The sequence below is a fragment of the Streptomyces sp. Inha503 genome (assembly GCF_047215865.1).
In the GTDB taxonomy this organism is placed as follows: domain Bacteria; phylum Actinomycetota; class Actinomycetes; order Streptomycetales; family Streptomycetaceae; genus Streptomyces; species Streptomyces lycopersici.
Map to the genome: position 1 here is coordinate 3,434,344 of NZ_CP178360.1, position 55,905 is coordinate 3,490,248.

The following is a 55,905-nucleotide window of genomic DNA, read 5'->3' on the forward strand; positions in this document are numbered from 1 at the left end:
CGGGGCGGGCCCCGGCGGGCTGCTGCTCTCCCATCTGCTCCAGCTCTCCGGGGTGGACTCGATCGTGCTGGAGCGGCGGAGCCGAGCTTATGTGGAGAAGCGGGTACGGGCCGGGCTGCTGGAGGGCGGCACCGTGGACTTCCTGCGCGAGGCCGGTCTGGCGGACCGGCTGGACCGCGAGGGGCTGGTCCACGAGGGCTTCGTCTTCCGGTTCGGCTCGCGCGCCCACCGGATGCCCTTCACCGAGCTGACCGGCCGGACCGTCCATATGTACGGCCAGCAGGAGCTGGTGAAGGACCTGATCCGGGCCCGGACCGAGGCCGGGGCCCGGCTGTGGTTCGACGTCCCCGACGTCGAGCTGCGGGGCCTGGAGACGGACACACCGGCCGTGCGCTGCACGGTGGCGGGCGAACCGGTGGAGATCGCCTGTGACTTCGTCGCGGGCTGCGACGGATTCCACGGGGTCTCCCGCCGCTCCGTGCCGCCCGGCGCGCTGACGACCTACGAGCGCACCTATCCGTACGCCTGGCTCGGGGTACTGGCCCAGGCGCCGCCCGCCGCCGAGGAGCTGATCTACGCGGTGCACGGCCGCGGCTTCGCGCTGCACAGCATGCGCTCCCCCGCGGTGAGCCGGCTCTATCTCCAGGTGGAGGCCGGTGAGTCGGTGGAGAACTGGCCCGATGAGCGGATCTGGAAGGAGCTGCACACCCGGCTGGACATCGACGGCGCGCCGGAGCTGGCCGAGGGGCCGGTCCTGGAGAAGAGCTGTGTGGCGCTGCGCGGCTTCGTCACCGAGCCGATGAGCTACGGGCGGCTGTTCCTGGCCGGGGACGCCGCGCATATCGTGCCGCCGACCGCGGCCAAGGGGCTCAACCTCGCCGTGGCGGACGTCAAGGCGCTCGCCGCGGCCTTCCGGGAGTTCTACGAAACCGGCGACCGCGACCCGCTGGACGGCTATTCGGCCGCCTGTCTGCCCGGGGTCTGGCAGGCGCAGGAGTTCTCCGACTGGATGTCGCGGCTGCTGCACCGGCCCACGGAGGGCCGGGTGTTCGACGAACGGCTCCAGCGCGCCCGGCTCGAGGCCGTGGTGCGCTCCCCCGCCGCCGCGCGGGACTTCGCCGAGAACTATGTGGGCCTGGCGCGGGAGCGGACCCCGGCCCGGGGAGGACGGCCGTGACCTCACTGACGAGCGAGAGCCGGACGACGACGGCGCGCACCCGCCGCGGCGGGGACGTGGCGCGCGGTCTGTTCCGGCTGTCGAAGATCTTCGTGTACCAGAACTACTTCGGCTGGGGCATGGCGTGGCTCGCCCTGAGCCCTCAGGCGCGCGACCGCCCGGGGACCACCGCCGCGATGCTGCTGTTCCTGCTCGGCTCCATGGGCATCGTCACCTGCACCTGCGCCACCGACGACCTGGTGGGCTTCCGCAACGGCAGCGACGCCCGCAACTACAAGGCCGGCGACACCAAGCGCGACATCCGCGGCAAGCCGCTGCTCAGCGGGGCGGTCACCGAGCGCGAGGCGGTGCGGTTCATCGCCTGCGCGGCCTCGGTCGCGGTGCTCGCGGGGACCGGCGCGTTCTGGGCGCTGGACTGGCGGGCTCCGGCCGTGGCGTACCTCCTCTACGGGGTCGGGTTCTTCTTCAGCGTGCAGTACTCGGCCGGGCTGCGGCTGAGCTACCACCGGGGCGGTGCGGAGACGCTGCTGTGCCTGGCCACCACGGCCGGGCTGCTGGCCCCGTATCTGGCGGTGGAGCGGCACTGGTCGTCCCCGGCGGTGCTGGTGGGTCTGTTGCTGGGGCTCTGGCTGGTCATGGTGAGCAGCTACTCCAACGTCAACGACGCCGCCGGGGACCGTTCGGTGGGCCGCCGCACGCTGGCCGCGTCGACCGGGCCGCGGGTCTACAAGACCGCCATGGCCGTCTTCTTCCTGGCCTCGGCCACGCTGATCTGCGTCCTGGGCCTGACCACCCGGTGGCCGTGGTGGACCCTGCTGACCCTGCTGCCCGCCACCGCCCTCCACGCGGCCCAGCTGCGCGAGGGCCCGCTGCGGGGGCGCTGGCTGAGCGCCCGCAAGCTCGGGCTCTACGCCTACGACCTGGGCTTCCTGGGTCTGCTGGCGCCCGCGCTGTACGTCCTGTCCTAAGGGGTGTCCGACGGTACGCGTACGCCTGCGGCGTGAAAATCAGCCCCTCCGGCGATTGAGGAGCGGGGTCTGGGGCGGAGCCCCAGCCACGCGGCGGAGCCGCATATCGATGCTGTGGAAGGGGCGGGGAGGGGAACAGCCCGCCGCAGGCGCCACGACCCGCCGGACACCACCTGGCCGTACCCCCGTCCCAGCCCTACGCACCCCTATCCAAGGAGATGAGCATGACGGCGCGTTCCCAACGGCCCGTCAACGTAGGCTGGTTGTTCCACTGGGCCGCCGAACGGGGCAGGCCGACGGTCATGCACCTGGACCGGCCCTTCGACATCGCCCCGGACTCCGGCACCCGCTTCGACGTGCCCGCCCTGGCGGCGACGGTGGAGGACGCCGCGGGCTGGCTGCACGGGGCGGGGCTGCGCCACGGCGACCGGCTCGCCATCGTCAAGGAGAACCACTACGACTTCATCCTGCTCGCCGCGGCCGCCGCCCGGCTCGGGGCGCTGCCGGTGATGATCGCGCCCATCCGGTCGGAGTCACATATCCGCACCCTGCTCACCAGGATCTCCCCGAAGGTGCTGGTGATGGGCACCACCGTGCTGGCGCGGATGACCGCCGCCGGGATCCCGCTCGACGACCCGGGGATGACGCTCGTGGCCGTCGGCGAGGACCGCCCGGGGCTGCCCGGGGGGACGCTGCGCATCGACGATGTGCGCGGCGGCGCCCGGCCGCCGGTGCGGTTCCGCGGCCGCCATGAGCCCATGCTGGTCACCCACACCTCGGGCACCACGGGCGTGCCGAAGCTGGTGGTGCACTCGTCCGCCACCACGCTCGCGGCCGTGCCGTTCCGCATCGAGTCCTACCGGCTGCCGCTGATGACCTCCCGGCCGGAGGACGTGGTGGCCAGCGGGATCTCCTTCGCCCACAACCGCAATCTGTCCTGGACCAACGGGACGCTGTTCCGCGGGCCGCGGAAGATGGTGATCCTCTCAGAGCCGGGCCTGGAGAACGTGGCGCGCATGCTGGCCGCGCACCCGCCCACCTCGCTGGAGGCCTGTCCGAACGTCTTCCAGTACTGGGAGGAGCTGGCCGACACCCGGCCCGAACTCTTCGCGGGCGTACGTCGGTTCATCAGCACCTTCGACGCGGTGCACCCCAGGACGGTCCGCAAGTTCCTCGGCGCCTCCCGGGTCCGGCTGCCGCTGTGGGCCTGGGGCGTGGGGCAGTCGGAGATCGCGGGCATCGCCGCCGGGGTGGCCACCCGCTCCATGGTCCGCCCGGACAAGACCCGGGCGCACGACGCCACCAACGTCGGGTTCCCGCCGCTGGTCCGGGTCAAGGTCGTGGACCCGGAGACCGGCCGCAAACGGCCCCGGGGGAAGCCGGGGCTGCTGATGGTGCGGACCAAGTCGCGCTGTCTGACCTATCTGGGCGAGGACGACCGGCACCGCGCCAAGGACCGGGGCCGCTGGTGGAACACCGGCGACCTGGGCGAGTACGCGGGCTACGGCCGCATCCGGCTGATCGACCGCGAGGTCGACATGATCCCTGGGATGAGCGGTATCGAGCTGGAGTCCACCCTGCTCGACCGGCTGGACCGGGCCTCCGAGGTGATCGTGCTCGGGGTCCCCGGACAGCTGCCGATCCCGGTGCTGTGCATGCGCGACGACGCCCTGGACCCCCAGGAGTGGGACCGCGCCTGCCGTGGCCTGCCCGAGATGGACAAGCCCCGGCTCGTGCCCTGGGACGAGTTGCCGCGCACCGCCACCTGGAAGGTGCGCCGGGGGGAGCTGCGCGAACAGCTGCTGGGCAACAGCGACACCTACGGCACCGGCCAGTGGACCTGACCACCTGACCGGCGCCACGCACCACGCACCACGACGCAACGCACCACGACGCAACGCATCGAGATGACCGCATCCACCATGAACGAGGGGTAATTAGCCGTGTGGTTCCCGCCCGCTCTCATCGACCTCCCGAACGTCGCCCCGGTGACGCTCCCGGAGGCGGACCGGCCGAGTTGGCTGTTCTGGATCCTGATGGGCCCGTGCGCATCGGGCTGGCTGGTGGCGTACGGACTCGCCATCTACCGCGCCAAACTGGACAAACGGGTGGGGATTCCCGTCTTCGTGGTCGAGGTCAACCTCGCCTGGGAGTTCACCCTCTCCCTCATCCTGGACCAGGCCGATGTGCAACGCCCGATCAACCTCAGCTGGTTCCTGGTCGACTGCTTCATCCTCCGGCAGACGCTGGCCTACGGATGGAAGGACTATCCCGGTATGAGCCGGCGGGCCTTCCGGTGGATGGTCTTCGGCGTCATCGCCTGGTCCGCGGTCTTCCACATCATGACGACCTATGAGCTCAAGGACGCCACCGGCATCTACACCGGCACCGGGCTGAACGTGTTCCTGAGCCTGTCCTTCATCTTCATGCTGAACCGCCGCGGCTCCTCTCTCGGGCAGTCGATGTACGTGGCGCTCGCCAAGGGCATCGGATCGTTCTTCGCGGGCTGGACGGTGCTGGTGATGTACCCGGGCCACCACCTCTTCATCTTCCTCTTCCTGACCGTCTGGACCATCGACGCGACCTACTGCGTGCTGCTGTACCGCAAGGTCCGCGAGGAGGGCCGCTCGCCGTGGGCCTGGAACCGGGGCCCGGCCGAGGTGCCCGACGACCCCGGCGTTCTGACGGCCGTCCGGTGAGCGACGCGGCCCGGGGATGTCACATCCGGGAGGGGCTCGGCGTCTGGGATGCCGGTACGGGATTCCAGACCCGGTGCGCTTGAGGAAGGAAGAGGGAATGCTGGACAGACTGGCCGGTTTCGTCGTGCGGAAGCGCCTGGCGGTGTTGGTGGTCGGCCTGCTGCTCGCCGTGGTCGGCGGGGTGGCGAGTACGACGTTGTTCGACAAGCTGACGGCGGGCGGTTTCGACGATCCGAAATCGGAGTCATCGCGGGCGATCACCGCGCTGGACAAGAGGTTCGGGCAGGGGCTGCCCAATCTCACGCTGCTGGTGACGTCCAAGGGGCGGGTGGACGACCCGTCCGTGACGGCGGCGGGCACCGAGCTCACCCGGAAGCTGAGCAAGGAACCCGGAGTGGCGAACGTCAGCTCCTACTGGACCACCGGGAAGGCCCCGCAGCTGCGCGGCAAGAGCGGCCACAAGGCCCTGATCATGGGCACGGTCACCGGGGACGACACCACCTCGCAGAAGCGCGTCGCCGAGCTGGCGGACCGTTACGAGGGCTCGCGGGGCGGTCTTGAGGTGAAGTTCGGCGGCTATACGAAGTTCCAGCGGGAGCTGCTGGAGCAGGGCCAGAAGGACGCCACCACCGGTGAGACGGTCGCCATCCCGATCACCCTGGTCGCGCTGGTGTTCATCTTCGGCAGCGCGGTGGCCGCGGCGCTGCCGCTGGCCGTCGCCCTGGTGGCGATGATGCTGACGATGGGGCTGACGTGGATCCTGGCGAGCGTCACGACGGTCGGCTCGCTCGCGGCGAGCGTGGTGACCCTGCTTGGTCTGGGCCTGGCCATCGACTACAGCCTGCTGATGGTCAGCCGCTACCGGGAGGAGCTGCGGTCGGGGCTCGCCCCGCCGGACGCCATCCGGGCGACGCTGACCTCCGCCGGGCGCACCGTGACCTTCTCGGCGCTGACCGTGGCCGTATCGTCCCTGGCCATGGCCTGGTTCCCGCTCCAGGCGGTGCGGTCCATGGGCTATGCGGGGGCGCTCACGGCGCTGCTGTCCGGCGCGTCCTCGCTCATCGTGCTGCCGGCGCTGCTCGCGCTGCTCGGTGACCGGATCGAGAAGGGCCGGGTGTTCCGCAGGCGGCGTGGAGTGAGCCAGACGGCCGCCCGGAGCGTGGAGAACGGCTTCTGGCACCGGCTGGCCACCACCGTGATGCGGCGCCCGGTGCCGATCGTGACCATCGTGACCGGGTTCCTGCTGCTGCTCGGCGCGCCGTTCCTCGGCATCAACCTCGGCATGCCGGACGAGCGGGTGATGCCCGCGTCCTCGTCGGCACGTCAGGTGGCCGACACCGTACGCGCCGAGTTCGACAGCAGTGAGCAGAACGCGCTCCAGGTCGTGGCGCCCGAGGGCGGCTCCGACCGGGCGGCCGTCGGCGCGTACGCGAAGCGGCTGTCGCGGCTGCCGCACGTGGCCGCGGTGCGCACCGCCACCGGCGCCTACGCGGAGGGCCGCCAGGCCGCCCCGCCCGACCAGCGCTACGCGCGCTTCGCCTCGGGCGACGCCGTCTACTTCTCCGTGGTGCCGGAGACGGCCAGTGCGGACGACGCGGACCGGCTGGTCGGCGAGATCCGCTCGCAGAAGGCGCCGTTCGAGGCGCTGGTGGGCGGGGCCGCGGCCACCAACCACGACGCCGCGGCGGCGCTGGAGAAGTGGCTTCCGTACGCCCTGGGCACGGTGCTGCTGACCATGCTGGTGCTGCTGTTCCTGGTGACCGGCAGTGTCATGCTGCCGTTCCTCGCGCTGGTGCTCAGCGCGCTGAGCCTGACGGCCACCTTCGGCGCGCTGGTGTGGGTCTTCCAGGACGGCCATCTCGCGGGGCTGTTCGGCGACTTCACCCCGACCGGCAACATCGCCGCCACCATCCCGGTGATGCTCTTCGGCCTCGCCTTCGGGCTCGCGATGGACTACCAGGTCTTCCTGCTGTCCCGGATGCGCGAGGAGTACGAGCTGACCGGCTCGCCGACGGCCGCCGTCGCCCAGGGTCTGGAACGCACCGGCCGCATCGTGACCGCGGCGGCGGTGGCGATCTCGGTGGTCTTCCTGGCCTTCACGGTCTCCGGCATCTCGCTGGTGAAGGCGTACGGGGTCGGGCTGCCGCTGGCCGTGCTGATGGACGCGACGCTCATCCGGGGAGCGGTGCTGCCCGCCGCGATGCGGTTGGGCGGGCGCGCCACGTGGTGGGCCCCGGCGCCGCTGCGGCGGCTGCACAGCCGGTACGGCCTGCGCGAGGAGCCCTCGGCCCCGGCCCCTCGCCACGACGGCGACCGGGCGCTGACCGGCTGATCGGCGCGGCCCGGGTTCGCGGCCCGCCCAGACGCGGCTCACGGGTCCGCCGCGCACCACACAGACGGCTCACGGGTCCGCCGCGCACTACCCCGGGCGGCGGACCCGCCGTACGCGGGCGGCCTCCTGACCCGCACCGTTTCACGCCGCCGCCCCCAGGGGCCATCTCACGCAGGCCGCCTCCGGGATGCCCGGCGACTCTGTCCCCTCCCCGCCCCTTCCCGATACCGGGAGCTCCGCCCCCGGCCCCCCCTGCCACGCGGCGAAGCCGCATCGATGCTTTCCCCTCCCCGCCCCTTCCCGTAACCAGGGGCTCCGCCCCTGGACCCCGAATCCGGGCGAAGCCCTGCCACGCGGCGAAGCCACATATCGATGCCGCGGGAAGGGGCGAAGCCCCGGGATCGGGGGCTGGCGCGGAACCCCAGGGTTCGAGGTCTGGCACGGCGCCCCCGGGATCGAGGGCTGGGGCGAAGCCCCACTCCGGAGTCTGGGACGGAACCCCCACCCGAAGCCTGGCACAGCACCCCGGCCTGGGGGCTGGGGCAGAGCCCCGGCCCGGGGGCTGCGGCGAAGCCCCGGGATCGGGGGCTGGCGCGGAACCCCAGGGTTCGAGGTCTGGCACGGCGCCCCCGGGATCGAGGGCTGGGGCGAAGCCCCACTCCGGAGTCTGGGACGGAACCCCCACCCGAAGCCTGGCACAGCGCCCCGGCCCGGGGGCTGGCACGGCACCCCGGCCCGGAGGCTGGGGCGAAGCCCGGGATCGAGGGCTGGCACGGCGCCCCGAGACGGGGCGCTGGGGCGAAGCCCCGCTCCAGAGTCTGGGGCGGAACCCCCACCCGAAGGCTGGCACAGCGCCCCGGCCCGGGGGCTGGGGCGGAGGCCCGGGAGCGGGGGCTGGGGCGGAGGCCCGGGAGCGGGGGCTGGGGCGGGGCCCCAGTTTTGGGAAGGGGCGGGGAGGGGAACAGCCCGCCGCAGGCGTCACGGTCCCCGTCCTGCCTACAGCGGTTCCGCTTCCGTCGCCGCGTACTCCTTGCGGAGGGTTTCCAGGACGGGATGCTCCGGGGCGAATTCCACCCCGTCGATCGACCGGATCGGCCGTACGCCCACCCCCGCGTTGAGGGCGAAGGCCACGCGCAGTTCGCCGAGCCGCTCGCGGTCGATCCGCTCGGTGTGCTGCGGGCCGCCGTGGCCACGGCGAATGAGCTGTTGCGTGACGCCGGGCAGGCACACGGCGTCCGGCCAGAGCAGGCGATCGCCGTCGAAGAACCCCACGTTCCAGGTCGCGCCCTCGGACACCGCGCCCCGCTCGTCCGTCAGCAGCACATCGTCGTAGCCGTCAAGCTGGGCCAGGCGGCGCAGCCGCAACAGCCCGAAGAGCCCGACGTGTTTGACCTCCGGCAGGTCACGGTGGTGCGCCGCGGTGCGCACGCTCAGCGGTGGCAGCGCGGGCGCGGCGGCGGGCCGGGTGGTGACCAGGATCCGCGGCGCCGCCTCGGCCCCGGGCCGCTCCAGCCCGAGGTCGGGGTCGTACACGGTCACCCGGACCGTGAGCGGCCCCTCGGTGTCCGCGACCGCGCGCCGGGCCAGTTCGCGGACGCGGTCCCGGTCCGGGTCGGTGCCGAACAGCACACCGCAGTCCCGGACCAGCCGGTCCAGATGGAGGGACAGCCCGCGAACCCGCCCGTCCTCCACCCGCATGGTGGTGAAGTGGCCGTAGTTGGTCATGGCCAGCGCCGTCAGCTCGCGGACGCCCGCCGGTTCCCCGTTCAGCTCTGTCATGGGGCCAGTCTTCCAGCCGGGGGGTGGACGGACTCGGCGAGTCGGCCGAGCTTGTCGGGGTTGATCAAACCGTAGATGCCGCGCACCCGCTCGCCGTCGGGAGCGGGGTCGAACACCGCGGCCGCGTACAGCGTCCCGCCCATGAACAGGACCACCCCCGGGCCACCATTGATCTGTACCGGACGCGTGTGGAAGGTGGGCAACCGCGCGCTGACGGCGGCCACCAGGCGGGCCACCTTCTCCCGGCCCTCGATCACCCGGAGCGCGGCGCGGCGCTTGCCCCCGCCGTCGCTCCACATGACCACCTCCGGGGCCAGGACGTCCATCAGGGCGTCGAGGTCACCGCCGATGGCCGCGTCGAGGAACCGCTCGGTGACGATGCGCTGGGTGGAGCGGTCGAGGTCGTAGCGCGGCCGCCGGGCCTCGACCCGCTCCTTGGCGCGGTGGGCGAGCTGGCGGACGGCGGCCGGGCTGCGGCCCAGGATCGCGGCGATCTCCGCGTGGTCGTAGGCGAACGCCTCGCGCAGCACGAACACCGCGCGCTGCAAGGGGGTCAGCGTCTCCAGGACCACCAGCATCGCCAGGGACACCGATTCGGTGCGGATCGCGGCGTCGGGGGTGTCCGGTTCGGTCAGCACGGGCTCGGGCAGCCAGGGGCCGATATAGCTCTCCCGGCTGCGGCGGGCGCGGCGCATCTGGCTGAGCGCGTGGTTGACGGCGATCCGCACCAGATAGGCCCGGGGGTTGGCGATCTCCTTGCCCTGGACCGACGCCCAGGACAGCCAGGTCTCCTGCACCACGTCCTCGGTGTCGGCGACCGTGCCGAGCATGTTGTAGACGATGGAGAAGAGCAGTTCACGGTGGTGGAGGAAGTCCTCGCTCCCCGCGTCCGGCACCGGCCCGGCCTGCGGTCCCGCGCGGTCCTTCCACGGCGATACGGGGGTGTTCATTGCACCGATGGTAGGCGGCACCCCGCTCCGGCCACCGCATAGGATCGGCTCATGCCAGATCTCGTATCCGTCAACTACCGCAAGTACGACGGCTCCCTGCACTGGAATCTGCGGATGCGCAGGCTGGGCGAGGACGAACACGGCGTCTGGCTGGGGCTGCCCGGCGGCGGCGTCATGCGCAAGGGGTACGGCCCGATGGTGCCGATCGCCTGCGCGCATGTGGTCCTGCTCCCGCGCGACGCGTGGTGGACCGCGGCGTTCAACGCCCCGCCCCGGGAGACCGAGATCTACTGCGACATCGCCACGCCTGCCGAGTGGCTCTCCTCCCACGAGGTGTCGATGGTGGACCTGGACCTGGATGTGATCCGCAAGCGGAACGGCCCGACCCTGCTGGACGACGAGGACGAGTTCGCCGAGCACCAGGTGCGGTACGGCTATCCGGCGGATGTCATAGCGGAGGCCGAGGCGGCGGGGCGGTGGCTGATGGACGCGGTGGACGGGCGCACCGAGCCGTTCGGGGACGCCTCCGGGGCGTGGCTGGCCATGGTCGACGGCGAGCGGCCCTGAGACCATCTCGGACCATCTCGCCGTCGGCTCACCGGGGCGGCCGCCCCGTGCCCCGTGAGGCCGAGGGCTTTTCCGTACGCCGCTCCTCCGGCACCGGCCGGTCCCCGGCGGGGTCCGCGGCGGGGCCCGCGGCCGGGCGACCCCGCAGCGGCCGGACGGCTATCACCGCCGATATCAGCAGCAGTCCGCCCAGCATGACGAAGGGCGCGGCGGTGCCCGCGAGCCCCGCGAGCACACCGGCGGAGGCGGGCGCGGCCACCTGGCCGAGCCGGTTGCCGGTGAGCCGCAGCGCGAGGGCCGTGCTGCGCGCCCCCTCGGGGGCCGCCTGGACGACGGTCGTCATCGACAGCGGCTGGCCGACGCCGAGGCAGAAGCCGAGCCCGGCCAGCAGCACCCCGAGCGCCCAGGCGGGCACCGGCAGGGCGATGCCCGCGCACAGCAGCGCGGCGCCCAGACAGCTGACCGCCATCAGCACGGTGCGGCCCATCAGCCGGATCATCGGGGTCATGGCGAGCCGGCAGGCCACGGTGGCGGCGGCGCGCAGGCTGAGCAGCACACCGACGACGGCGGGCGAGATGCCGCGCTGTTCGCCGACGACCGGCAGATAGGCGGTGAGGATGTCGGTGGCGGAGAGCACGGCGAGGCTGATGAACATGCCGGAGGCGACCCCGCGGGTGGTCAGGATGGACCGTACGGAGACCTTGCGGGCCGTGGCCTCCTTGGCGGGCCCGGCCGCCGTGCCGTCCGGGCGGCGCTCGATGCGCCACAGCGAGGTGACGGAGAAGGCCGCGAGGGCGGCGGCGACGAACAGCGCGGCGGCGCTGGTGCGGCCCATCGCCCCGTCGTGTTCGGAGACCACCAGACCGGCCGCGATGGGCCCGATGAGCTGGCCGAGCGAGGCGCCGATGGTGAAGTGGCCGAAGTTGCGGTCCTGGTCCTCGGGCGCGCTCTGGCGGGCCACGATGGACTGGGCACCGATGACGAACGACAGATGGCCGAGGCCCATCACCCCGCTCCACGCGGCCATGGCGGGCAGCGATCCGGCCGTCGCGCTGAACGCGCAGCCGGTGGCGATGAGGGCGACCCCGATGGGCAGCAGCGGGGCGCACCGCCCGTGGTCGGTGCGCCGCCCGAGGGGTACGGCGGCGAACAGCGGCAGCAGGGCGTAGATTCCGGCGATCACACCGATGGCACGGGCGTCGGCGCCGAGCGCCAGCGCCCGGTAGGAGACGGCCGGCCGCGCCATGCTCACCGCCCCCTGGGTGAACGAGAAGGCGATGACCAGGCGCAGCAGCCAGCCCCTACCGGGCTTCGAGATCTTCACGGGTCAGATGATGCCGAAGGCGAGTCCGGCGGCGAGCACCACCAGGGAGGTGAGCGCGGCCCATTTCACGGTGAACCGGGTGTGGTCGCCGAATTCGACCTTCGCCATGCCGACGAGCACGTAGACGGCGGGGACCAGCGGGCTCGACATGTGCAGGGCCTGTCCGACGAGCGAGGCGCGGGCGATCTCCAGCGCGGAGACCCCGTGGGCGGCCCCGGCCTCGGCGAGGATCGGCACGATGCCGAAGTAGAAGCCGTCGTTGGACATGAAGTAGGTGAGCGGGAGGGACAGCACACCGGTGACGATGGCCATGTGCGGGCCCATGCCCTCGGGGACGCCGTCGACCAGCCAGCGGGCCATGCTTTCGACCATGCCGGTGCCGGTGAGGACGCCGGTGAAGACGGCAGCGGCGAAGACCATGCCGGAGACGTTGACGACGTTCTCGGCGTGCGCGGCCACCCGCGCCTTCTGGTCGTTCATGTTCGGGAAGTTGACGGTGAGCGCGACGGCGGCGGCGAGCAGGAAGAGGACCGGGATCGGCAGGGTCTCCCGCACCATCAGGGCGAGGAGGGCGACGGTCAGGGCCGCGTTGAACCAGTAGAGCTTGGGGCGCAGGGTGGCGCGGTGGGGGTCGAGCCCCTTGAACTCGTCGTCGTCCTCGCCCTCGTGGGAGGAGGAATCCGAAGAGCCGGAGCCCTTCGGGGACCGGGCCTCCGCGTCGGTGCCGGAGCCCGCGCCGCCGCCGGTCAGCGCGGCCTTGACGCCCTTACGGCCCTTGGCCCCCTTGCCGCCGGAGCCCGCGCCGACCAGCACCTGCTCCGGGTCGGCCGCGGTGACCTCGTCCACCGTCAGCACGCCGAGCCGCTTGCGCTCGCGCAGGCCCAGGCCGTAGGCGAGGGCGATGACGAAGAGCAGACCGACCGCGAGGGCCGGGATCATCGGCACGAAGATGTCGCTGGCGTCGACCTTGAGCGCGGCGGCGGCGCGGGCGGTCGGGCCGCCCCAGGGCAGCGTGTTCATCACGCCGTTGGCCATGGCCGCGACACCGGTCATCACCACCAGGCTCATCTTCAGCCGCCGGTAGAGCGGCACCATGGCCGACACGGTGATCATGAAGGTGGTGGAGCCGTCGCCGTCGAGCGAGACGATCGCCGCGAGGATCGCGGTGCCGACCACCACCCGCATCGGGTCCGCCTTGCAGAACCGCAGGATGAGCCGGACGATCGGGTCGAAGAGGCCGACGTCGATCATCACCCCGAAGTAGATGATCGCGAACATCAGCATGGCTGCCGTGGGTGCCAGATCGCCGACGCCCTTGATGACGTAGTCCCCTAGGTGCGCCCCCTTCCCGACAAGCACACAGAACAGCGCGGGGATGAGCACCAGGGCGCCCATCGGGGACATCTTCTTCATCATGATCAGGACAAGGAATGTCGCGATCATGACGAAGCCGAGGATGGTCAGCATAGTTGGCTACCTCACGTTCGCCTTTGAACTCCCCCAGATTTGGCGGTCGAGGCGACGTTAGGTGCGGCAACTTTCCGTTAACAAGGTCTTGACGCGTGAGCAATAAGCGCAAAACCCCAGGTCAGTGCCGTAGCGAGGGTGATACGCGCACCGGGTGGCCATTGAGCACCGCCGTCCCCGAGAGCGGATCCAGCCGTGAGCCGTCGAAGAGCTGGTTGACATTGACCCCGGGGCGGGCCCCGGCCACGGACAGCCGGACGCCGGGGCGGGCATGGCCCCAGCCGTGCGGCAGGCTCACCACTCCGGCCCGTACCGCGTCCGTCACCTCGACCGGCACCTCCAGCTCCCCGCCCTCGCCCTTGACCCGGGCCAGACCACCGTCGGCCAGGCCGAGCCGGGTGGCGTCCTCGGGGTGCACCTGGAGGGTGCAGCGGTTGCTGCCGCCCATCAGGGCCGGGACGTTGTGCATCCAGCTGTTGTTGGAGCGCAGATGGCGGCGGCCGACCAGCAGCAGCCCCGAGGGCCGGTCGGCCAGCGACCGGCGCAGCCGCGCCACATCGGCGGCCAGCGGCTCCGGGCACAGCTCCACCGTGCCGCTGCGGGTCTTCAGCAGCCCCGGAAGGCGCGGCCGCAGCGGGCCCAGGTCGATGCCGTGCGGATGGGCGAGCAGCTTCTCCAGGCTCAGCCCGTCCGGGTCGGCGCCGAAGCCGTCGCCGTACGGGCCCAGCCGCAGCATCATGTCCAGCCGGCGCTCGGGGCCGTCCACCCCGGTCAGCAGCGCGGCCAGTTCGCCGGGCTCGCGTCCGTGCACCGGCGAGGACGGGTCGGCGACCTCCTTGCCGAGGGTCCCCTGGATCGCCATGGCGTCCACCGTCTCCGGGTCGGCGCCGCCGTTCCCCCTCACGCACAGCACCAGCCGCGCCAAGATGGCGCTCTCGCTCAGCCGGTCCGCCTCCAGCGGGATCGCCGGGCGGGTGTAGCGGACCTGGTTGCGCACGGCCAGGCTGTTGAAGGCGTAGTCGAAGTGGGGGCTGCGGCTGGGCGGCGGCGGGGGCAGCACCACATGGGCATGGCGCGAGGTCTCGTTGAGGTACGGATCGACGCTGACCATGAAGTCGAGCCCGGCCAGCGCCCGGTCCAGGCGGTCGCCGTCCGGCGCGGAGAGCACGGGGTTGGCCGCGAGCGCCAGCACCGCCCGTATCCGCCCCTCGCCCGGGGTCTCGATCTCCTCGGCGAGCGCGACGGTGGGCAGTTCGCCCTTGGCCTCGGGATATCCGCTGACCCTGCTGTGCCAGCGGCCGAGCGCGAACCCCTTCCCGGGCCGCGCCGGGCGCTCCCGGCGGCCGGTGGCGGCGAGCGGGAACATCATGCCGCCGGGCCGGTCCAGCTGCCCGATGAGCACGTTGACCACATCGACCAGCCAGCTGGTGAGGGTGCCGAACTCGACGGTGGTGGAGCCCACTCGCCCGTACACCACGCCCTGGGACGCGGCGGCCAGCTCACGGGCGAGGGCGCGGATCTCCTCGGCGGGCACATCGCACGCCTCGGCCACCGCCTCCGGCGGGAAGTCCTCGGCCAGCGACCGCACCTCGGCCACCCCGCTGACGTGCTCGGCGAGCGGGCCCGGGGCGACCAGATCCTCGGCGAACAGCACCTGCACCATGGCGAAGAGCAGCAGGGCGTCGGTGCCGGGCCGGATCGCCACATGGCGGTCGGCCAGCGCGGCCGTACGGGTGCGCCGGGGGTCGACCACCACCAGCCGGCCGCCGCGCCGCCGCAGCGCCCGCAGCCGCCCGGGGAAGTCGGGGGCGGTGCACAGACTGCCGTTGGAGTCCAGCGGGTTGGCGCCGAGCATCAGCAGATGGTCCGTACGGTCCAGGTCGGGCACCGGAAGCGCGTTGGCGTCGCCGTACAGCAGCCCGCTGGAGACGTGCTTGGGCATCTGGTCGAGGGTGCTGGCGCTGAAGACGTTACGGGTGCGCAGCGCGCCCAGCAGCAGCGGCGGATAGAGCCCTCCGGCCACGGTGTGCACATTGGGGTTGCCGAGCACGACCCCCACGGACCGCGGGCCGTGCTCGCGCAGCAGCGGGCCCAGCCCCTCGGCCACGGCCGCGAACGCCTCGTCCCAGCCGGTCTCCACCAGGCGCCCGGCACGGCGGACGAGGGGGCGCCGCAGCCGGTCGGGGTCGGCGTCGAGCTGCCCGAACGCGGCGCCCTTGGGGCAGATGAAGCCGCGGCTGAAGACGTCCTCGCGATCGCCGCGCGCCCCGGTCACCCTCCCCTCGTCGATGGTGAGGGTCAGCCCGCAGGTGGCCTCGCAGAGCGGGCAGATACGCGGGGCAGTGCTCATCGGTCTCTCCCAGGGACGGCGGCGAGGCCGCGATGACGCGCCGGACCCGCCCACCATACCGACTGGTAGGCATGCCGGGGAGGGATCGACGGGAACTACCGACCGACTTCTCAGCGGACCCCGGATCAGTCCAGGACCCGGGCCAGATAGGCGCGCAGCAGCTCCTTCGTCTCCGCCACGATCGCCGGATCGCCCTCCGGGTCCACCCGGAACGCCAGCCGCAGCAGCGCGTCCGCCGCCTCGACCGCGAGCAGGAAGGCCACCCGCAGCCGCTCCTCGGCCGCCTCGTCCCCGCCCGTACGGAGCCGGTCGGCGAGCAGCGTCCGCAGCCGGTCGGCGACCAGGTGGTTGGGCTGCTCCGGGGGCGCGGTGGCCGGGACCGGATGGCCGAACTCGACGAGCGCGAAGCCCGGCGCCCCGCGCTTCATCGCCAGATACTCGTCCACGACGACGTCCATCGCCTCCCGCCAGCCGCCGCCCCCGTCCGACCCGGAGGCGGAGGCGGAGGCCGCGTCCGAGGCGGCCAGCCGCCGGGTGATCCGCTCGGCGTACTCGTCCAGATTGCGGTGGGCCAGGGCCTCGGCCATGGCCCGCTTGTTGGAGAAGAAGCGGTAGACGGAGCCGATGGGCACGTTGGCGCGCTCGGCGACGGCCCGGGTGCTCAGCTCTTCGTAGCTGATCTCGTCGAGGAGTTCGGCACACGCGTCGAGGATCCGGCCGAGGCGCTCGGCGCTGCGGCGCTGGACCGGATGGCGGCGGAGGGGCGGTATGGGCACGCCACCATCCTGCCCGATCATTGACGGGCCCGGGTTTCGATTCCTATCGTCTGACATAGGAATCAAAGGGAAACCAGTGGTGTGCGGCGGAGCGGTGGGAGCGCGCGATGGGCGACGGCACGGGGATCCAGCACGGGGATCGGCAAGGACACGGGCGGGGGATCGAGCAGGCGCGTAAGACGGCCGAAGGGCTGGTTTACGCCTCCGGTTTCGGCAATGAGCACAGTAGCGAGGCCGTGCCCGGCGCACTGCCCATCGGCCGCAACTCCCCCCAGCGCGCCCCCCTCGGGCTCTACGCGGAGCAGCTGAGCGGCAGCGCCTTCACCGAGCCGCGCGCCACCAACCGGCGCTCCTGGCTGTACCGCATCCGGCCCTCCGCCGCGCATCCGCCGTTCACTCGCATCGCGGGCGGCGCGCTGCGCGGAGCGCCCTTCACCGAGGCCGCGCCCGACCCCAACCGGCTGCGCTGGGACCCGCTGCCGGAGCCGCCGGAGGGCACCGACTTCCTGGCCGGGCTGTGGACACTGGGTGGCAACGGCGACGCCACCCAGCGCGCCGGGATGGCCATCCACCTCTACGCTGCCAACGCGCCCATGGCCGACCGGGTGTTCAGCGACGCGGACGGCGAGCTGCTGATCGTCCCCGAGCGGGGCGGGCTGCTGCTGCACACCGAGTTCGGTCTGCTGCGCGCCGAGCCGGGGCATGTGGCGCTGATCCCGCGCGGGGTGCGGTTCCGGGTGGAGCCGCTGGAGCCGTCGGTGCGCGGCTATGTGTGCGAGAACTACGGCCGCCCGTTCACCCTCCCCGACCTCGGCCCGATCGGTGCCAACGGGCTGGCGAACCCCCGGGACTTCCTCGCCCCGGTCGCGGCGTACGAGGACGTGGAGCGCCCGGTGCAGGTGGTCAACAAGTTCTGCGGCAATCTGTGGGCCGCCACCTACGACCACTCACCGCTGGACGTGGTCGCCTGGCACGGCACCCATGTGCCGTACGTGTACGACCTGCGCCGCTTCAATGTGCTCGGCACCATCAGCTACGACCACCCGGACCCGTCCATCTTCACGGTGCTCACCTCGCCCTCCGACACCCCCGGGCTCGCGGGCGTGGACTTCGTGGTCTTCGCCCCGCGCTGGCTGGTCGGGGAGGACACCTTCCGGCCGCCGTACTTCCACCGCAATGTGATGAGCGAGTACATGGGGCTGATCGAGGGCGCGTACGACGCGAAGACCGGCGGCGCGGGGGGCTTCGTACCGGGCGGTGGCTCGCTGCACAACATGATGTCCGCGCACGGCCCGGACCATGAGACCTTCGAGCGGGCGAGCGCGGCCGAGCTGGCGCCGCACAGGCTGGACGACGGGCTGGCCTTCATGTTCGAGACGCGCTGGCCGGTCACGGCCACCCGGCAGGCGCTGGAGGCGGACCACCTCCAGGGGCGCTATGACGACGTATGGCAGGGTCTGGAACGCCATTTCCGCCCCTGAACGCCGCCGTTGCCGCCGTTGCGCCCGTTGCCGCCGTCGACCGGAGACCGTGTGACCACCTTCGCCCCCGACTCCCTCGCCCTCAACCGCAAGTTGCCGCTGTGGTACCAGGTCTCCCAGTCGCTGCGGGCCTCGATACTCGGGCGGGCCCCGCACGATCCGCTGCGGCTGCCGACCGAGGACCGGCTGGCCGAGCACTACGGGGTCAGCGTGCTCACCATGCGGCAGGCGCTGAAGGAGCTGGAGACCGAGGGGCTCATCAGCCGCCACCGGCGCCGTGGCACGTTCATCGAGCCGAACGCCCGGCGGGCCGCGCCGGTGCGGCTGCTGGGGTCGGTGGACGCGATCGTGGCACAGCAGTCGGGCGAGCGGACGACGGTGCTGGAGCACGGCCCGGCACCGGTGCCTGCGGCGCTCGCGGAGTACTTCCCCGGCCTGGACGAGGCGACCGCCTACCGCCGGCTGCGCCGGGACGGCCACAGCGGCGAGCCCACCAACTGGGCGGAGAACCTGGTCCGCCCCGAGCTCGCCGACCGCATCGACCTCGCGGACCTCGCCCGCTGGCCGATGACGAAGGTGCTGCGGGACGCGGTGGGGGTGCGGATCAGCCGGATCACGGACACGGTGGAGGCCCGCCTCGCCGACCCCGAGACCTCCCGGCTGCTCCAGGTCCCGCTACTCAGCCCGATCCTGCACTACACGGGGGTGACCTACGACGAGAGCGGCCGCGTGGTGGATGTGGCCCGCATCCACTACCGGGGGGACCGGTTCTCGTTCTCGGTGACGGTCGAGGCCGACTAGAGGGCGTCCGACGGCACGCATACGCCTGCGGCGGGCCGTCCCCCTCCCCGCCCCTTCCCGAAACTGGAGCTCCGCCCCAGCCCCCGCTCCTCAATCGCCGGAGGGGCTGGAAGGTGCGGCTCCGCCCCAGATCCCGCTCCTCAGACCCCGGAAGGGCTAGAACGTGGGACTCCCCCGCAAACCCCGCCCCTCAGACCCCGGAAGAGCTGAAACGTGGGGCGGGGCCCCTGCCATGTGGTGGAGTCGCATATCGGGGTGCCGGTAAGAACGCTGTCACCAGCCGCAAACGGTGGTGATCTTGCGTGGGTGTCACCCGTGTGGGTGAGTCCGGGGCCGTGCAGCTGCGCGGGGTGAGGCCCCGAGAGGACGATCGACGACCGTGGCCCGTACTCCTTTGGACCTGGACGACCTGGTCGAGCACTGGACCCTGTTGAAGGACGAGCAGGGGCTCGTGTCCGGCAAGCGCGATGCGACGCGGCTGGGCTTCGCCGTGTTGCTGAAGTTCTATACGCAGTACGGCCGGTTTCCCCGGGGCCGGTTCGAGGTGAACACCCTGATGCTCCAGGACATCCTCGGCGAACCGGAGTGGGCGGACCTCCTCACGCCCGCCGACCGGCGCGGCCTGACCCCGCTTTTCTGGTCCCACGTCCGGCCCTACGGTGACGTGAACCTCGACATGGACACCCGCCTCAACCTCACCGCGGCGACCTTTCCGCGGCCCCGCGCCGCGGACAGCGAGCCCGCCCGATCCGCCGTGGAGAACGTATGAACCTGCTCCGCTACAGGCCCGGGCTCAGCCAGGGCCTGCGCCCGCTGCGCGACCCGAACGTGCCTGAGGACGGCGACGAGGGTGGTGAGTGAGCCGCCCCGGCTTATCGCCAGGCCTGGGTCGGTGGCGCGCTCATTGCTGCCGTCAGGAACGTGATCGCCCAGCGCCGGGCCTCCTCGCCCGCCGTCACCGTGGAGCAGGCGGGGGAGGGCCGGTGGTAGACCTCGACGCGGTCCACGGCTGTCACGGCGAAGATCCCCCGCATCCGGAACAACAACTCCTGTGGGGCAAGGCCGGGCAGTGCGCGCGCGAAAGTCGCCAGGTAGCGCTCGCGGACCGTGTCCTCGTCCGGGCCGGTCCAGCTGCGCGCCTCCTCGGCCGGGTCGGTGAGGATCGTCACGATCAGCCGGGACGTCCGGGCTCCGCTCTCATTGCCAGCGGGCATCTCGTCGAAGAACGGCCCTGCGAATGCTTCCACCAGTTCGGCGACCGACGGGTCCGGAGTCCGGGCGAGCAGTTCGTCGAGCCCGGCGCTCTGGGCGGCAGTGATGGGCTCGGTCACGCGACGGGCGACCGCGGCCAAAAGTTCCGCCTTCGAGCCGAAGTGATAGCTGACGGCGGCCAGACTCACTCCGGCGAGGTCGGTGATCGCGCGGACCGAGGTGCCGCTGTAGCCGTGCTCGGCGAAGAGGCGTTCGGCCGCGTCGAGGATCTTGGTCCGGGTATCGGGTAGCGCCATGTGCCGTACTATACAGACGTTCGATTGAAACGAACGTCTGACCCATGTGTGGGAGAGGTTGTCATGAAACTGCTCGTGTACGGCGCCGGGGTCTGCGGCAGCCTGTTCTCCGCCCACTTGCATGAGGCCGGGCTCGACGTCTCGCTCCTCGCCCGGGGCGAGCGTCTGGCCTCCCTGCGCCGGTACGGCGTGCAGCTCGCCGAGGAAGACGGCCATACCGTCAGGCGTGTACCAGTACCGGTGGTCGAGCACCCGACCGGCGGGTACGACCTGACCGCCGTCCTCGTCCGCACCCATCAAGTTGACCCGGTGCTGGAGTCACTCGCCGGCCTCGCCGGCGACGTGCTGTTCCTGCACAACTGGGCGGCTGGCGCGGAGCCGCTGGGCGAGGCGATCGGCCACGAGCGAGTATTGCTCGGCTTCCCCCCGGCACTGGCCGGCGGCACGATGGACGGGGACGTGGTCCGCTACCGCGCGACCACCTTCATGACCAGTCGGGTCCCGATGCCGATCGGCGAACCCGACGGCCGAACCACCCCGCGACTGGAACGGATCGTCCGGGGGTTCCGCACCGCCGGGATGAACGCCAAGGCCGAGCCGCGGATGGATGCCTGGCTCAAGACACACGCCGCGTTCGAGGTGCCGCTCGGACAAGCGGTGCACGCGGCGGGCGGCCCGGCAGCGCTGGCCGACGATCCCGACGCGGTCCGCGGCATGCTCCACCTCATGCGGCAGAACCTGGCCGCCATGCCGGCGCCGCCGGTCCCCCGCGCGTTCGCTGCACTACAGACCCTGCCGGAAGGGTTGCTCGTGGCCCTGCTGCGGCGCTTCCTGCGCAGCCCGACGGCCGTATACAGCGGGCTCAGCGACGCCTCCCCTGCGACGGCGGCCGAACTCGGGCGGCTGGCCCAGCAGATGCGTGCCCATGCGAAGGTCCGGTAGGCCATCGGAGGCAGTGGTTCCTCGGCCGCATTGCAGCTGAGTGCGCAGCCGGGATCTCCCGCCGGACCTTCCGCACCCTCCGCCTCGATCGACGACTGGCGAAACGACACCTCGAACACCCCGCACGCATAGCCCTTCGAGCGCAACTGCCGCACTCCGTTGCTGTCGGTAAACGATCGTTTGCCGACAGGTATCACGGGTGAAGGTGTCGCGGTCTTTGGCATTGCGCGTCAGTGTGGAAATTCCGGCTTCGGGTCAGGCCGGCGGGTCGGGGGTGTATCTGGCGAGCATGGTCTGGACGGCCTCTTCGACGGCGTTGTGGATGTCGGAGGCTGCGGGGTTCCAGCCGGTCAGCAGCATGCGGGGCCACAGGACGTAATTAGCGATCATGCCGAGGAACTGGTTCGCGGCGCTCTCAGCGTCGGGCACATCAGCGTTGCCCGCCTCGTGCTCGGATTCCAAGTAGTGCTGGACGGAGGCGAAGTAGGGCAGTTTGCCGAGCTGGAACTGCATCCGTCCCAGCTCGGGGAAACGAGGCAGTTCGGCGATGACGATCCGGAACAGACCCGCCATGCGGGGCTGGCCGATCAGGTCGGCGTAGCGGTGGCCGATGGCTGTCAGCCCGGAGCGCAGATCTCCCGCCTGCGGCCGCGCGGCGGTATCGCCGGCGTCGCGCTGCCAGGACTCGGTGACGATGGCCTCGAAGAGGGCCGCCTTGGTGGGGAACTGCTTGAACAGGGTGGACTTCGAGACCCCGGCCGCTTCGGCGATCCGTGCGAGGGAAGTGCCGTCGTAGCCGCGGTCCAGGAACAGTTCTGTGGCCGCGGAGGTGATCGCCTCGCGCTTCTGCTGGGCGAGCCTGCGGTGATGCGCGGTGAGTTCTGCTGCCATGCGGAGAGTATGCCGCAGCCCCGAGGCGAGTCACTTGACTCGCCTCGGGGGGCCGCTTACGGTGCACCAGCAAGGCGAGTCGAGTGACTCGCATCTGATCTGTGGCACCTGGGCGCATCCTGGTTGCCGCACGGTGGAGGAAGTTCATGACAGTCGACAAGATCGCTTTGGTGACCGGTGCGAATCGCGGCCTCGGGCGCAGCGCGGCCATCGCCCTGGCCACACGCGGGGTGCGGGTCGTGGTCACCCACCGCGGTGATGCGGCCGGGGCTGAGAAGACGGTGGAACAGGTGCAGGCCGTGGGTGGGACTGCCGCTGTTCTCCAGCTCGACATCAGCGACGTCTCCTCCTTCGCGTCCTTCACCTCCGAACTGGGCGCGCAGCTGGAGCGCTGGGGTACTTCGCGGCTCGACATCCTGGTCAACAACGCGGGAGTGGGAGTCTTCGGTCCGCTGGAGACTGTCACGATCGACGACTTCGACACGGTGATGGGCACCAACGTCCGGGGCACGTTCTTCCTCATCCAGTCGCTCGTGCCGCTGCTGGCCCAGGGCGGCCAGGTCATCAACGTCTCGACGTCACTGACCCGCCACACCAGCCCCGCCACCTCGGTCTACTCCGCATCGAAGGCCGCCGTCGAAGCTCTGAGCCGCACCCTCGCCGCAGAACTCGGACCTCGCGGCATCCGGGTCAACTCCATCGCCCCGGGGCCGACCGCCACCGACTTCAACGGCGGAGCGATGCGGGACGACGCCGGAATGCGCCAGGTCCTGGCCGGACAGACCGCGCTCGGCCGCGTCGGCGAACCTGAGGAGATCGGCGACGCCATCGCCACGCTGGCCTCCGAGGGACTGCGCTGGGTCACCGCCCAGCGCATCGAGGTCTCCGGCGGCGCCCTCCTGTGACGCCGGGCGACCGCCGGTAGGGAAGCAGGCAGTGACGGCCCCAACTCACTCCGAGCCGACCGACTCGTCCTCATCCTCGTCCTCGGCCGCTACAGCTTCACCGCCAGCGTTCCGGCCGCCGGCGCCCTGCGCCCGCTTCGGGACCCTGATGCGCCAGAGACGGCAGCGTCGATGTAGCGGGTGGTCCAGAGCACGATGACGTTGAGGACCAGGCCGAGCGCGCCGAGCTGGTCCTCCATCCCGTCGCGGTAGGCCTGGTGGATGGTGCCGCGCTTGCCGTGGCACACGTCCCGCGCGAGTTTGTGGCGGGATTCCTGCACGGTGAGCTGGCGGTTCATCTGGCGGCGGTAGGTGTCGTCCACCGGGTCGACCACGCGTAGCAGGTGCTCGGTCTTGGCGATCCGCCCGTACCCGGCGAACGCCGACCCGAGCGGGGTCGAGCGCCCCTCGCGTCCGAACATGCGCAGCAGGTCGTAGGCGCGGACTTGGTTGGTGACCAGGGAACCGGCGACCTTCAGCATGTCCGGCCAGTGCATGATCACCTTGTTCAGGTTGACCCGGTTGCGGGCCAGGTCCTCCACCGCGCCCCGTCGTCCTGCACCTCGATGGAGACCTTCGCTGCCGGCCCCGCCTCTTCCTGGCGTTCGGCGAGCTGCTTCCACCCGGCGTCCAGGCCCCGCACCAGCTCCGCCAGGTGCCCCTCGACGGGCATGTCCAGGCTCAGCCCGGCCAGCACGTCCTCCTCGACCGCATCCCAGTCGGGCCCGTCCAGCAGCCGGGCGCGCGGGTTGGACCAGCGGTGCGAGGGCGAGGCGAACACGTCGCGGTTGTCCAGGGCCCGGTGCAGCTGCTCCAGCACACACACCACGTACGCGTCCCGGTCCACCGCGCCCGCCGCGCCAGCGCCGGAAGACCGCGAACCCCGGCCAGGACCCGCTTCCCGGCGCTCGCCGCGTCCAGCGCCTTCGACTCGCCCAGCAACGACAGGAACCGGGCGCACCGTGGCGTACCGGGTCGCCAGCGCGGCCCGCATGGCGACGTCGGCCGTGTTCTCGTCCTCGGGCACCAGGGTCACCACGGTGGCCGCCGCGCTCATCACGGCGGCGCGCGGGGCGACCTCCTCCACCGCCGCCCACAGCGCGGCCACGTCCAGGTCCGCGCCGATCGCCTTCGCCTCCAGGTGCCGCATCACCGCGGTCAGCATCGCCGTGCGCTTCGGTTCAGCCGCCCGCTCCAGCAGCGGCGCCTTCGACCCCAGCGCGTACCGTGCCAGCGCGGCCATCCGGTTCGGCGGGATCTGCGACAGCCTCAGCCGCCCCAGCCGGTAGGCGCCGATCTCGTACCCGCTCCAGCGCACGGGCGAACGCCGTCCCCGTCGTCCGCGTCGGCGGCCGGCGAAGCCGCTCCAGCTCCGAGAACCGCGAACCCTCCGGCGTCTTCAACGTCGCCACCAGCTCACCGGGCAGCGCCGGGTCGGCGCGACGGGCGGCACCTGCGACCGTGGCGTGCAGCCGCTTCTCCGCGACCGCGCGGGCCTCCGACACCTGCCGGGCCAGCACGCTCACCCCCGGCAGCAGCACCCGGTGACGGCGCAGCCAGCCCACCGCCTGGTTGAACAGCGCCACCAGCCCCTCGGCATGCGTCCACGCCCGCCCGTGCAAGAAGGTACGGAACCGGCGCGACCACTCCGCGTCCTCGTACTCGCGGTACTCGTAGGCGTCCCGGATCTCCCACGCGTGCTCGTACGCCGTCGGCTTGCGCTCGGTGTACCGCTTCACGCACGAGACGTCCTCGATGCCGAGCTGCGCGGCCAGGTGCTCGACCACGACCCACGGCACGTCCAGCGGGTCGTCCGGGAGGAACCGGCCGATGTAGCGCACGGTGCACATCTGGAGGGCGAACCCGAGCCGACCATGGTCCCCGCGCCGCTTCGCGATCAGCTTGCGGTCCTCGTCGTCCAGGAAGAAGAACCGCTCCAGCTCCGGCCGGGTCGGCTCCTCGTTGAACTTGCCGTACGACGCCGCCTGCTCGTCGGTCAGGAACTCCACTGGCATGAGCGCGAAGCTATCGGCGCCCGCAGCCGCTCAGGGATCTTCCGTCGAACTTCGCCGCCGGGCCTGCCGCCTGTGCCAGACGCCATGATCACCGGCTTAGCGTTAACCGCTGTACCGATGTTCCCCGAGGCCGGTCCCCCCGGCCCGGGAGCTGCCGGTCACCCTGGACATGCCGGGGAAGGTCGCCGACTTCCTCCGTGCCGCCGGCCTGGACGACGTCGAGCGGGCCGCGCTCGACCAGGGCCAGGCCGTACGACGCGGCCAGGGCTACACGCTGCGCGTCAGTGCCGCGCCCGCAGTCCACCGCCAGCTCCTCGACCACTGTCAGCCCCTCGACGGCACCCAAGGCGTCCCGGTCGTCCCGGCTCAGCGCAAGGCCCGCCGCGAGTACGAGAACCGCGTCAGCGCCCTCATCGAGTGATCACCGCCGTTTGCGGCTGGTGACAGCGTTCTTACCAGCACCCCATATCGGTACCGCAGGAAGGGGCGGGAAGGGGAAAGACCCCCGGACGGCCCTGGGCTCGGGGGCTGGGGCGGAGCCCCGGTTTCGGGAAGGGGCGGGGAGGGGAAAGACCAGCCGGGCCGCACAGTCCCAGATGCCGTGGCCGCGCGCGGCCGGAGCCACCGGAGCCGCGGCGGCGGACGACGACGACATCGGGCAGCCCCTGGAAGGACAGGGCGGCATCGATACCATGCCGGGCGTGGGAGAACGTGAGGCGCCGCCGCTGGGGGACCTGATGCCGTGGGCCGTGGGCCCACTGCGGCTCGGGCGGGCCTGGGCCATGGGACCGGACGCGGCCTCGCTCAGGGCGCGCTGGGACCGGCTGACCCAGGCCGAGGACGAGGCCGCGCGGACCGCGCTGTTCCGGCCGACCCGCGCCCGTACGCCGCACAGCTCCGTACCGCAGCTACCCGGCCAGCCCACCTCCACGGCCCGGCTGGCGCGCGAGGACGGGCCGTGCCCCGAGCCGGTGCGGATCGCGCACGGGCCCTTCGACCAGCAGTGGCTGATACCGGATCACCGGCTGATCGACGCCGCCCGCCCCGAGCTGTGGCGGGTGGCGGACGACCGGCAGATCCACGTCGTCGAGGCCGCCGGACCGGATCCGGACCCGGTGCTCACCTTCTCCGCGCTGCTGCCGGACGGCCACTCCCCCGCGGGCCGCCCCGGCCGGATCCGTCCGCTCTACCGCCGCCCCGGCGGGCAGGAGCCCAATCTCGCGCCCGGGCTGCTGGACCACCTCACCACCCGGCTCGGCCGCCCGGTGACCGCCGAGGACTTCCTGGCCTGGGCCGCCGCCACGGCGCGCGGCGCGCCATGCGCCGTACCCCTGACCGCCGACCCGGAGCTGTGGGGAACGGGCGTGGAGCTGGGCCACCGTGCGCTGTGGCTGCATACGCGCGGGGCGCACAGTGGTGAACGCCCGCGCATGCCGGGTGGCCGGCGCCCCTATGTCCGCGCCGCGCTTCCGTCGAGCGGACTGCCGGGCTCCCTGGACTACGACCCGGACGAGGAGGCCCTGCTGCTGGGCGAGGGCCGTATCTCCCCCGTCCCGCAGGCCGCATGGGACTTCCAGGCGGGCGGGGTACGGGTGCTGGAGACCTGGTTCGAGCAGCGCACGGCCCCGCGCGAGCCGGGCACGCTGGAGGCGATCGGCCCGGCGGGCTGGCCGTCCGCGTGGACCTCGGAGCTGCTGGAGCTGATCACCGTGCTGGCGCTCCTCGCCGAGCTGCGACCGGAGCTGCGGGCGCTCGCCGACCGGGTGGCGGCCGGCGCGCTCATCGACGTGGCGGAGCTGCGGGGGGCGGGGGTGCTGCCGGTGCCCGGTGCGGCCCGGCGCCCGGCGTCCGTACTGGATCACCACGAGGAGGGCCCGGAGGGACAGTTCGCCCTGCTCTGAGCCCCTCGGAGCTCTGAGCCCGAACCCTCGGAACTCCGAGCCCGAACCCTCGGAACGCCGGCCACACGGCCGGTCGTGGCCTCTCATCGGCATCCCACGGCAACAGCGGCGTGGGGTGGATCACAGCACGGAACTCACCGGCTGGAGCGAACCGGTTGACCCCGTGCCTGCCCGGGATGACGACGAAGACGCCTACCGGCCGGCCGGGTCAGCCGCGGTTGCCGAACAGTGAACGGCGCAACCGGCGCAGCGGCGCGAACAGCGACACCCGCGCACCCCGGCTGTTCTTCGCGCGCGCGTGGTCGCGCGCGGTCAGCTCCTGCATCAGCACCGCCGCGCTCTCCGCCTCCCGCTGCGAGACGGCAGGGCCGCCCATCACCGCGAGATGGCGCTCGAGGCGCGCACTGGACGCACCGCTTCCGCAGTTGATCGCAGGCACTCGTGGCCTGCTCCGTACCGTTATCTGCTCCATGACACTCCCCACCCGTACGAGGGCACCCGCCCCGGGCAGAGTAACCCTACCTCCCCGAGCCGTCACCCACGCATCCCAGGTTCCGGATTCACCACCGCGTCAAGGGTGTTGACGATACCTATCACGCGCAAACAAATTCCCGGGCCGACCAATCCGTTCGTTCACCGGGTCCGAATAGCCGCATGAAGGACTGCTCCAACAAGCGTGCGAAGGACCTACAGGATGACCGCATTCACCAAGAGCTTGGCCACGCTGGTCAGCTGCGCACTGGCCGCCGGCGGGCTCACGGCCGCCGGAGTGGCCGTGCTCCAGCCCGGGACGGCGCAGGCTTCGAGCCACCGCGAGGCGCCGCTGATCTCCGGTCAGCCGCAGTACGACGCCACGGACGTCTACGCGTTCGTCAGCCCGGACAAGCCGGACACGACCACCATGGTCGTCAATGTGCTGCCGTTCCAGGACCCCGCGGGCGGCCCCAACTTCTACAAGTTCGCCCATGACGCCCGCTACGACCTGCACGTCGACAACGACGGCGACGGCCAGGGCGATCTGCTCTTCCGGTGGACCTTCAAGGACCACCTCAAGAACGGCGACACGTTCCTCTACAACACCGGGCCGGTGAACTCGATCGAGGACGCCACCCTCAACTTCACCCAGACATACGACCTCGAAGTCATCAAGCTGAAGCATCAGAAGGCCGTCGCCCGCGCCAAGCTGGGCAGCGATCTGCCGGTCGCGCCGTCGAACGTCGGCAAGGCGTCCATGCCGAACTACCAGAAGCTCCGCGACCAGTCGGTGCAGAAGATCGGCTACAGCGGGGGCTCGACCGCCTTCGCCGGTCAGGCCGACGACCCGTTCTTCCTCGATCTGCGCGTCTTCGACCTGCTGTACGGCGGCGACATGTCCGAGGTCGGCAATGACACCCTCAAGGGCTACAACGTCCAGTCGATGGCCCTCCAGGTGCCGACGTCGGCGCTGACCGAGTCCAAGGACCAGCCGGTGATCGGCGTCTGGGCCACCACCCACCGCCAGACCGCCGACGGCGACTGGACCCAGGTCTCCCGGCTCGGCAGCCCGCTGGTCAACGAGGTGGTCATCCCGCGCAAGGACAAGGACAAGTTCAACGCCTCCTCGCCGTGGGACGACGGGCAGTTCCTGAAGTTCGTCCAGGACCCCGAACTCCCCAAGCTGGTCGAGCAGATCTACAAGATCAAGGCGCCGGACACCCCGCGCGACGACCTGGTGCAGGCGTTCCTCACCGGTGTGCCCAAGCTCAACCAGCCACCGAACGTCCGCCCCGCCGAGGAGCTACGGCTCAACACCTCCATAGAACCCAACGGCAGCCCCAAGCGGCTGGGCGTCCTGGACGGTGACAACGCGGGGTTCCCCAACGGCCGCAGGCTCTCCGACGACGTCCTGGACATCGCGCTCCAGGCCATGGAGGGCGAGCTGCTCGGCAAGAAGAACGACCTGGGCGACGCGGTGGACGAGAACGACCAGAAGTTCGGCGGCTCGTTCCCGTATCTGGCGCTGCCCAGCTCCGGCTCGGACGCCAAGGCCGTCTCGAAGAGCGCCGGACAGTCACTGCTGAACGGAGGCTCGGGCGTCGGCTCCTCCTCCGACGACAACATGCTGCTGGCCGGGTCCGCGGCGGCCGGTGGCGGGGCCGTGTTGCTGCTGGGCCTCGGATTCCTCTGGATGCGGTCGCGCCGGCGGGCTCCGCGCGTGCGCCGGCACTGAACCACGGGTGCCACCGGGCCCGTACCACCGGGCGCGGCCCCGCCGAAACCCGCGCGGCGGCCGCGCCCAGGCTCCTCCTCACCCGTCCGACCCTTCCGTTCCGCTGGGTTCGTGCTCATCCCGAAAGGCAGCTGTCACCATGGCTCTACGGCCATCCCTCACCCCCACGGCCCGGACCGCGGCCGTGGTGTTCGCGCTCGCGGCCGGGCTGACCGCCGCCTCGATCGTGATCGACGCCTCGGACGGGCCTGGCGGGTCCGGCGGCGGCCAGGACACCACCCGCGCGCTGCACCCGGCCGCCGCGCGGTACGAGCAGCTCAGCGGCGACGGCCTCGCCCGGCAGATCGACGCGATGCAGACCCATCTGCGCGCTGAGCCGAAGGACGCGGAGAGCTGGGCCGGTCTCGGCTCGGCCTATGTCGAACAGGCCAGGACCAGCGGCGACCCCACCCGCTATCCGCAGGCGGACAAGGCGTTCGCCCGGTCCCTGTCCCTCGAGCCGCACGACAACGACGTGGCGCTCGCCGGGCGCGCCTCGCTCGCCGCCGCCCGCCATGACTTCCGGGGCGCGCTGCGCGACGCCGACAAGGCCCTGAAGGTGAACTCCTACAGCCAGGGGGCGCTGGCCGTCCGGGTGGACGCCCTCGTCGAACTGGGCCGCTACGAGGACGCGTACACGGCCGCCAAGAAGGCCGACTCCCTGCGCCCCGGCATCCCCGTCTTCACCCGCCTCGCCTACGTCCACGAACTGCGCGGCGACCCGGCCGGGGCGCGCCGGGTGCTGCTGCGCGCCCAGGACTCCGCCACCTCGCCCAGCGATATCGCCTATGTGTCGACGGCGCTCGGCCAACTGGCCTGGAACCAGGGCGAGTACGACACGGCGCGGCGCGCGTACGGCACCGCGCTGCGCGCCGTTCCCGGCTATCTCCCGGCGCTGGAGGGCCAGGGCCGCACATCGCTCGCGGACGGCCGCCAGAAGGCGGGGATCCGCGATCTGGAGGCGGTCGTACGGCGCTATCCGCTGCCCGCCGAGCTCGCGGCGCTGGGCGAGGCGTACGAGGCGCGGGGCGACCGCTCCAAGGCGCGCGCGCAGTACTCGGTGGTCGACACCTGGATCGCGCTAGCGCGGGCCAACGGAGTGGCGACCGACCTGGACAGCGCGCTGGTCGCGGCCGACCACGGCGATGTGAAGGAGGCGCTGAAGGCGGCCCGCGCCGAGTGGGACCGACGGCGGACCGTACACACCGCCGACGCGCTGGCCTGGGCGCTGCACCGCAACGGCAAGGACGAGGAGGCCCTGAAGTATGCCGAGGACGCCGCAGAACCGGGCTACCGCAACGCGGCGTTCCTCTACCACCAGGGCGCCATCGAGAAGTCCCTGGGCGAGGACGGATCGGCGCGCCGCCACCTGAAGGCCGCGCTCGACCTCAACCCGGGCTTCTCCCCCACGGGCGCGAGGGCGGCGAAGGCGGCCCTGAAGGAGCTGGGAGCCAGCCGATGACACTCCCCCACCCCACCCCTCCCCGAACCGGGGACGAGAAGCCCCCGGCGCTCCGCACCCGACACCCCGCCAACGAAACCGGAAGCCCGGGGCAGCGCGGCCGATGGCGGCTGGCGGCCATTGGGGTGCTGTTGGGGGCCGTCGCCATGGTGGTGTTGCCCGCGGGGAGCGCCGAGGCGCATCCGCTCGGGAACTTCACCGTCAACCGTTACGACGGGCTCGTGGTCACCCCCGGGACGCTGCGGGTCGACCACGTCGAGGACCTCGCCGAGATCCCCGCCGCCCAGGCGAAGCCGGAGATCGACCGCGACGGCGACGACGCGCTGTCCGGGCGGGAGTTGGGCGCGTGGGCGGCGCGGCGTTGCGCGGGCGCGGCGGAGGGGGCGCGGCTGACGGTCGACGGGCGCGAGGTGCCCGTGCGCGCCGGGCGCGCGCAGGCCCGTCAGCGCCCCGGACAGGCCGGGTTGCCGACACTGCGGGTGGAGTGCCGTCTCACGGCCGCGCTGGGCGACGGCGAACGGGCGACGGTCGCCTACCGCCCGCGCGACATCGGTACGGGCCCCGGCTGGCGGGAGGTGACGGCACAGGGCGACCGTATGACGCTCACCGATGCCAACGTCCCCAAGACCTCCACCTCCCACCGGCTGGTCCGCTATCCGGCGGGACAGCTCTCCTCGCCGCCCGACCAGCGGTCGGCCGCGCTCAAGGTCGAGGCGGGCGGCCCCGCGCTGGCGAGCGCGGCGGAGTCCGACCGGGACGAGGCGGTGGGCTCGTCGGTGCTGCCGCGCGGGGTGGACCGGTGGACGCAGGCGCTCACCTCGATGGTGGCGCGCCATGACATCACCTTCGGCTTCGCCCTTACGGCCTTCGCCACGGCCGTCCTGCTGGGCGCTATGCACGCCCTGGCCCCCGGCCACGGCAAGACGATGATGGCGGCGGCCGCCGCGGCGGGCGGGCGCAGCGCGCTGCGCGACGTACTGGCGCTGGGGGCGTCGGTGACGGTCACCCACACCTTGGGGGTGTTCGCGCTGGGGCTGCTGGTCACGGCGGGCTCGGCGGCCGCCCCCTCGGTGATCTCGTGGCTGGGCATCGCGAGCGGTGTGCTGGTGGCGGTGGCCGGGGCGGGACTGCTCCGCAAGGCGCTGCGCCGCCGTCGGCAATTGCACGCCAACAGCCATCACCACGGCCACGGCCACACGCATACCCACGACCACGGCCATGCGGATACCCACGGCCACGACCACGACCACGACCACGGGCACGGGCACGGGCACGACCACGGGCATACGCACACCCATGACCACGGCGACGGTCACGCCCACGCCCACGAGGTGCGCCCCACCCTGCGCGGCACGCTGCTGCTCGGGTTCGCCGGGGGCATGGTGCCCAGCCCCTCCGCCGTCATCGTGCTCGTCGGCGCGGCCGCGCTGGGCCAGGCGTGGTTCGGCTTCGTCCTGGTGGTGGCGTACGGGATCGGGCTGGCGCTGACACTCACGCTGGCCGGGTTCACCGCGGTGCGCCTGGGTGCGCGGGCCACGGAGCGGCTGGCGGCGCGCAAGGGGTCCGGGGGCCGGATCGACCGGCTGCTGGGGGCGGTGCGCCGCGCCTCGCCCGTCGGAACCGCCGCCGTCGTCCTCGCGTTGGGGTGCGGATTGGTGCTGAGGGGGGCGGCAACCACGCTCGGTTGAGGTACATTCAGCCCGAATTGCTCGGTTGAGGGGGAGGGGCTCGGCCATGAGCGAAGAGGGTTTCGGGCGGGGGCGGGGAGAGCGGGTGGGCGGCGGCCGTTACCGTCTGCTGGGCGAGTTGGGCCGGGGCGGCATGGGCGTGGTGTGGCGCGCGTACGACGAGGCGCTGGGCCGCGAGGTCGCCATCAAGGAGGTGCGCGCCCCTGCCGGTTTCGGGGACCGCGACATCGACCGGCTGTACGCGCGGATGGAGCGCGAGGGCCGGGCGGCGGCACGGATCTCGCACCGCAATGTGGTCACCGTCCACGACGTGGCCATGGAGGGCCGCCCGTGGATCGTGATGGAGCTGGTGCGCGGGCTGTCGCTGGCCGATGTGCTCGACGCCGAGGGTCCGCTGCCGCCCGCGCGGGCCGCGCGCGTCGGCGCGGAGGTGCTGGGCGCGCTGCGTGCCGCGCATGCGGTGGGCGTGCTGCACCGGGACGTGAAGCCGGGCAATGTGCTGATGGCCAACGACGGCCGGGTGGTGCTCACCGACTTCGGGATCGCGGTGGTGGAGGGCGATGCGGCGCTGACGCTGACCGGGGAGCTGGTGGGCTCCCCGGAGTTCCTCGCCCCGGAGCGCGCCCTGGGGCGGTCGCCGGGCCCGGAGGCGGATCTGTGGTCGCTGGGTGTGCTGCTGTACACGGCGGTGGAGGGCTTCTCGCCGTTCCGCCAGGACACCCCGCTGAGCACGCTGCGCGCCGTGGTGGACGAGTCGCTGCCCGAGCCGCGCCGGGCCGGACCGCTCACCTCCGTACTGGTGGGGCTGCTGGACAAGGATCCGCGGCGGCGGCTTCCGGCTGCGGAGGCGGAGCGGCTGCTGCGGCTGGTGGCCGCGGGAGGCACACCAGGGGGCGGCTCGGTGTCGTCCCCGAACGCCTTCGGGCCCGCCGCCACGGCGGAGACGGAGCCGCTGGGCCGGTTATCGGAGCCCGCCACGACGCCCGTTTGTCCCCCGGCCCCGGACGGCCCGGCGGGGCCCGCCGATGAGCCACCGCCGCCACCGCCGCCACGGCGTCAGCGAGCCGCGGTGGCGGCCTTGGTGGCCGGGGCGCTGCTGGCCGGGCTGTCGCTGGCCGGGTTGGCCTGGGCGCTGCTGAACAACGGCGGATAGGAACGCCCGCCGGACCGTGACGGTGGAGGTACCGCGAGGAGGCCCCGGCGGCCGGAGCCTCCTCCCCCGTGAGTGGTGGCGGGCGCGAATCAGGCGGCCGAGCTGAAGACCGGCAGGTAGCCACCGGACTGACCGGCGGCGGTCGGGTGGTAGGACTCGTCGATGGGGATCGTGACGCTGTTCAGCCAGGCGCTGCCGGAGCAGATCTCATGCCCGGTGAAGGTCGCGGTGACGTCACCGAAGCTGAAGCCGTGGTCGGCGGCGCGTTTGGCGGTGACGGAGTTGAGAACATCGGCGCCGCCGTTGATCGCGGCACGCTCGGCCTCGGTGAGGCCCACCGCGCAGGAGCCGCTGAGCTTGTAGAACCGCGGGTAGCCGAGGACGACGACATGCGCGGAGGGGGCCTTGGCGCTGATCGCGTCGTAGACCTGGTCCAGCTTGCCGGGCAGGGTGTTCTGGACGAAGTTCTTGGCGCTGTTGACCGCGTTGATGCACGCGGACTCGGACTGGAGCACGCAGGTCATCATGATGTCGGCGAAGCCCGCGTCATTGCCGCCGATGGAGATGGAGACGAGGCCGGTACCGGAGTTCAGCGGGCCGAGCTGGTTGTTCAGCACATCGCCGGTCTTGGCGCCGGAGCAGGCGGTGAAGTTGAAGCTCGAGGGGGCGTGCGAGGCGGCCCAGAGCGCGGGGTACGCCTTGGTGCTGCGCTTGCAGCTGCCGCTGGCGCCGTCGTAGCTGCCCGCGCCGACGCCGGATGAGTAGGAGTCGCCCAGCGCCACATAGGCGGGGCCCGCGCTGTTCTCGGTGGCCTGGGCCGAGCCGGCCCCGGTGAGGGCGAGGACGGCACCGACGACGAACGCACCCATCGTCGCCGTGAGTCTGGACAGTTTCATTCGATCTCCCTAGCAGGATCACTGCTGTGCCGATGTGAGGCGCGATAGCCCGAAAAATGAGCAATCGCGTTCGAAACCGTCAGTCACACCGCGGGGATCGATTGCGGCGGTGTGACATGGATATGTCATCCCGCTAAACCGGCCAATCTATGCGGGTAGTTGGCAAAAATCTTTCGATGCCGATCCTGGCGCCACGCCGCTCACCCGGCTCGCCCGGCGGCGACGCATGACACGAAGTCAGGACTGGGACAAGGGCGCGCCGGAGCTGGTGAACCGCTACGCCACAACGGGTAAGACTGTCCGTAAACGCCCCCATTCCGGTGGGCTTCCGTGGAACAGCTCGGTAAACGGCCACAAACCTTGGTGCGCCCTCGCTCCCCGTCCTGGATCATGGGGCGGGTGCGCTGACCGACGCACCAGGCCCCCCGTTCTCAGGAGGCAGACCCTGCCTACGACACCCGCCGAAAAGTCCCTCCCCATCCGGCTGAACGTCGATGACAGCGATTCGCCGTCAGATGTCGTCGACGCGCTCTTCTTGGGACGCTTCGCGACCGGCGAGCAGCCGTACGCCCGCAGTCACTCCGTCGACCGGGTGAGGTCGGGCGCCACGCTGCTGCCGCCGTCCGCGACCGTGCTGCGCGCGGCCCGTGACGACGACCGCAGCGCGACGCTCGCCGAGGGCGACGGCTGGACCCTGCTGATCTCCCGGTGGAACCGGGGGGCGGACGTGACCGTGACCGCCGTGGACGACGACCTGGCCGAGAAGGTGCTGCACCAGGCCGTGGACGGGGCGGAGGACGAGCCGGAACCGCAGCCGGAGAACGTGGCGATGGGATTCTGGTACGTCTCGCCGCGGCGCGGCCCGCACCGCACCACGCGGCAGATCTCGGCCGGGACCTGGGAGGAGATCCGCGGCAACTACACGGCGCCGGTGGCCGAGGCCATGGACGGGCTGATGAAGGTCACCCCGGACGACATCGCCGGCCGCCTCCTGCTGCTGCACGGCCCGCCCGGCACCGGCAAGACCTCGGCGCTGCGCACCCTGGCCCGCTCCTGGCGGGACTGGTGCCAGGTGGACTGCGTCCTGGACCCGGAGCGGCTCTTCACCGACGTGGGCTATCTGATGGACATCGCGATCGGCGAGGACGACGGCACGGCCAAGGGACGCTGGCGGCTGCTGCTCCTGGAGGACTGCGACGAGCTGATCCGCGGCGAGGCCAAGCACACCGCGGGGCAGGCGCTGTCCCGGCTGCTGAACCTGACGGACGGTCTGCTCGGGCAGGGGCGCAATGTGCTGGTCGGGGTGACCACCAACGAGGATCTGGAGCGGCTGCACCCGGCGGTGGTCCGGCCCGGCCGGTGTCTGGCCCGGATCGAGGTCGGCAAGCTGACGCGGCCGGAGGCGGTCACCTGGCTCGGCGGGGAGATCGACGACCGGGAAGGGGTCATCGGGCGGGACGGGGCGACGCTCGCGGAGCTGTACGCGCTGCGGCGCGGCACCCGGCCGCCCGCCGTGCCGTCGCAGTCGGCGGAGTCCAACGCGGGGCTGTATCTCTGAGCGGCCCCCGGTGGGCGTCCGTGACACGCCCACCGGGGGCGTCGGTGAGACGCCCACCGGGGGCCGACTCAGCCGTACAGCTCCCGGAGCCGTAGTCAGCCGCGCAGCTCCCGCGACCGCAGTCAGCCGTACAGCTCCCGCAGCCGTACGGACAGGCAGGTCACACAGCCCTCCATCTTCTCGAACTCGCTGATGTCCACCGGCACCGGCTCATAGCCGAGGTCGGCGAACAGCTCGGCGCTGCGCGGCGCGCTCGCCGCCATCAGCAGCTTGCCGCCGCCGAGCAGCACCACATGGGCGCCGGACTCCTCGGGGACGGGGAGGAAGCGGGGGAACGCGGCCGGGTCGTCGACGAGGGGCGGGTAGCCGATGACGGTGCCGTCCGGCAGCGCGGTGACCGCCGACTTCAGGTGGAGCACCTTGCTGACCGGTACGGCCACCACCCGCGCGCCCAGCGGCTCCAGCGCGGCGCGCAGCTGGCGGATGCCGTCGCCGTTGGTGCGTCCGCCGCGGCCCACGTAGAGGGTGTCGCCGATCTTCAGGACGTCCCCGCCGTCCAGCGTCCCCGGCTCGCGGATCCGGTTCAGCGAGCAGCCGAGGGCGGTCACGGCCTCCTCGGCGGTCACGGTCTCGGGCCTGCGGGACTCGGCTCCGGGGCGGCCGATCACCGCGACGTTCCGGTGGACGACCATGGTGTCCTCCACGAACACCCCGTCCGGGCAGTCGTCCAGCGCGGGCAGCTCGACCGTCTCCCAGCCGTGCGCGCGCAGCGCCACGACGTAGACCTCCCACTGCCGCAGGGCCAGCGCGGGGTCGACCGGGGTGCGGTCGATATGGGTGACCAGCCCGTCGGCGAGGCGGGGGCTGGGGCGCCGGACGAGGGCTTTACGGCTGGTCGTACGGCCGGTCATGGGGTTGGGCAGCGCGCTGGTCATGGGGGACAGCATGCCAGGCGGGGGCACGGCCCGAGCCACCCCGCCGGGGTCACTCGGAGTCGCCGTAGACCGCGCGCAGGGCGTCCTCGACGGTGGCGAGGGCGGCCGCGCGGTCCAGGCCCAGTCGGCGCGCCCGCTGGGCGTAGGTCTGGGCGGCCTCGGCGGCCCGGCGCAGGGTCGCGTCGCCCGCCGCCGCGATGAAGGTGCCGTGGCGGCCGCGGGTCTCGATCACACCGTCCGACTCCAGGGCCCGGTACGCCTTGGCGACGGTGTTCGCGGCCAGCCCCAGCTCCTCGGCGAACCCGCGTACGGTGGGCAGCTTGTAGCCCACGGGAAGCGCGCCGGAGCGGGCCAGCTCGGCGATCCGCGCGCGGATCTGCTCGAACGGGGCGGTCGCCGCGTCCTGGTCGACGGTGATCTGCAAGGCCACGTTGGGGCTCCTGGGGCGTGGGGGCGGGACGGTGTTTGTGGCACCCATTGTGTGCCAAGCCGAGGGGAACCGTGCGCCAGCTCGAGGGGAACCGCACGGCCCCGGTGATCTAGCCCACGAGCTGGGGAAATTGGGGGGCGGGCCGGGCTGACAGGCCGTAATCTGCGCAACCATGACCATGACTGTGCGCGATTTCCGGGCCACCGACGCGGAGGCCGTGGTGGCGGCGCGCCGCGCCGCCTTCCCCTATCTGGTGACCACGCCCCGGACGGTGGCCTGGGAGTCGGAGAGCGCGCCCGTCGAACAGCACTACCGGCTGCTGGTCGCCGAGGCGGACGGGCGGGTGGTGGGTTCGAGCGAGATGGGCGTCTTCCACGACAGCGACGAGCCGGGGCTGGCCTTCGCCAATACGACGGTGATCGCGGGGGCGCGCGGGCGGGGCGCGGGGTCGGCGCTGGTGACCGCGGCGGAGGAGTATCTGTCCGGGCTGGGCACGGCGAAGATCTTCGCCTGGACGCTGGACGAGTCGCGGTCGGTGACCTTCGCCGAGCGGCGCGGCTACCGTCGTAGCCGCTGCTCCCGTGTCCAGCGGCTGGACCTGACGGCGGCGGCGCTGCCGCCGCTGAACCCGGGCGGCCTCCCGGACGGGGTGGAGCTGCGCACGGCCGCGGACTTCGCGGACGATCCGCGTCCGCTGTACGAGGCGGATGTGGAGTGCTCGGTGGACGAGCCGGGCGACGTGGACACGGCCGCGCCGCCGTACGCCGAGTGGCTGGCCCTGACCTGGGAACATCCCGCGCTGGACCGCGAGCTGACGTCGGTGGCGGTGGTGGACGGCGCGGTGGCCGCCTACAGCGTGGCCCATACGGACGGCCGGGGCCGCTACTGGTCCGGTATGACCGGCACCCGCCGCGCCTTCCGCGGCCGCGGGCTGGCCAAGCTGACCAAGAACGACTCGCTCCACCGCGCCCGCTCGGCGGGCTGCCGGGAGGCGTTCACCGGCAACGACGGCGACAACGGTCCGATGCTGGCGGTCAACAAGTGGTTCGGCTACGAACCGGCGGCCACGGAGTGGCGCTACGTACGGGAGCTCTCGGCGTAACGGAGTGGTCAGCGCGATTGGCGCAACCCCGAGATGAGCAGCCCGACGAGGTGGCGTGCGTCATAGCGGGGGTTGTTGCCGGCGCCCGCGCAGAGGCTGCCGACGCCGCGCATCAGCTCGTAGGCGTCCTGGCCGGAGCGGATCTCACCGGAGGCGACCGCGGCGTCGAGCAGCTGGGTGCAGACGGGCATGAGCCGGTCGATGAAGTAGGAGTGCAGGGGGTCGAAGCAGGGGTCGTCGGACTGGAACACGGCGGCGAGGCCGTGCTTGGTGACCAGGAAGTCGACAAAGAGGTCGATCCACCGGCCCAGTGCGGTGTGCGGGGTCTCGCCGCTCGCCAGCAGCGCGGGAGCGGCCTCCGCGAGGGCCTCCACCTGGTGCCGGTAGACGGCGACGATGAGGTCGGCCCGGGTCGGGAAGTGGCGGTAGATCGTGGCCGTCCCGACACCGGCCTTGGCCGCGATATCGCGTATCGGCGCTTCCACGCCCGAGCTGACGAACACCGCGGCGGCGGCCTCGAGCAGCGCCTTCTCATTGCGCCGCGCGTCCGCCCGCTTGGGCCGCGCCGCGCGCTCCGCGTCTTGATCGTCGTCGTTCACCGCACGCTCCCTTCGCACTTGAGTCTAGCCAACCGGGACAACGTCCCAGAACCTCCGACCATCAGAGCGGGGTCAGCCGATCGGGCCCCCCGGGGACGTACGCGATGGGGTCGTCCGGCTCATGCCAGTGGAGGGCGAAGCGGTGCCCCGCGCGATACGCCTCGAGGCCCGCGCGGCAGTACGCCACCATGTCGTCCGGCAACGCGTCCAGCGGGAACCAGCCCAGCTCGGAACACTTCCCGGGCTCCCGATTGACGGGCTCGCGCCCACCTTCCCCCAGCTCCGCCTCGAAGAACCACCCCGTACGGGCGTCCCCGGTCGGCGCCTTGTGCTGCAACACGAGAACGGCCCGCACCTCGTCCGGGCCGAGGCCGATCCCGATCTCCTCGACCGCCTCCCGGAGCATCGCGGCCCGCACGTCCTCACCGTCCTCGACATGCCCGGACGGGGCATGCAGCAGCCCATCCGCATAGCCCGTGTTCGCCCGCCGCGCGAGCAGCACCTCGCCGCCCCGGCGCAGAATCAGATGCACATCGACGATCTCCCGATGCCGCCGAACCGGCGCGAGATCCGCCACCAGGGCATACCGCTCGTCGCGGACGGCCCGCCCCCACAGCGCCGCGTCCGGCGCGAGCTCCTCGATCGACAGCCGCTCCGTCAACGGCCCGACCATCGCCGACAGCTCGGCGGCGGTCAGCCCGACGGGCTCGGCCTCGCCCCACCGCCCCTCGATCAGCACCAGCCGCCCACCCGGCCGCAGCAGCCGCACCCAACGCCGCAGCACCGCCCGCTGATCCGGCAGCATCCACAGCAGATGCCGCACCAGCACGACATCGAACCGCCCCTCCCCCACGGGCGGCTCCGCCGCGTCCCCGACGATCACCCTGGCCCCCGTACCGGCCAGCTTCGCCCGCGCCAGCTCGACCATGCGCGGCGACCGGTCGACCCCCGTCACCCGATGCCCCCACTCGGCCGCGAGCAACGCGAGGCTCCCCGTACCACACCCGAGGTCAAGCACATCCGCGCCCCGCTGGGGCAACCACCCCCGAAGCCGCCCGGCCCACGCCTCCCGCACGGCCGGGTCCCGCAGCCCGTGATCCGGCTCATCGTCGAAGCCCGCGGCGGCGGCGTCCCAGTAGGCGCTGGTCGAGGTCTCTGCACTCATGCCGCGATGGTCGCATCGACCACTGACAACGCCCGCTCAGGGACTCCGCCGCAGCACGAGCGTGACGAAGCCCAGCGTGCCGCGGTAGCCGGACAGCCACTGGGAGCGGTGTTCGGCGGCGGCCTTGTACGCGTCCAGGGCGTCGGGTTCCTCGCGGTGGTCCAGGGCCCAGCGGGAGAGGGAGCCGGTCCAGGACCACTCGTAGTCGTCCCACTCCCCGGCCGTGCTGACATGGCCGTAGACCGGCGTCCAGCCGTCCGCGACGACTCGGTCCACCGTCGTCGCGAGGTCCGCGTAGTCGTCCCAGGTGGCACCCAGCGCGGAGAGGGCGGCGGCGTCGGGTTCGCGCTCCCAGAAGCCGTCGCCCACGAGGACATGGCCGTCCGGGGCGAGGAGTTCGCGCGCCGCCGCGAGAGTGGGCAGCAGACCGCCGAAGGCGTGCGCGGCGCCGACGCTCAGGACCACGTCGAAGCGGTGCGCCGAGGCGAAGACCGCGGCTTCCATCTCATGGAGGACCAGCCGGTCCGCGACCTCGGATTCCTCCGCGCCCTCGCGCGCCTGCTCCAGGGCCGCGGTGTGGATGTCCACCCCCTCGGCGCGCATCCACGGATAGCGGACCAGCAGCCGCCGCAGCCATTCGCCGCCTCCGCAGCCGAGGTCGAGGGCGCGGTCGGCCTCGTCCGCCACCGCCCGGTCGAGCAGCCGGGCGACCGACTCGTCGGCGATCGGGGCGGCGATCGGATGGTCGGCGTGCGCGAGATGGGATCTCCGTTTACGGTCCATCCGCACAGCGTGGCAAGACCCGTCCCGGTCCGCAGGTTGTTTTCCGGGCTTGGTTCCGTTTCCGGGGCGCCCAGGACTTCCCGCGGCGTCGATACGCGGCTCCGCCGCCTCCAATAACGGGAAGGGGCGGGGAGGGGAAGGGGAACGGGGAGGGGAACGAACCGCCGGACACCCCGCAGCGCCCTGGCCAACAGCCGCCAAACGCCCTTGACGGTCCGCATGTTAGCGGTAACACTCCCCCTCGTGGACTCCTTGGAGCAACCAACGAGCACCCCCTCACCACCACCTCCCCAACTCTTCAGCCGCGCCGCCGTAGCCGCCTCCTGCGTCGGCTTCGTTCTCATCGGCGCGCTCCAGGCGCTCTACGGGCCGTCGATCCCCGCCCTCCGCGACACCTACGGGCTGTCGCCATCCGCGGCCGGGATGGGCCTGAGCGCGCATTTCATCGGCGCGGTGGCGGGTGTCCTCGGCTTCGACCGGCTCTTCGGCCGGATCGGCAACCGCCGGCTGCTGGGCTGGTCCTACCTGCTCATGGCGGGCGGCGCGGCCGGGTTCGCGCTCGCGCCCGCCTGGCCGCTCGCCCTGGGTCTTGCGCTCCTCGCGGGGCTGGGCTTCGGCGGGATCGACTACGGGCTGAACCAGCTCTTCGCCGTCGGCTTCGGGCACCGTAGCGCCGCCATGCTCAACATCCTCAACGCCCACTTCGGCATCGGCGCCGTCCTCGGCCCGGCCCTCATCGGCCTGGTCGGGTCCGCCCACTACCCCGCCGTCTTCCTCGGCTTCGCCGCACTCACGCTGCCGCTGCTGCTGTGTCTGGCCGGGGTGCGCGACGAGGCCCCGCCGCGCGGCGGCGGCACCGGGGCCGACAGTGGCGCGGGTGGGCACACCGACCCGCGCCGCCGCGTCCGCGCCCGCAGCCTCGCCACCGTCCTGGGCGCCTTCGTCGTCCTCTACGTCCTCCACGTCGCCATCGAGTCCGGCGTCGGCGGCTGGGAGCCGACCCACCTGGAGACCATCGGTTACGGGGCGACCGCCGCCGCCTCCGCGACCTCCGCCTTCTGGCTGATGATGACGGTCGGCCGCTTCCTCGTCGCCCCGCTCGCCCTCCGCTGGTCCGCCCAGGCGATCATCGCGGTGAGCTGCGCGGGGATGACGGGGTGTCTGCTGCTGGCCGCGATCCCCGCCGCGGCCCCGTACGCGTACGCGGGCGCCGGGCTGTTCATCGCGCCGATCTTCCCCACCGGACTGCCCTGGCTGCTCCGGGCGGCGCCGCGCGCCCACCGGGCCGGGGCGCTGGTCATGGCGGCCTCCATGGTCGGCGGGGTCGCCGCACCGCCCGCGCTCGGCAAGGCGATCGAACTCGCGGGCGTCCGCGCCGTACCGCTGATCCTCTGCGCCATCTCCGCGGTGTGCCTGATCACCACCGGATGGCTGATCCGCGCCGCGTCCCCGTCCGTACTCCCTACGCCGCCCGCGCCCCCTACGTCACCCGTGCCCCCTCCGTCACCCGAACTCAAAACGCCACCCGACGAGCAGCCCGCCCCCGCCGCCGAAAGGACCCCCTGACGCCCATGCCCGCCGACCAGCCCGCCCTGACGCTCTCCGACGACGGTTTCCTGCTGCACGGTGAGCCCTTCCGGATCCTCTCCGGCGCCCTCCACTACTTCCGCACCCACCCCGACCAGTGGGCGGACCGGCTGCGCAAGGCGCGGCTGCTGGGGCTCAACACCGTGGAGACCTACGTCCCGTGGAACCTCCACCAGCCCGCCCCCGGCACCCTGGACCTCGACGGCCTGCTCGACCTCCCCCGCTTCCTGGAGCTGGCCCACGCCGAGGGGCTGCGCGTACTGCTGCGCCCCGGTCCTTACATCTGCGCCGAGTTCGAGGGCGGCGGGCTGCCCTCCTGGCTGACCGCCCAGCCGGGCCTGCGCCCGCGCAGCCGCGACCCCCGCTTCACCGCCGCCGTGGACGCGTACCTCGATCTGCTCCTGCCGCCCCTCGCTCCCCATATGGCGGCGCGCGGCGGCCCGGTGATCGCCGTCCAGGTGGAGAACGAGTACGGGGCGTACGGCGACGACACCGCCTATCTCGCGCAGTTGGCCGACGCGTTGCGCACCCGTGGCGTCGAGGAGCTGCTGTTCACCTGCGACCAGGCGGACAAGTCGAAGCTGGCGGCCGGGAGCCTGCCCGGAGTGCTCGCCACCGGCACCTTCGGCGGCCGGATCGGCGACTCGCTGGAGGTGCTGCGCACTCACCAGGAGAGCGGGCCGCTGATGTGCGCGGAGTTCTGGATCGGCTGGTTCGACCACTGGGGCGAGCCGCACCATGTACGGGCGGCCGACGACGCGGCGGCGGACCTGGACGCGCTGCTGTCGGCGGGCGCGTCGGTGAACATCTACATGTTCCACGGCGGCACCAACTTCGGCTTCACGGCCGGCGCCAACCACGACCACGCCTACACCCCGGCCGTCACCTCCTACGACTACGACGCGGTGCTCACCGAATGCGGCGACCCGGGCCCCAAGTACGCCGCGTTCCGCGATGTCATCGCCCGCCACGCCGCCGTCCCCGACGAGCCCGTCCCGGAGCCCTCGCCCAAGCTGCCGCCGACCGACGTACGGCTCACGGACTCGGCCAACGCCCTGGTCTGCGCCGAATTCCTGTCCCCCGGTGAGCAGTTCACCGACCCGCCCACCATGGAGCGGCTGGGCCAGGCGTACGGCTTCGTCCTCTACGGCACCGAGCTGCCCGCGCTCGGCGACCGCGTCCTGCACTTCACGGGCGGGGTGGGCGACCGGGCACAGGTCTTCGTCAACGGCGCCCCGGCGGGCGTCCTGGAGCGCGAGTGCCACGAGGACACGCTGCATGTGCGGAGCCCGGAGTACGGGGCCCGGCTGGACGTCCTGGTCGAGAACATGGGCCGGGCGAACTACGGCCCGCGCATCGGCGACCCCAAGGGCATCACCGGCCCGGTCACCCTCGACGGCGAGCCCCTGGAGAACTGGACCTGCCATCCGCTCCCCCTGGACCGCCTCCCCGAACTGCCCTTCCGTGGCACGGGCAACACCCCCGTCGCCGGTCCGTCCTTCCACCGTGGCACCTTTACGGTGGACACCCCCGCCGACGCGTTCCTCGCCCTGCCCGGCTGGACCAAGGGCGTGGCCTGGGTCAACGGCTTCAACCTCGGCCGCTACTGGTCGCGCGGCCCGCAGCGCCGCCTCTACGTACCCGCGCCGGTGCTGCGGCCGGGGACGAACGAGCTGGTCCTGCTGGAGCTGCACGCGGCGACGACGCGCACCGTACGGCTGACGGACGAGCCGGACCTGGGCTGGACGGACGAGAGCTGAGTCGTACGAAAGCTGAGACAGTCGTACGAGAGCTGAGTCGTACGAGACCGGCAAGGGCCGAGACGGACGAGGGGAGACACCACGGACATGGGCGAGCCGGAGGAGGAGGCGGCGGCGGGCGGGCCCCAGCGCGTCCGGCGGCGCCGGGCGACGGCGGGCGGCGGTGCGGTGATGGCCGACGTCGCCCGCCGCGCCGGGGTCTCCGGCCAGACCGTCTCCCGCGTCCTCAACGACCACCCCCGCGTCCGCCCCGAGACCCGCGAACGCGTCCGCGCCGCCATGCGCGAACTGGGCTACCGCCCGACCGCCAGCGCCCGCACCCTGGCCAGCGGCCGCAGCCGGACGCTCGGCGTGATCTCCTTCGACGCGGCCCGATTCGGCCCGGCCGCCACGCTGGTGGGCATCAACGAGGCCGCGCAGGAGGCCGGTTACCTGGTCAGCACGATCGCGCTCACCGCCGCCGACCAGGAGGCGGTGCGCGGCGCGGTCGACCGGCTGCTCGGCCAGGGCGCGGACGGCATCATCGCGATCGCCCCGCAGCGCTCGGTGGGCGAGGCCCTGGTCGAGGCCGACCACGGCAGGCCCATGGTCACCCTCGACAAGAGCTTCGGCGCCCGCTTCCCCGTCGTCGCGGGCGACTCCGCGTCCGGCGCCCGCCAGGCCACGGAACACCTGCTGCGCCTCGGCCACCGCACGGTCCGCCATATCGCGGGCCCGGTCGGCTGGATCGCCGCCGAGGCCCGGGTGGACGGCTGGCGGGCCGCCCTGAAGGACGCGGGCGCGGAGGCCCACGAGCCGCTTTTCGGCGACTGGAGCGCGGATTCGGGCCACGACCTGGGCCGCCGCATCGCCCACGACCCGGATGTCACGGCGGTGTTCGTCTCCAACGACCAGATGGCGGTGGGCGTCCTCCGCGCCCTCCACGAGGCGGGCCGCCGGGTCCCCGAGGACGTGAGCGTCGTGGGCTACGACGACATCCCCGAGGCCGCGCATCTGCTCCCACCGCTCACCACGGTCCGTACGGACTTCACGGAAATCGGCCGCCGCTGTCTGGGCCTGATGCTCGACCAACTCGACCACCCGGACCAGTTGGAGCGCACCCCCGAGCCGGGGGTACGCGTGACCATCCCCACCGAGCTGGTCATACGCGAGAGCTGTGGCCACCTGTTGCGGGGTTCCGCTCGGCAGGCTCAGGGGTAGAGCCCGGCCCGGAAGGTGAACGAGACGAGTTGCGCCCGATCACGTGCGCCGACCTTCGTCATGGCCCGCACCGCATGCGTCTTCACGGTGAACGGCGACACGGACATCTGAGCCGCGATCTCGTCGTTGCCCAGACCGCTCGCGACGAGAACGACCACGTCGCGTTCCCTGGGGGTCAGAGCGTCGAAGCGCCGCAGCAGCTCCTGGTCGATCACCGGGGGCGGGCTGTGGGTCATATGGCCGATGAGCGCGGCCGTCGCGGCGGCCGACAGCGCACCGCCACCGCCGACGACCTCGTTGATTCCGGCGACGAGTTCGGCAGGGCTCACGGTCTTGCTCAGGAAACCGTTAGCGCCCGCGCGAAGGGCGGCGAGAACGATGTCGTCCTGGTCAAAAGTGGTCAGCACGATCACCCGCAGCTTTTCGGGTGGGTGCTCTTCGCGGATCCGGCGGGTGGCTTCGACACCGTCGATGCCGGGCATCCGGATGTCCATCAGGACCAGGTCGACGGGGTGGTCCCGGAGGAAGGGGACGACCTGGAGTCCATCGGAGAGATCACCCGCGACTACGAGGCTCGGGTCGAGCCCAAGCATCGTCCGGATGCCGGCCCTCATGTCGTCCTGGTCGTCGACGATCAGGATCTGCGTCATCGGACGACCGCTCCCAGGGGGCTGAATTCCGCATGGACCCGGAATCGTCCGTCGTCACCGTCTATCGTCAGCCGCCCGTTGGAGGACTCGACGCGTTCGCGCATTCCCACGAGCCCGAGTCCGCTGCCCGCGTCGGAGCCGCGGAGTGAATGCGAAGGTGAATGACCGACGCGGTTCTCCACGGTGACGCGGATCCTGCCGTCGCGCTCGCGCACCTCCACCGTCGCCGTCCCCTCGCCATGCCGATAGGCGTTCGTAAGCGCTTCTTGAACGACCCGGTAGACCGTCACGCCGATACTGGGCTCCACGAAACCGGCGGGGGTGTCGATGGAGTGCCGGACGTCGAGGCCGATGCTCTCGAAAGAGGCGATGAGTCCTTCCAGGCCATTGATCGACGGGGTCGGCCGGAGCGCATCGTCGCCGGAAGTGTCGTCTCCGAGGCGGAGGAGCGCGAGGATCCGTTGCGTTTCGACGACGACGGTACGGGCGCTGGACCTGGCCGAGACCAGGGCCTGCCGGGAGGATTCGGCGTCTTCGGGCAGCCCGATCTCCGCGGCACCGAGATGCAGGCTCAGCATCGCAACTTGGTGGCCGATGACGTCGTGGAGGTCCCGGGCGATGCGGAGCCGTTCCTCGGTCACTCGTCGGATGGCTTCGATCTCGCGGGTGGCGATGGCGTTCTCGGCGCGTTCCTCCAGGATCCACCAGTGGTCTCGATGGATGCGGAGCGCGGCCCCTGTCGCACCTCCCGCTATGGCCGAGAAGAGGGCGGCGGCTCCCACGATCGCGCCGCCGCGGAATCCTCCCAGCGTCATGAACGCCCCCAGGAAGAACGCCGCCACGATGCCGGTTCCGGCCAGCGGCTGCTTTCCCCTGAGGGTGACCGAGAACAGCACGAGCACCGCCATCATCCACACCGACAGGGGGTCATGGCCCACCGCCGTGACGGCGAAGGACGCCGCGCTCGTCACGACCAGCCCGGCCCACGGCTTCCACCAGGAGAGGGCGACACCGCCACCGGCGAGGAATACGGAGAGGGCCGTCGGCCCATCCGACCCTCTCAGTACCACGGCCACGATCTGCCCGGTGAACACGAGCGCGGCCACGGAATAGGCGACCCGGTGCAGCACCTCGGGGCGGCGGACCCATAGGGGCGCCGCGGGCCCGTCCTGATTGTTCTGCGCCTTGACCATGGCCTGATTCTCGTTCCCGTGTGCTGTGGCCGTGTACTTCGAACGAAGTAGACGGCGAACTTGCTTCGGCCGATTGGAGACGGCAGAACTCATTCGATCGAAATGGATGGCAGAACTACTTCGATCGAAGTACGCGGCCCCTCCCGAGGCCGCTGAGACTCGTCATCGAGGCGACCGCCTCACCCATCTCGATCACAACGGGACGCCCGATGACTCACACCACCGTAACTCCGCCCACGACCACGGCGACGCCCTCCGGGCTCCGATCGCTCTACCTGATCCGAGTCGCCTTCTCCCTGTTCTGGGCAGCACTCGTCTTCGCGACCTCCGCCTCGCTCGTGTCGACGGACCGGCCCACAGTGATCGCGGCCGTGCTGCTGATCATCTACCCCCTATGGGACGTCATCGCCACGCTCCTCGAGCCTCGTATGGCGGGCACCGGCTCCACGGACCGCGTCGGCACCATCAACGTGGCTCTCGGCCTAGCCACCACGGCCGGAATGATCATTGCCGTCTTCTCCACCATCAAGACGGCGCTCCTCGTGTTCGGCATCTGGGCCCTCCTCTCCGGAGCGATCCAGCTCGCCGTGGCGATCCGCCGCAGGCGCGCCGTCGGCGCCCAGTGGCCCATGATCATCAGCGGCGGCCAGTCCGTAGTCGCCGGTGCCACCGTCGCCGCCACGTCCGCCTCGGCGACGAGCGGCCTGTCCACCGTCGCCGGATACGCGGCCTTCGGCGCCTTCTGGTTCCTCGTCTCCGTCGTCACCCTGAGCATCCGCGGTCGACGCGTGGGGCTGGAGGCGTGACGCGGCGGCGTCACAGGTCCGCACCGTCGCGGCGGCGCGGGCAGCGGCAGGGCAGGCCACGGCGGCTCGCGAGCGCGACATCAGCGCCTTCCGCGCACCGCGCGCACCACCTCGGCCACGGCCCCGAGAATCCGTGCCCGATCCCGCGATTCGGCCCCGCCCAGGGCGGACCGGACGACGAGCACGGCCGCACCAGCCACGATCAACATGGTGACGACACCGCAGAAAGCGGCGGCGAGAAGCGGGTCCATTGCGGCTCCTTCGGAACACGGGAAGATGATGTCGATTGATGGTGTCGGGCCTGTCCTCACCGCCGCGTCGGCCGATCCTGGTGATTTCGGATGACCTCGCAGGTCCGAGCGGTAATGTGCGACGTTCCGACTCGGCCGACCCGGCCGAGTCGGGGGCATCGGGGCGAGCACGGACGGGGGCGGGGAGCCAATGGCGGGATCGCCGAAGTACGAGGAGGTACTGGCACGCCTGATGAAGCTGGCGGGCAGCCCCGCCGCGGCTGATGTGCGCGAGGAGATGAGGAGGGAACTTCCTCGATCGCAACGGCCTCCAGCGGACAGCACCATCGCGGACTGGATCGCGGGCCGGACGATTCCCCGCCAGGACGAGGACCTGGAAGCGTTCTTGTCCGCGCTGTATCGCATGACGAAGACGAGGCAGCTCCCCACGCCACAGCCGACCCTTCCAAGCCGACAGCAGTGGCAGAAAATGGCGAAAGAAGCGCGGGACGCCCGCCGCAAGGGGGCAGTCGTGCGAAGCGCCCCCGCCTCCTTGTCACCCCGCGTCACCGACGCTCGGCAAATCTGGCTGGACGAGGTAGCGGGTTCCCGGGCATGGCGGCTGCTGAAGGCCGGCGACGAGGGACGGGCCGAGCCATTGCGGAAGCAGGCCCTGGGAGTCGCCGGTCGTCTGGCCGAGCTGTACGAGGAGGCGCGTGAAGCGCTGACCGACGACCCATGGCAGGACACGAACCTGGCACCACGCACCGCCCGCAGGATCAATCAGCTGCTCCACATGGTCTGGCGCGACGAGCAGGACGCACTCGTTCCCGCCGAGGCCGCCCTGCTCGCGCTGCTCCCCTTCCTCCACCAGGTTCACCGGACGCGTACCGCCGCCGAGCTGTCCCGCGTCAGCCCGACCGACCTGCGGCAGATGAACTCGGCCGATCCAGAGCGGCAGGCGTACGAGGTGCTGCTGCGGGGGCACGAACGGCTTGTGCGCCGGACGGAACTCGGCCATCTGAGCGACCGTCCGGACGGACGCCGGGAAATCGGGTGGTGGCTGTTCCATCAGTGGGCGAAGCGGCAGCCCGGACAGCCGCAGGCGCTCCGGAGGGCCATGGACGTGGACGGCACCGACATCGGGGCAGCACTCGATCCGGAGCTGCTGCCCCGGCTGCTCTCCTCCGCCCGTGTGACCCCGCAGGAGCTGCACAGTGCCGCCCACGAGGGGCACCGGCGCAATGAGGTGTTCCCGCTCGACTTCGGTGGCCGCGACTTCCAGGACGTGCGAGAGCGGTTGCTGGGGCTGGTGATCGCGGTGGCCCATGGCCTGGCGATCGAGGTCACCGACCTGTCGTCGGCGATCGTCAAGCACGTGGGAATCCCCGACCCCCTCGATCCCGCCCGGCTCCTCGCCACCGTGCGAGCGGCGTCCTGGCGCCACCACCTGGATGTGCTCGGGCTCACGGCGGAGTGCGACCACCCCGCGACTGTGGCCGCCCTCACCGACCACGCCTTACGGGTGGAGTCGCTGCTGCGCGGCATACGGCAGACCGCCGTACCGGAGCTCGGCACGCTCCCGGTGTACACCAACGCCGACCAGGTACGTGACGTCGACGCCCTCAGCACGCCGGGGTCCGCCGACAGGGTCATCCGCTTCCGGCTCGACGAAGAACGCGTCCAGGAACTCCTCATGGGCGAGAACCTCTACCGCGACCGTTCCCTCGCCATCCGCGAGCTGTATCAGAACGCCCTGGACGCGTGCCGCTACCGCCGGGCCCGGGAGCAGGCCCGCAACGGCCCGGAGGACGACACCTACCAGGGTCGGATCGCGTTCCATCAGGGGATCGACGAGGAGGGCCGCTTCTACCTGGACTGCCGGGACAACGGTGTCGGCATGAACGAGATCATGCTCTCCGAGGTCTTCTCCCAGGCCGGGGTCCGCTTCACGGATCTTCCTCGCTATCAGGAAGAGCGACAGGAGTGGCACAACCAGGGCATCACCATCTACCCGAACAGCAGATTCGGCATCGGTGTGCTCAGTTACTTCATGCTCGCCGACGAAATCCGCGTCACCACATGCCACATGGATGGAATCAACGGCAGGTTGACGGAGATCACCGTCCTCATCACCGGGCCGGGACACTATTTCAGGATCCGCCCGACCGGCCGACCGGGGACCATCGGGACCACAGTCCGCCTCTATCTGCGGAACGGCGACAAGGCACTCTCATGCGTCACGGAACTCCGGAGATTCTTGGGCATCGCTGAATTCAGGACCACCGCGAAGCACGGAACGCAGCGGGCGGAGTGGCCGCCGGGCGTCATGAACCCCCGGGAGGCACCGGGATACCGGTACGACGGCTTCGAGGCCTACGGTCGACTGGCCAGTTGGTCCGCGAGTCCCGGGTGCAGGGGCGGTCAGGTCGTCTGGTGCGAGTCCGGCGGAGGCGTCCTGGTCGACGGAATCTATGCCGAGCCCCGCGTACGGCGAGGTGTATTAACCGACCCGGATGGTCTTGGCAAACTCTATGGTGCCGTGGTGAACCTCACCGGAGAGAGCCGCCCCAAGCGGCTTTCCGTGGATCGCACGGAGATCCTGGACGACGATGTCTGCCTGGAGGTGGAGCGGCTCATCAGGGCAGCACTGCCGACGCTGCTCACCTCCGAGCCCCCGGTGCTGGATACCGACTGGCTGGAAAATGTCGCGGGATGCAGCCCCAGGCTCGCCGATATCGTGGCCGAGGCGGCCGGAGCGGCGGGCCATGAGCTGGAATTGCACGACCATTCCTCGCCTGTCGCCACAGCCGGGTTCTTCCCGCAGGACATACACATCGTCCATCGCGACGACTCGGGACTCTCGGAGACCGAAACGGTGCTGGGCGAAACGCTGTCGGGACACGTGTACGGCCATCCGGACGACGCCACCCTGCTGTGGCGCTTACTGGCCCAGCGACCCAACGCCGAGTTGGCCGCGCTGGTCGAGATCGTGCCGGAACTCGCCCGAGTCAGGAGCGTACTCGCCGCCCTCCCCTCGGACGTCTTCATACGAACCGCCCACTTCAAGAAGTGGAATGATCGAACGTGGCCCGGCAAGGACGCCACGGCCATGCAACTCGCCACCCCGGGCCATGCGCTCTTCGTAGCCAGCGTCTGCGGGACGTCATACGGAGAAGTCGTCTCGCGTATGGAGCAGCTCCGCGTGCCGTCTCCGGCCCGGCCCAGTGGCGCCCCCGTAGTCGACGCGGTTGGCCTCGCGCTGCTCACCGATGACCTTCACGGACTCAGCCGCAACGGGGAGACGGAGGTGTTGTACTGGATCGAAGCCGACGAGCCGGTGCCACCGGGACATCTCCTGACCGCCAACTTGGTGCTTGACATCAGCGTGGAGGAAGCCGTTCGCCGGATGAGAGCCTTGGGCTTCACCGTCCCGGACGAAGACGCGTTGCCACCGAATCCGAACGAGCTGACACTGCGGGTGCTCAGCACGTGGCTCAACGGTAAGTGGCCCTGGCTGGACCCGTCCGAACCCGTCGCGCTCGACCATGTCCTCCGGGCGGCCGTGAAGTTACAACGCCCGGTACTGGAGGTGACACAGGAACTTCGAACCTACGGTTACCGCGTGGAGATCGACTCCACCCATGAACGGTCGGCCGACAACCTCCTGAGACAAGGCGCGGAGTGGGGCTGGGACATCGAAGACTGGCAGGGCCTGAAGGACGGTGAGACGATTCCGCCTGGTCTGCTCGCCCGTACATCACTCGACCTGAGTGTTCCTCTCATCGAGGTCGCCCGGCGGATCCAGAAACTGGGCTTCGCCCCGCCCTCCGCTCTCCCGGATCACGCGGACGACACGGACAGGGCAGTCCTCAGTGTCGATGCTGACGGCGAAGCCCCTTGGCTCACAGTCCACACCGACCTGTATGTCGATCACGTGGTGAAAGCGGCTGTGGCGACCGGGCTCTCACCATCAGCGGTGACATCCCGGCTTCACGCCTACGGGCTCGTACCGCCAGACCCTCCGTTCCCCGCACGCGCCGAGCCGAACGATGTCCGCCTGCTCAAGATGGCGACCGTCTCCTCCGAGACCCCCTTTTCGGAGGACGAGCCGGTACCGGTTCACCAAGTGATCCAGATCGCCATCGAACTCGGCGTATCACCCGCGGCCGTCGTCGACCGTCTCGCCCAGTACGGTCTGCGCACCTCCCTCGACACAGCGCCGGCGAAGGGGAACAGATTCGATTCCGACCTTGTCAGCCTGGGACTGAAGAGCGACGATCCACGCGAAGAATGGCCGCCACTCGACTGGGACAAGCCGGTACCGCTTCACCATCTGATCGCCGCCTCGGCCAGACTGTTCCTGGAGGCGCGTGAGGTCACGGAGCGCCTGTCCGCCTTTGGCTTCCGCGTTCCCGACTACCAGTCGGCCCAGGTGGACGAGGTGGACCGCCGCCTCTGCGCCGAACAGCACCAGTGGGGCAACGAGGCCAGTTACCTTCCCCTCGGCCTCCGCCGCCCCATCGCCGATTTCCTTCTCATCGCCCGTTTCTCGGGCCTGCCGACGGGCGAACTCGTAAGGCGACTGGAACGCTTGGGGGTCGACCTCCAACGAGTGGCCGACACCGTCCGCGCCACCCTGCCTCAAGTCCCCGGCCTGGTCATGGAGGACGGCAGCAACCCGCCCCCAGGGGCCCCGTGAGCGCCTTGTCAGGGAGAGGTCCCAGGCGTCTCGACCTCACAGCGCGCCACCCCGCTCCTGGCGATCCTGGCATCGCTGGTGATGAACGGCACGCCCAGGCTTTCGGCAAGCGCGACGTACTGGGCGTCATAGGCGGACAGGTTGCTCGACAGACCCTTGACTCGCTCCCACAGGATCAGCGTTTCATGCCGGTCAATCGGCAGGTCCCGATACGTCGCCACGGCCTTGCGGAGCTGCTTTTCGCTCAGCTTGGGATCACCACCGCGCCGCCCGCGCGCCAGGCCGAGTAGCGCCGACATGATCTCGTAATCGAGCAGGTGGGGTGCGGCGAGCCGATCCTCCTTCGCGACACGTTCACGCACCCCATGCCCGGTGGGCCCCTCGTCCGTCAGGAAGAAGACGAGCGCGGAGCAATCGATGACGATCAACGGCCCGCCCTTGCGTCGTCGATCGCGGCGAGCACGTCCGATGTACTCAGGCTCGCGCCGGCCTCGGCTTCGGCACGGGCCGCGACCTCGGCAAGGGTGGGCCTGGAGGCTTCGCCGACGAGGACGTCCAGCGCATACGCCTGGAGTGACTTGCCAGCCTGCGCGGCGCGGGCCTTCAGCGTGGCGAGGGCGTCGTCCGGTACATCGCGGATGGTCAGAGCGGTCATGCGCTGCATTTTAGCAGCGCTGCATGCATAATGCAGCTGCATCACAGGTCCGCACCGTCCCCGTGGCGCGGGCAGCGGCAGGGTGGGAACTGGCTGGACCGCAGGGGTTCGAGCTTGTCCTTGACCACGACGACGACCCTGCCGAGCTCCTGCGTGACGACCGCGCCGTCCGGCGAGACGCGGTAGACGCGCATCGTCATCCGTGGAGCGGTGGATTCGGTGTGTGAGAACACGTTGACCTGTCTTTCCGGTCGGCCAATTACGTTAAGTGCACACACCGTTGCGTTCCGACGCATAGGCTGGAAAGAGGCGACAAGTCCCAGCCAAGATCGCGGGACAAGAGGGGATACACCATGCCGTTCCAGCCACGCGAACTGTTTCCCGACCGCTCGGCCCGCGACCTCTTCGGCGCGGAGATCCGCCGCCACCGCGAGAAGGCGGACATGTCGCTGCGGCGACTGTCCGAGGTGCTCAACTACAGCAAATCGCACCTGGCCCGGATCGAGGCGGCGGAGTCCCTGCCGTACGACGACCTTCCGGCGAAGTTGGACGCGTGCTTTGGGGCGGACGGGTTATTCGCGCGGCTGTACGCGCTGGCGAAGAACGAGCCGTTTCCGGGCAAGTTCCGCCGAGTGATCGAGTTCGAGCGGCACGCCCTTGCCATCGAGCAGTACTCATGCGCGACCATCCCCGGCCTGCTTCAGACACCCGACCTGGCAAGGGAGTCGTTGCGCTGCGGAAACCGCCATGCTCCGGACGCTGAGATCGACGCAATGGTGAAGGCACGCATCGAGCGGCAAGCACGACTTGACCAAGTCAAGCCGCCTCACTGCTGGTTCATTCTCGACGAGGCCGTGCTTCGCCGCGCGGCCGGAGGACCGGAGGGGATGCGTCGACAAATGATGGCCCTGCTCAAGCGCGGGACACAGTCACACGTAACCCTTCAGGTCCTGCCGTTCAGCTCGGGCCAGCATGCGGAGGCAGGCGGTTCACTGACGCTCTATACGGTGCCTGAGGCGCCGAAGGTGGCCTACGAAGAAGGCAGTCGCTCCGGGACCATCATCGAGGATCGGGACGCAGTGGCAGAGCTCCAGGAGAACTACGATCTGCTCAGGGCCATGGCCCTCCCGCCTCGCGACTCCGAGGCGGTGATCCGAGCCGCTATGGAGGACTGGTCCTCATGCCAACCATCCCGGACCTGAGAGTTGCCGCATGGCGTAAGAGCAGCTACAGCAACAACGCGGGCGGCGAATGCGTCGAGGTCGCCGACAACTTCCCCGGCATCATCCCCGTACGCGACTCCAAGGACCCCGACGGGCCCGCCCTCATATTCTCGAACGACTCGTGGAGCGCCTTCATAGCCAGCCTGAAGAAGAAGGCAGGGATGTGAGCCGCCTCCTCGTCGTCCGCAACGCGGAACGCAGTGGGCCGGGGCGGCTCCTGCCGTGGTGGGAGGAGATGGGGCTGACGGTCGTCGAAACCGATGGCGCGTCGGCCCCCGCGTCCCCGGAGGGTTTCGACGCGGTGGTCCTGCTCGGTGGTGGCTTCCTACCGGATGCCGACGCGTACGCGCCCTGGCTACCGGCCGAACGGGAACTCGCCAGGCGTGCCATCGCCGAGGGCGTCCCGTTGCTGGGGATCTGCCTGGGAGCCCAGGTGCTCGCCGTGGCGGCGGGAGGGACCGTGCTCGGCGATCACGGTCGGCCCGAACGGGGCTCATGTGGTGTCCGGTTGCGGCCCGAGGCTGACGCCGACGCGCTGTTCGCCGGGGTGCCGCGTGAGTTCCGGGCCATTCAGAACCACCGTGACCAGATCACCGCGCTTCCCTCCGGCGCCGTCTGGCTCGCATCGAGCGACGCCTGTCCGGTGCAGGCGTTCCGGATGGGCGAGCGGGCCTGGGGCGTGCAGTTTCATCCGGAGGTGGGAGCGGACCGCCTCGACGGCTGGGACGAAGCCGCCCTGGCCGACGCGGGCCTGGACCTGGGTGCGCTCCGGGCCGAGGCCGAGCGGGTGGAGCCGGAGTCCGTGCGTACGGCGCGGCGGCTGGCGGCGAACTTCGCCGATGTGGTCCTCAGCGCAGCAACAGCTGGAGGCCGCCCAGCACCGTCGCCGCGATGACCAGCCGCTCGAAGAGCCGCTGATTGATCCGGTCCACGCACGCCTTACCGATGTACGCACCGGGCAGGACGAAGAGCGCCAGCAGGAGGTCCAGCAGCAGGGAGCGGCCGTCG

48 protein-coding genes and 2 pseudogenes (2 of these 50 cut by a window edge) are annotated in these 55,905 nt (G+C 71.4%); 27 read left to right on the top strand and 23 right to left on the bottom strand.

Going from position 1 to position 55,905, the window contains the following annotated elements; all coding sequences use genetic code 11:
• From ACJX2R_RS13980 to ACJX2R_RS14000, 5 genes are all read left to right on the top strand, one after another.
• Positions 1 to 1,177 carry the 3' portion of a 4-hydroxybenzoate 3-monooxygenase gene (locus ACJX2R_RS13980; protein ID WP_413100382.1) on the top strand. It extends 32 nt beyond the left edge of the window, so the window shows 1,177 of its 1,209 coding nt (coding positions 33-1,209); its start codon lies off the left edge, out of view; its stop codon occupies positions 1,175 to 1,177.
• Positions 1,174 to 2,145, top strand: a complete 972-nt coding sequence (locus ACJX2R_RS13985) for a UbiA family prenyltransferase (RefSeq protein ID WP_413100383.1) — start codon at positions 1,174 to 1,176, stop codon at positions 2,143 to 2,145. Before ACJX2R_RS13980 ends, ACJX2R_RS13985 begins: the two co-directional genes overlap by 4 nt.
• A gap of 224 nt (positions 2,146 to 2,369) precedes the next feature.
• Entirely contained in the window at positions 2,370 to 3,989 is a 1,620-nt protein-coding gene (locus tag ACJX2R_RS13990) for a class I adenylate-forming enzyme family protein (protein WP_413100384.1), read from the top strand.
• Between the two features lie 144 nt (positions 3,990 to 4,133).
• Complete coding sequence (locus ACJX2R_RS13995; protein WP_262703680.1) at positions 4,134 to 4,844, top strand: hypothetical protein; 711 nt, start codon at positions 4,134 to 4,136, stop codon at positions 4,842 to 4,844.
• Positions 4,845 to 4,941: 97 nt separating this feature from the next.
• Positions 4,942 to 7,176 carry an MMPL family transporter gene (locus ACJX2R_RS14000; protein WP_413100385.1) on the top strand — a complete coding sequence of 745 codons (2,235 nt, stop codon included), beginning with the start codon at positions 4,942 to 4,944 and terminating at the stop codon, positions 7,174 to 7,176.
• A 996-nt stretch (positions 7,177 to 8,172) separates the two neighbouring features.
• Here the strand turns inward: ACJX2R_RS14000 and ACJX2R_RS14005 are convergent.
• Positions 8,173 to 8,955, bottom strand: a complete 783-nt coding sequence (locus ACJX2R_RS14005; RefSeq protein WP_413100386.1) for an aminotransferase class IV — start codon at positions 8,953 to 8,955, stop codon at positions 8,173 to 8,175.
• Positions 8,952 to 9,905, bottom strand: a complete 954-nt coding sequence (gene sigJ / locus ACJX2R_RS14010) for an RNA polymerase sigma factor SigJ (RefSeq protein ID WP_413100387.1) — start codon at positions 9,903 to 9,905, stop codon at positions 8,952 to 8,954. The genes ACJX2R_RS14005 and sigJ overlap by 4 nt, the downstream gene beginning before the upstream one ends.
• Before the next feature lie 51 nt (positions 9,906 to 9,956).
• Here sigJ and ACJX2R_RS14015 point away from each other — a divergent pair, with 51 nt between their 5' ends.
• The gene (locus ACJX2R_RS14015; RefSeq protein ID WP_413100388.1) at positions 9,957 to 10,472 is read left to right on the top strand and encodes a DUF402 domain-containing protein; all 516 of its coding nucleotides are present in this window, start codon (positions 9,957 to 9,959) and stop codon (positions 10,470 to 10,472) included.
• Between the two features lie 28 nt (positions 10,473 to 10,500).
• Here the strand turns inward: ACJX2R_RS14015 and ACJX2R_RS14020 are convergent, their stop codons facing one another.
• The 4 genes from ACJX2R_RS14020 to ACJX2R_RS14035 form a co-directional block, all read right to left on the bottom strand.
• Positions 10,501 to 11,796 carry an MFS transporter gene (locus ACJX2R_RS14020; protein ID WP_413100389.1) on the bottom strand — a complete coding sequence of 432 codons (1,296 nt, stop codon included), beginning with the start codon at positions 11,794 to 11,796 and terminating at the stop codon, positions 10,501 to 10,503.
• Between the two features lie 3 nt (positions 11,797 to 11,799).
• Positions 11,800 to 13,263, bottom strand: a complete 1,464-nt coding sequence (locus ACJX2R_RS14025; protein ID WP_413100390.1) for a CitMHS family transporter — start codon at positions 13,261 to 13,263, stop codon at positions 11,800 to 11,802.
• 121 nt (positions 13,264 to 13,384) lie between these two features.
• Positions 13,385 to 15,613, bottom strand: coding sequence for a molybdopterin oxidoreductase family protein (locus ACJX2R_RS14030; RefSeq protein ID WP_413100391.1), 2,229 nt, complete (start codon positions 15,611 to 15,613; stop codon positions 13,385 to 13,387).
• A 125-nt stretch (positions 15,614 to 15,738) separates the two neighbouring features.
• Positions 15,739 to 16,410: a TetR family transcriptional regulator gene (locus tag ACJX2R_RS14035; RefSeq protein ID WP_413100392.1), complete on the bottom strand. Its 672-nt coding sequence runs from the start codon at positions 16,408 to 16,410 to the stop codon at positions 15,739 to 15,741.
• A gap of 86 nt (positions 16,411 to 16,496) precedes the next feature.
• Between ACJX2R_RS14035 and hmgA the strand changes: the two genes are divergently transcribed.
• The 3 genes from hmgA to ACJX2R_RS14050 all read left to right on the top strand — a co-directional run bounded on the left by hmgA (position 16,497) and on the right by ACJX2R_RS14050 (position 19,440).
• Entirely contained in the window at positions 16,497 to 17,870 is a 1,374-nt protein-coding gene (gene hmgA / locus ACJX2R_RS14040; protein ID WP_413100393.1) for a homogentisate 1,2-dioxygenase, read from the top strand.
• Between the two features lie 51 nt (positions 17,871 to 17,921).
• A complete protein-coding gene (locus ACJX2R_RS14045; RefSeq protein ID WP_044577651.1) occupies positions 17,922 to 18,671 on the top strand; it encodes a GntR family transcriptional regulator in 750 nt (249 codons plus the stop codon).
• Positions 18,672 to 19,050: 379 nt separating this feature from the next.
• Positions 19,051 to 19,440 carry a hypothetical protein gene (locus ACJX2R_RS14050; RefSeq protein ID WP_413100394.1) on the top strand — a complete coding sequence of 130 codons (390 nt, stop codon included), beginning with the start codon at positions 19,051 to 19,053 and terminating at the stop codon, positions 19,438 to 19,440.
• A 103-nt stretch (positions 19,441 to 19,543) separates the two neighbouring features.
• On the opposite strand, the gene ACJX2R_RS14055 is transcribed toward ACJX2R_RS14050, so the two are convergent.
• A complete protein-coding gene (locus tag ACJX2R_RS14055; protein ID WP_413100395.1) occupies positions 19,544 to 20,179 on the bottom strand; it encodes a TetR/AcrR family transcriptional regulator in 636 nt (211 codons plus the stop codon).
• Positions 20,180 to 20,242: 63 nt separating this feature from the next.
• Between ACJX2R_RS14055 and ACJX2R_RS14060 the strand changes: the two genes are divergently transcribed.
• A complete protein-coding gene (locus ACJX2R_RS14060; protein WP_413100396.1) occupies positions 20,243 to 21,121 on the top strand; it encodes a ketopantoate reductase family protein in 879 nt (292 codons plus the stop codon).
• A 255-nt stretch (positions 21,122 to 21,376) separates the two neighbouring features.
• Here ACJX2R_RS14060 and ACJX2R_RS14065 read toward each other — a convergent pair whose 3' ends face one another.
• The gene (locus ACJX2R_RS14065) at positions 21,377 to 22,012 is read right to left on the bottom strand and encodes a TetR/AcrR family transcriptional regulator (RefSeq protein WP_413100397.1); all 636 of its coding nucleotides are present in this window, start codon (positions 22,010 to 22,012) and stop codon (positions 21,377 to 21,379) included.
• A gap of 146 nt (positions 22,013 to 22,158) precedes the next feature.
• Between ACJX2R_RS14065 and ACJX2R_RS14070 the strand changes: the two genes are divergently transcribed.
• A complete protein-coding gene (locus ACJX2R_RS14070; protein WP_413100398.1) occupies positions 22,159 to 22,917 on the top strand; it encodes an SDR family NAD(P)-dependent oxidoreductase in 759 nt (252 codons plus the stop codon).
• A gap of 155 nt (positions 22,918 to 23,072) precedes the next feature.
• On the opposite strand, the pseudogene ACJX2R_RS14075 reads toward ACJX2R_RS14070, so the two are convergent.
• Positions 23,073 to 24,971 (bottom strand): annotated as a pseudogene (locus ACJX2R_RS14075) (DUF4158 domain-containing protein); the annotation flags it as partial.
• A gap of 169 nt (positions 24,972 to 25,140) precedes the next feature.
• Here ACJX2R_RS14075 and ACJX2R_RS14080 point away from each other — a divergent pair.
• Both ACJX2R_RS14080 and ACJX2R_RS14085 read left to right on the top strand, forming a co-directional pair.
• Positions 25,141 to 25,392 (top strand): hypothetical protein, encoded by a 252-nt coding sequence (locus tag ACJX2R_RS14080; protein ID WP_413100399.1) that lies wholly within the window; start codon positions 25,141 to 25,143, stop codon positions 25,390 to 25,392.
• Between the two features lie 271 nt (positions 25,393 to 25,663).
• On the top strand, positions 25,664 to 26,872 hold the full coding sequence (locus ACJX2R_RS14085; RefSeq protein WP_413105849.1) for a type ISP restriction/modification enzyme: 1,209 nt from the start codon (positions 25,664 to 25,666) through the stop codon (positions 26,870 to 26,872).
• A gap of 208 nt (positions 26,873 to 27,080) precedes the next feature.
• On the opposite strand, the gene ACJX2R_RS14090 is transcribed toward ACJX2R_RS14085, so the two are convergent.
• Entirely contained in the window at positions 27,081 to 27,344 is a 264-nt protein-coding gene (locus tag ACJX2R_RS14090; protein WP_262703692.1) for a hypothetical protein, read from the bottom strand.
• A 222-nt stretch (positions 27,345 to 27,566) separates the two neighbouring features.
• Between ACJX2R_RS14090 and ACJX2R_RS14095 the strand changes: the two genes are divergently transcribed.
• The 4 genes and pseudogenes from ACJX2R_RS14095 to ACJX2R_RS14110 all read left to right on the top strand — a co-directional run.
• A complete protein-coding gene (locus tag ACJX2R_RS14095) occupies positions 27,567 to 29,081 on the top strand; it encodes a DUF4331 domain-containing protein (protein ID WP_413100400.1) in 1,515 nt (504 codons plus the stop codon).
• Between the two features lie 139 nt (positions 29,082 to 29,220).
• Positions 29,221 to 30,582, top strand: a complete 1,362-nt coding sequence (locus tag ACJX2R_RS14100; RefSeq protein ID WP_413100401.1) for a tetratricopeptide repeat protein — start codon at positions 29,221 to 29,223, stop codon at positions 30,580 to 30,582.
• Entirely contained in the window at positions 30,579 to 32,270 is a 1,692-nt protein-coding gene (locus ACJX2R_RS14105) for a nickel transporter (protein WP_413100402.1), read from the top strand. Before ACJX2R_RS14100 ends, ACJX2R_RS14105 begins: the two co-directional genes overlap by 4 nt.
• Positions 32,271 to 32,316: 46 nt before the next feature.
• Positions 32,317 to 33,411, top strand: a pseudogene (locus ACJX2R_RS14110) (serine/threonine-protein kinase); the annotation flags it as partial.
• Positions 33,412 to 33,512: 101 nt separating this feature from the next.
• On the opposite strand, the gene ACJX2R_RS14115 reads toward ACJX2R_RS14110, so the two are convergent.
• Positions 33,513 to 34,319, bottom strand: coding sequence for an SGNH/GDSL hydrolase family protein (locus tag ACJX2R_RS14115; RefSeq protein ID WP_413100403.1), 807 nt, complete (start codon positions 34,317 to 34,319; stop codon positions 33,513 to 33,515).
• 445 nt (positions 34,320 to 34,764) lie between these two features.
• On the opposite strand from ACJX2R_RS14115, the gene ACJX2R_RS14120 reads away from it, so the two are divergent.
• Positions 34,765 to 35,877: a DUF5925 domain-containing protein gene (locus ACJX2R_RS14120; protein WP_413105850.1), complete on the top strand. Its 1,113-nt coding sequence runs from the start codon at positions 34,765 to 34,767 to the stop codon at positions 35,875 to 35,877.
• A 122-nt stretch (positions 35,878 to 35,999) separates the two neighbouring features.
• Here the strand turns inward: ACJX2R_RS14120 and ddaH are convergent, their stop codons facing one another.
• Positions 36,000 to 36,788, bottom strand: coding sequence for a dimethylargininase (ddaH, locus tag ACJX2R_RS14125; RefSeq protein WP_413105851.1), 789 nt, complete (start codon positions 36,786 to 36,788; stop codon positions 36,000 to 36,002).
• 73 nt (positions 36,789 to 36,861) lie between these two features.
• Positions 36,862 to 37,242 carry a GntR family transcriptional regulator gene (locus tag ACJX2R_RS14130; RefSeq protein ID WP_210949632.1) on the bottom strand — a complete coding sequence of 127 codons (381 nt, stop codon included), beginning with the start codon at positions 37,240 to 37,242 and terminating at the stop codon, positions 36,862 to 36,864.
• Between the two features lie 172 nt (positions 37,243 to 37,414).
• Here ACJX2R_RS14130 and ACJX2R_RS14135 point away from each other — a divergent pair, with 172 nt between their 5' ends.
• On the top strand, positions 37,415 to 38,344 hold the full coding sequence (locus ACJX2R_RS14135) for a GNAT family N-acetyltransferase (protein WP_413100404.1): 930 nt from the start codon (positions 37,415 to 37,417) through the stop codon (positions 38,342 to 38,344).
• Between the two features lie 8 nt (positions 38,345 to 38,352).
• Here the strand turns inward: ACJX2R_RS14135 and ACJX2R_RS14140 are convergent, their stop codons facing one another.
• The 3 genes from ACJX2R_RS14140 to ACJX2R_RS14150 form a co-directional block, all read right to left on the bottom strand.
• Entirely contained in the window at positions 38,353 to 38,943 is a 591-nt protein-coding gene (locus ACJX2R_RS14140; protein ID WP_262703699.1) for a TetR/AcrR family transcriptional regulator, read from the bottom strand.
• Positions 38,944 to 39,004: 61 nt separating this feature from the next.
• A complete protein-coding gene (locus ACJX2R_RS14145) occupies positions 39,005 to 40,108 on the bottom strand; it encodes a methyltransferase domain-containing protein (protein ID WP_413100405.1) in 1,104 nt (367 codons plus the stop codon).
• A 36-nt stretch (positions 40,109 to 40,144) separates the two neighbouring features.
• On the bottom strand, positions 40,145 to 40,891 hold the full coding sequence (locus ACJX2R_RS14150; protein ID WP_413100406.1) for an SAM-dependent methyltransferase: 747 nt from the start codon (positions 40,889 to 40,891) through the stop codon (positions 40,145 to 40,147).
• A gap of 252 nt (positions 40,892 to 41,143) precedes the next feature.
• Here ACJX2R_RS14150 and ACJX2R_RS14155 point away from each other — a divergent pair, with 252 nt between their 5' ends.
• The 3 genes from ACJX2R_RS14155 to ACJX2R_RS14165 all read left to right on the top strand — a co-directional run bounded on the left by ACJX2R_RS14155 (position 41,144) and on the right by ACJX2R_RS14165 (position 45,438).
• The gene (locus ACJX2R_RS14155) at positions 41,144 to 42,457 is read left to right on the top strand and encodes an MFS transporter (protein WP_413105852.1); all 1,314 of its coding nucleotides are present in this window, start codon (positions 41,144 to 41,146) and stop codon (positions 42,455 to 42,457) included.
• A gap of 5 nt (positions 42,458 to 42,462) precedes the next feature.
• A complete protein-coding gene (locus ACJX2R_RS14160) occupies positions 42,463 to 44,238 on the top strand; it encodes a beta-galactosidase (protein ID WP_413100407.1) in 1,776 nt (591 codons plus the stop codon).
• An 87-nt stretch (positions 44,239 to 44,325) separates the two neighbouring features.
• Positions 44,326 to 45,438, top strand: coding sequence for a LacI family DNA-binding transcriptional regulator (locus ACJX2R_RS14165; protein ID WP_413100408.1), 1,113 nt, complete (start codon positions 44,326 to 44,328; stop codon positions 45,436 to 45,438).
• On the opposite strand, the gene ACJX2R_RS14170 is transcribed toward ACJX2R_RS14165, so the two are convergent.
• Together ACJX2R_RS14170 and ACJX2R_RS14175 are read right to left on the bottom strand one after the other, a co-directional pair.
• Complete coding sequence (locus tag ACJX2R_RS14170; RefSeq protein WP_413100409.1) at positions 45,429 to 46,088, bottom strand: response regulator transcription factor; 660 nt, start codon at positions 46,086 to 46,088, stop codon at positions 45,429 to 45,431. The genes ACJX2R_RS14165 and ACJX2R_RS14170 overlap by 10 nt on opposite strands.
• On the bottom strand, positions 46,085 to 47,281 hold the full coding sequence (locus ACJX2R_RS14175; RefSeq protein WP_413100410.1) for a sensor histidine kinase: 1,197 nt from the start codon (positions 47,279 to 47,281) through the stop codon (positions 46,085 to 46,087). Before ACJX2R_RS14175 ends, ACJX2R_RS14170 begins: the two co-directional genes overlap by 4 nt.
• A gap of 209 nt (positions 47,282 to 47,490) precedes the next feature.
• Between ACJX2R_RS14175 and ACJX2R_RS14180 the strand changes: the two genes are divergently transcribed.
• The gene (locus tag ACJX2R_RS14180) at positions 47,491 to 48,087 is read left to right on the top strand and encodes a DUF308 domain-containing protein (RefSeq protein ID WP_413100411.1); all 597 of its coding nucleotides are present in this window, start codon (positions 47,491 to 47,493) and stop codon (positions 48,085 to 48,087) included.
• Positions 48,088 to 48,167: 80 nt separating this feature from the next.
• Here the strand turns inward: ACJX2R_RS14180 and ACJX2R_RS14185 are convergent, their stop codons facing one another.
• On the bottom strand, positions 48,168 to 48,338 hold the full coding sequence (locus tag ACJX2R_RS14185; protein WP_413100412.1) for a hypothetical protein: 171 nt from the start codon (positions 48,336 to 48,338) through the stop codon (positions 48,168 to 48,170).
• A gap of 190 nt (positions 48,339 to 48,528) precedes the next feature.
• On the opposite strand from ACJX2R_RS14185, the gene ACJX2R_RS14190 reads away from it, so the two are divergent.
• Positions 48,529 to 53,019, top strand: coding sequence for a hypothetical protein (locus ACJX2R_RS14190; RefSeq protein ID WP_413100413.1), 4,491 nt, complete (start codon positions 48,529 to 48,531; stop codon positions 53,017 to 53,019).
• A gap of 8 nt (positions 53,020 to 53,027) precedes the next feature.
• Here ACJX2R_RS14190 and ACJX2R_RS14195 read toward each other — a convergent pair whose 3' ends face one another.
• From ACJX2R_RS14195 to ACJX2R_RS14205, 3 genes are read right to left on the bottom strand one after another with little or no spacing between them, the layout of a single operon-like run.
• A complete protein-coding gene (locus tag ACJX2R_RS14195; RefSeq protein WP_413100414.1) occupies positions 53,028 to 53,447 on the bottom strand; it encodes a type II toxin-antitoxin system VapC family toxin in 420 nt (139 codons plus the stop codon).
• Positions 53,444 to 53,674 (bottom strand): FitA-like ribbon-helix-helix domain-containing protein, encoded by a 231-nt coding sequence (locus ACJX2R_RS14200; protein WP_191065189.1) that lies wholly within the window; start codon positions 53,672 to 53,674, stop codon positions 53,444 to 53,446. Before ACJX2R_RS14200 ends, ACJX2R_RS14195 begins: the two co-directional genes overlap by 4 nt.
• Positions 53,675 to 53,715: 41 nt before the next feature.
• On the bottom strand, positions 53,716 to 53,874 hold the full coding sequence (locus tag ACJX2R_RS14205; protein ID WP_262703711.1) for a hypothetical protein: 159 nt from the start codon (positions 53,872 to 53,874) through the stop codon (positions 53,716 to 53,718).
• A 153-nt stretch (positions 53,875 to 54,027) separates the two neighbouring features.
• Between ACJX2R_RS14205 and ACJX2R_RS14210 the strand changes: the two genes are divergently transcribed.
• The 3 genes from ACJX2R_RS14210 to ACJX2R_RS14220 are packed head-to-tail and all read left to right on the top strand — an operon-like array spanning position 54,028 to position 55,792.
• On the top strand, positions 54,028 to 54,876 hold the full coding sequence (locus tag ACJX2R_RS14210) for a helix-turn-helix domain-containing protein (RefSeq protein WP_262703712.1): 849 nt from the start codon (positions 54,028 to 54,030) through the stop codon (positions 54,874 to 54,876).
• Positions 54,855 to 55,064 (top strand): DUF397 domain-containing protein, encoded by a 210-nt coding sequence (locus tag ACJX2R_RS14215; protein ID WP_413100415.1) that lies wholly within the window; start codon positions 54,855 to 54,857, stop codon positions 55,062 to 55,064. The genes ACJX2R_RS14210 and ACJX2R_RS14215 overlap by 22 nt, the downstream gene beginning before the upstream one ends.
• Positions 55,061 to 55,792 (top strand): type 1 glutamine amidotransferase, encoded by a 732-nt coding sequence (locus ACJX2R_RS14220; protein WP_413100416.1) that lies wholly within the window; start codon positions 55,061 to 55,063, stop codon positions 55,790 to 55,792. Before ACJX2R_RS14215 ends, ACJX2R_RS14220 begins: the two co-directional genes overlap by 4 nt.
• Here ACJX2R_RS14220 and ACJX2R_RS14225 read toward each other — a convergent pair.
• Positions 55,746 to 55,905 carry the 3' portion of a sulfite exporter TauE/SafE family protein gene (locus ACJX2R_RS14225; protein WP_086885537.1) on the bottom strand. It continues 605 nt past the right edge of the window, so only the last 160 of its 765 coding nucleotides appear in the window; its start codon lies beyond the right edge, outside the window; the stop codon is at positions 55,746 to 55,748. The genes ACJX2R_RS14220 and ACJX2R_RS14225 overlap by 47 nt on opposite strands.

What these genes read in the sequence shown, in the direction of transcription:
- ACJX2R_RS13990 (WP_413100384.1), top strand. Translation starts at nt 2,370, where the DNA reads ATGACGGCGCGTTCCCAACGGCCCGTCAACGTAGGCTGGTTGTTCCAC.
- ACJX2R_RS14000 (WP_413100385.1), top strand. Translation starts at nt 4,942, where the DNA reads ATGCTGGACAGACTGGCCGGTTTCGTCGTGCGGAAGCGCCTGGCGGTG.
- ACJX2R_RS14005 (WP_413100386.1), bottom strand. Translation starts at nt 8,955, where the DNA reads ATGACAGAGCTGAACGGGGAACCGGCGGGCGTCCGCGAGCTGACGGCG.
- sigJ (WP_413100387.1), bottom strand. Translation starts at nt 9,905, where the DNA reads ATGAACACCCCCGTATCGCCGTGGAAGGACCGCGCGGGACCGCAGGCC.
- ACJX2R_RS14015 (WP_413100388.1), top strand. Translation starts at nt 9,957, where the DNA reads ATGCCAGATCTCGTATCCGTCAACTACCGCAAGTACGACGGCTCCCTG.
- ACJX2R_RS14025 (WP_413100390.1), bottom strand. Translation starts at nt 13,263, where the DNA reads ATGCTGACCATCCTCGGCTTCGTCATGATCGCGACATTCCTTGTCCTG.
- ACJX2R_RS14030 (WP_413100391.1), bottom strand. Translation starts at nt 15,613, where the DNA reads ATGAGCACTGCCCCGCGTATCTGCCCGCTCTGCGAGGCCACCTGCGGG.
- ACJX2R_RS14035 (WP_413100392.1), bottom strand. Translation starts at nt 16,410, where the DNA reads ATGATCGGGCAGGATGGTGGCGTGCCCATACCGCCCCTCCGCCGCCAT.
- hmgA (WP_413100393.1), top strand. Translation starts at nt 16,497, where the DNA reads ATGGGCGACGGCACGGGGATCCAGCACGGGGATCGGCAAGGACACGGG.
- ACJX2R_RS14055 (WP_413100395.1), bottom strand. Translation starts at nt 20,179, where the DNA reads ATGGCGCTACCCGATACCCGGACCAAGATCCTCGACGCGGCCGAACGC.
- ACJX2R_RS14060 (WP_413100396.1), top strand. Translation starts at nt 20,243, where the DNA reads ATGAAACTGCTCGTGTACGGCGCCGGGGTCTGCGGCAGCCTGTTCTCC.
- ACJX2R_RS14065 (WP_413100397.1), bottom strand. Translation starts at nt 22,012, where the DNA reads ATGGCAGCAGAACTCACCGCGCATCACCGCAGGCTCGCCCAGCAGAAG.
- ACJX2R_RS14070 (WP_413100398.1), top strand. Translation starts at nt 22,159, where the DNA reads ATGACAGTCGACAAGATCGCTTTGGTGACCGGTGCGAATCGCGGCCTC.
- ACJX2R_RS14080 (WP_413100399.1), top strand. Translation starts at nt 25,141, where the DNA reads ATGCCGGGGAAGGTCGCCGACTTCCTCCGTGCCGCCGGCCTGGACGAC.
- ACJX2R_RS14085 (WP_413105849.1), top strand. Translation starts at nt 25,664, where the DNA reads ATGCCGGGCGTGGGAGAACGTGAGGCGCCGCCGCTGGGGGACCTGATG.
- ACJX2R_RS14090 (WP_262703692.1), bottom strand. Translation starts at nt 27,344, where the DNA reads ATGGAGCAGATAACGGTACGGAGCAGGCCACGAGTGCCTGCGATCAAC.
- ACJX2R_RS14095 (WP_413100400.1), top strand. Translation starts at nt 27,567, where the DNA reads ATGACCGCATTCACCAAGAGCTTGGCCACGCTGGTCAGCTGCGCACTG.
- ACJX2R_RS14100 (WP_413100401.1), top strand. Translation starts at nt 29,221, where the DNA reads ATGGCTCTACGGCCATCCCTCACCCCCACGGCCCGGACCGCGGCCGTG.
- ACJX2R_RS14105 (WP_413100402.1), top strand. Translation starts at nt 30,579, where the DNA reads ATGACACTCCCCCACCCCACCCCTCCCCGAACCGGGGACGAGAAGCCC.
- ACJX2R_RS14115 (WP_413100403.1), bottom strand. Translation starts at nt 34,319, where the DNA reads ATGAAACTGTCCAGACTCACGGCGACGATGGGTGCGTTCGTCGTCGGT.
- ddaH (WP_413105851.1), bottom strand. Translation starts at nt 36,788, where the DNA reads ATGACCGGCCGTACGACCAGCCGTAAAGCCCTCGTCCGGCGCCCCAGC.
- ACJX2R_RS14135 (WP_413100404.1), top strand. Translation starts at nt 37,415, where the DNA reads ATGACCATGACTGTGCGCGATTTCCGGGCCACCGACGCGGAGGCCGTG.
- ACJX2R_RS14145 (WP_413100405.1), bottom strand. Translation starts at nt 40,108, where the DNA reads ATGAGTGCAGAGACCTCGACCAGCGCCTACTGGGACGCCGCCGCCGCG.
- ACJX2R_RS14150 (WP_413100406.1), bottom strand. Translation starts at nt 40,891, where the DNA reads ATGGACCGTAAACGGAGATCCCATCTCGCGCACGCCGACCATCCGATC.
- ACJX2R_RS14160 (WP_413100407.1), top strand. Translation starts at nt 42,463, where the DNA reads ATGCCCGCCGACCAGCCCGCCCTGACGCTCTCCGACGACGGTTTCCTG.
- ACJX2R_RS14165 (WP_413100408.1), top strand. Translation starts at nt 44,326, where the DNA reads ATGGGCGAGCCGGAGGAGGAGGCGGCGGCGGGCGGGCCCCAGCGCGTC.
- ACJX2R_RS14170 (WP_413100409.1), bottom strand. Translation starts at nt 46,088, where the DNA reads ATGACGCAGATCCTGATCGTCGACGACCAGGACGACATGAGGGCCGGC.
- ACJX2R_RS14175 (WP_413100410.1), bottom strand. Translation starts at nt 47,281, where the DNA reads ATGGTCAAGGCGCAGAACAATCAGGACGGGCCCGCGGCGCCCCTATGG.
- ACJX2R_RS14180 (WP_413100411.1), top strand. Translation starts at nt 47,491, where the DNA reads ATGACTCACACCACCGTAACTCCGCCCACGACCACGGCGACGCCCTCC.
- ACJX2R_RS14185 (WP_413100412.1), bottom strand. Translation starts at nt 48,338, where the DNA reads ATGGACCCGCTTCTCGCCGCCGCTTTCTGCGGTGTCGTCACCATGTTG.
- ACJX2R_RS14190 (WP_413100413.1), top strand. Translation starts at nt 48,529, where the DNA reads ATGGCGGGATCGCCGAAGTACGAGGAGGTACTGGCACGCCTGATGAAG.
- ACJX2R_RS14200 (WP_191065189.1), bottom strand. Translation starts at nt 53,674, where the DNA reads ATGACCGCTCTGACCATCCGCGATGTACCGGACGACGCCCTCGCCACG.
- ACJX2R_RS14205 (WP_262703711.1), bottom strand. Translation starts at nt 53,874, where the DNA reads ATGACGATGCGCGTCTACCGCGTCTCGCCGGACGGCGCGGTCGTCACG.
- ACJX2R_RS14210 (WP_262703712.1), top strand. Translation starts at nt 54,028, where the DNA reads ATGCCGTTCCAGCCACGCGAACTGTTTCCCGACCGCTCGGCCCGCGAC.
- ACJX2R_RS14215 (WP_413100415.1), top strand. Translation starts at nt 54,855, where the DNA reads ATGCCAACCATCCCGGACCTGAGAGTTGCCGCATGGCGTAAGAGCAGC.